The following is a 57,671-nucleotide window of genomic DNA, read 5'->3' on the forward strand; positions in this document are numbered from 1 at the left end:
TTTCATGATTATCGCGCCGACGGTCTCGACGAACCGCTGCTGCGGCGCTTTATTGCCCAACTGGGCTGGCAGCCATTAATCAACACGCGCGGCACCACCTGGCGTAAACTGAGCGAACAACAGCGCAACGCCATCAGCGTCGAAGCCGCCGCCATCGCCCTGATGTTGGAACAGCCCGCGATCATCAAACGGCCGCTGTTAACGACAAACGATGGCAAAACGCTGCTTGGCTTCAGCGCGCAGAGCTATCAGGAATTTATTGCGGAGAACAAATAACGTGTCTTGCCCGGTTATCGAACTCGCCCAACAGTTGATTAAACGCCCCTCCCTCAGCCCGAATGATGAAGGCTGCCAGGCATTAATGATCGAACGCCTGAAATCTATTGGCTTCACCATTGAACCGATGAATTTCGGCGATACCCAAAATTTCTGGGCATGGCGCGGCGCCGGAAAAACGCTGGCCTTTGCCGGGCATACCGACGTGGTGCCGAGCGGCGATGAAAGCCGCTGGCGGCATCCGCCTTTTGAACCCACCATTCGCGACGGCATGCTATTCGGTCGCGGCGCGGCCGACATGAAAGGTTCGCTGGCGGCGATGGTGGTTGCCGCCGAACGCTTCGTCGCCGCCAATCCCAATCATCATGGCCGGCTGGCCTTCCTGATCACCTCGGATGAGGAAGCCAGCGCCGTTAACGGCACGGTAAAAGTGGTTGAAGCCCTGACGGCGCGCAATGAGCGGCTGGATTATTGCCTGGTGGGCGAACCGTCCAGCACCGCTATCGTCGGCGACGTGGTGAAAAACGGCCGCCGCGGCTCCATCACCGCCGACTTGCGCGTCCAGGGCGTTCAGGGTCACGTCGCCTACCCGCATCTTGCCGATAATCCGGTACACCGGGCTCTGCCGGCGCTCAATGAGCTGGCGGCGACGGAGTGGGATCGGGGTAATGAATTTTTCCCGCCGACCAGCATGCAAATCGCCAATATTCAGGCAGGCACCGGCAGTAATAACGTTATTCCCGGCGAACTGTTGGTACAGTTTAATTTCCGCTTCAGCACCGAATTGACCGATGAGCGCATTAAACAGCGGGTGGCGGAACTGCTCGATCGTCATCAGCTAAACTACAGCATTGACTGGCGGCTCTCCGGACTGCCGTTCCTGACCGCACAGGGTGAACTGGTTGATGCCGTGGTGAAAGCCGTCGAACATTACAACGAAATCACCCCGGCGCTGCTGACCAACGGCGGCACCTCCGACGGGCGCTTTATCGCCCGCATGGGCGCCCAGGTGGTGGAACTCGGCCCGGTCAACGCCACCATACACAAAGTGGACGAGTGCGTCAGCGCAGCGGACCTACAGCTGTTAAGCCGTATGTACCAGCGGGTTATGGAGCAATTGATCGCATGATTACTCATGCCATGCTAACCGGAAAAAGCGACAGTCATCTGGTCACGCTCAGCGGCCATCATCGCCTTCAGCCCGAAGCGGTCATCGCCTTTGAAGCTTTACAGCGCGCGGCGGAAAAAAACGGATTTAATCTTCAACCCGCCAGCACATTTCGCGACTTTAACCGCCAGCGTTTGATCTGGAACGGCAAATTCAGTGGGGAGCGCCCGGTGATGGACAAACAGGGCCGGCCGCTGGATATCTTATCGCTGGATGAGGGCGATCGCTGCAAGGCGATTTTACGCTGGTCGGCCATGCCGGGCGCCAGCCGCCATCACTGGGGCAGCGATCTGGATATCTATGACCCGGACCTGCTTCCGCAGGGGAAAAAGCTACAGCTGGAACCCTGGGAATATCAACAGGGCGGTTACTTTGTCGATCTGAGCGACTGGCTTAGCCGGCATATGCATGAATTCGGGTTTTATCGCCCTTATGAACACGATCTTGGCGGCGTCGCGGCGGAACCCTGGCATATAAGCTATTATCCATTGGCACAGTATGCGGAAAAGCAGCTGACGTCCGACATTATTCTGTCGGCCTGGCAAGGGGAGGAGATCGCCGGTTATCACTGGCTATGCGAACACCTGCCGCTGCTGTTTACCCGCTTCATACACAACGTCGACGGAGCTTGATCATGGCATGGCTGGCTGACTACTGGTGGATAATCCTGATTATCCTGATCGGTATGCTGATAAACGGCATCAAAGAGCTGCGCAACGTCGATCATAAGCGCTTCCTGATGAACAAGCCCAAGCTGCCCCCGCATCGTGACAACAACGATAAATGGGACGACGAAGAGGATGACGGGCCGCAGAAAAAGCCGTGAAAAAACGGCCGTTCAGCACAGAAAATCTGGTATTACTCCGGTAATACCAAGCTGCCGTCATACCGCAGTAGCGCCGGCGCGTGATTGAGCATCCGCTCGGCAATTCCATATTCTACACCGGGCACGGCATCTAATGTGAATGGTGTTGTTCCCAACGTTTGAATAACTGTAAATAATAAAACGCATCTCCCGCTGTCGCTTTTCCCATCTTATTGCACAGATATCAATGAAGGGCTAAAACACCCTTGTCTATCCGACAACAGCCCATGAATAAAAACCAGCACTGATAATAATTCCAAAGACGAGGCCGACAGAAAAATGGCATATTTATTTAAAAATAACAGAAACCCGCGTCTTTAAGCACGGACAAAGCAGGCAGTTTTTATTTATCAGAATAATGCGCCTGTTAATAAATTAGCACTTTTACCCAAATCCCTTTATTGCGGGAGGCGGTTCTACGTTATAAATAACACCAGGGAAAATAAAATGACGATAACGGCGTCCTTATTATCACCGAAAAGAAAAACCTTCAGGCAATCAATATTAGCAGTCAATATCACTGTTGCCCTGCTGATGCTGGCCGGTTGCAGCAGCGGCGGAGGGGGAGGCAGCGCCGGCGCGGCGCCAACGCCGGAAACACCCACTACACCAACAGAGCCCACGACACCGACAGAGCCAGAAACACCGACAAATCCGACGGAGCCGGAGACCCCGCCCTCCCCGACGGAACCCGGCGACTCCCGGGTCAAGGTGGGCATTATCGACTCGGGACTTTCCCTGAACCGTCCCTACATCAACTATGACAACGTCACGGCTTTCAAATCTTTCGTCGGCGGAAGCGAAGACCTAAATGATAACCTGGGCGATGACGGACACGGAACGATAGTGGCGATGACTCTGGCCGGGCAAGAGTGGCGGCAATGGCCCGCCGGGATGGCCCCCGACAGCCAGCTTTATATCGCGCAAGCCTCAAAAGACAGGAGTTTCGGATCTATCGAAGCCCTATACTCCGTCAGTTGGCTGCTGGAAAACGACGTCAAGATCATTAATATGTCTTATGGCTCCACCCAACGACTGACTACACCCGAGGAGTTGGCGGCCGCGGGCCAACGATATCAATACGAATTGCAGTCCCTGCGGGAGATCGTCGACGCCGAAGCGCTTGCCGTCATATCGACAGGTAACGAGAATACCTCCACACCATCCCCTCAGGCGCTGCTCCCAGTGATCTACAGCGATGAACCCGAACTACAGAAGGGCATACTGGCCGTTACCGGTTTCATCGATGAAAATGTGTATTCGAAACCCAATCAACCAGACGAACTCTATCTATTCGACGCCTGTGGCGGCGCGGCCGCATACTGCATGAGCGCGCTCGGCACCGCGAAATATCCTAGCCAAGGCGATACAACAGATGGCGAATGGACGACCCAAAACGCATACGGTACTTCTTTTTCCGCGCCGCGGGTAGCGGGAGGAGCCGCGCTCGTCAAGGCAACCTTCCCGTGGATGACCGGCTATAACCTACAGCAGACACTGCTAACGACGTCGACATATCACAGCGATGCTTACACAGAATACGATCCCGATAACTCTTATTATGAATCGATCTATGATGATGACGGCAATCTGGTGGAAATTATCTTCCATCGCGCTGAAAAAACGGTGGCCGATACCGCCAACGGACGCCCTTACAATGACACCTTTGGCTGGGGCGATCTGAATACCGAAAAAGCGTTAAAAGGCCCGGCCATGTTCTACGCCGACGACTTCACCGCCCGGCTGACCGCCGGCGACTACAGCTTTTCCAACGATATCAGCGGTGACTACGGCCTTATCGTTACGGGCGCCGACAACGCTGGCGGCATCCTGCGCCTGACGGGGAACAACGCCTATCAGGGCGATACGCGCATCACCGCCAACAGCCTGTTCGTGGACGGTTCGATAGCGGGCAATGCCACGGTATCGGGGACGGGGACATTGGCGGGCAAGGGCGCCATCGGCGGCAACGTCAACAACGCCGGCACCGTCGCCACCACCGCCGAAGGCGGGCTGACCATCTCCGGCGATTACATTCAAACCAGCAACGGCGCCTTGAGCATCACGCTGTCCAACCCGCTCGCGGTGACAGGCAGCGCCGCGCTGGACGGCACGCTGAGCGTCGGGCTGCCCGGCGACGACTATATCGTCCAGGTCAGCGAAACCCTGCTGCACAGCGGCCTGGGCGTCAGCGGCCAATTCGCCGGCGTCGACACCAGCCTGTTCCTCACCGGCAGCGTAACCTATGGCGCCAATGACGTCACCGGCGCCTTCAGCCGCGTCAATACCGTCGATGCCGTCGCCAACAGCGGATTACAGGGCTCGGCCCTGCTGCAAACCGCCGCCAACGTGGAGTCCGCCTTACGGGTTGCCGACCGCTGGGCTACCTCCGACAGCGTCAGCGCCGAACAAACCGGCCTGCTGGCAAAAGCCGCCGCATTCCAGCAACTGGCGACGGCCAGCGCAGCGGCAATCTCGTTGGATTCGCTATCCGGTCAGGCGCATGCCTCCAGCAATGCCATCCTGTTCAACAGTCTTGATTACCAAAATCAACTGCTGAACAACCGTCTGGATCGGCTGGATAATGGGAACAGCTACGGATTCTGGATAGAGACCGGCAAGCTGCGCGGCGACCTGAGCCAATCTGGCTATTTGGGCAGCCATTACGATATCAACCTGACGGCGATCGGGGCCGACACCGACTTCGATACCGCGGGCCTGCGTGCGGGGATTGCCTATACCAACAGCCAGATCAAGGCCAGCTACCAGGGTAGCGGCGGCAGTAGTGAGAATGAGTTACACGGCGTGATGAGCTATGCCCGTTATAACCTCACGCCGCAATGGTATGTTCAGGGTAACCTGAGCTATCAGCGCGGTCGCGATAAATTAAAACGTTCTATTCTGCTGGACGATGTGCAGGCGGTATCCAGCAGTACATCAAGCGACAGTTGGCAGGGACTGGTGAAAACCGGCTATGAATTGGCCTTAAATGACGTCTTCAGCGTGCAACCCTATACCGGACTGAAATATAGCCGTCTTTCCACCGGCGGCTTTACCGATACCGGCAGTGAATTCGGCCTGACGGGAGAAGGTAACGACTATTCCCGTACCGTCGGTTTAGCCGGGTTGAATCTGCGGGCAGCGATCGAATGGCATCAGGGATGGTGGAGCAGTCTGGGCCTCAGCGGTGAATATCAGCACGCGTTCAGCAATCCATCCCTGGATGTGACCGCCCGCTGGAGCGGACTGGGCCGGGAAGGCGAACGTCTTGACATTCCCGGCATTCGTCTGGATAAAGACTCTCAGTGGGCGGGCGTCCGGCTGGACGTAGGCAAAACAGCCGATGCCCACTTCTTCCTGCGGGCAGACAAGCACTTTGCCGATCGCGGAAATGAGGAAGTGCTGCGCGGCGGCGTTGACGTATCCTTCTGATATCGGCCGAGGCCGGTAAAATAACAGACTCGTCAGAATGACCGGAATTATCGTACGTATGGGGAATGCGGCATAATTCCGGCAACAGTCATTAAAAAGTCCCCCGATAACTTAAAATAACGTTCTCGCCGACGTAACGTGCAGATGAGAGTATGAAAAATGGAAAACGCGGTTAAACCCTATTTACAACGGGTCTGTTTTAATCCGAAAAAAACTATTGAATCCGACAGTTATCCATTTAATATTCCGGCGATAAAAGCGCTTGAAGAGATTACGTTCCATTCTGATGTTACCTTCCTTGTCGGCGAAAACGGATCCGGAAAATCTACGCTGCTTGAAGCGCTGGCGATATTATTGGGACTCAATACGCAAGGAGGAAGTACCCCGCTAAATATTTCCAGCACCGAGCATGGCGCCGCCCCCCTATATGAATATCTTCTCCCGGTTCGGGGTCCTTATCGACCCCAGGACGGGTATTTTCTGCGGGCAGAAAGTTTTTTTAATGTCGCGACCTATCGGGATGAACGCGCATCGCTAAAAAGCGTTGATTATAAGAAAATCCACCACCACTCTCACGGCGAAGCTTTTATTACGTTAATAACCCAAAAGTTTACCGGGCATGGCATTTATCTGATGGATGAACCGGAAACCGCGCTGTCGCCTAACCGGCAATTAGCCGCGCTGCGCGCAATACATGAGTTGGTCCAGAAGGGATCACAATTTATCATAGCGACTCACTCCCCCATTATTCTCTCTTATCCGCAGTCCCGAATTTATAAATTTAGTAAATCGGGCCTGTTTGAGGTGAGTTATGAAGATACGGAACACTTCTTTATTACTAGAGACTATATGAACAACTATCCCAAAAGATTGAAACAGCTACTGGAATAAGCGTTGCCGGTGGTTTACAGCGGAAATACCGCCGCGCCGATAATCTTCGGGCCAGACGCAACGTCATTCACCGCGCTAAATATAGCCAATCCCGTCAGGGCGGCGATCATCCCGATGCGGCCTCTCTTCACGTAACGGTACGGTATCGTCACCATTGACCTCATCATGTCCTGAAGGTGTAATACTGGATGTTAAATGCAATCGATGCGAGTGAAAAGCCGCCAGCGATTCACGGTGCGCCACACTGACGATAGCGCTGCCGGGCAGAGCCGACAGCAATGTCTGATAAATATGTTGTTCGGTAGCCGCATCAAGCGCACTGGTCGCTTCATCCAGAAAAATAAAGTCCGGCCGATGCAACAGCGCCCTGGCGATCGCCAGTCTCTGCTGTTCACCGCCGGATAGCCGCTGTTGCCAGCGATCGCTGATATTCAACAGGGAAACCGCCCCCGGAAAACAGTTCTGTGTCAGCGCTTGACGGCACTGTTCATCGCTAAAATCCGTTTCGTTATTGGGATAACAGAGCGCCGCCTTCAGCGTACCGGTGGGGATGTAGCTTTTCTGAGGCAGGAACAAGAAGCGGCTGGCGGTCGAACGAACTATCTCACCCTCGCCGTACGACCACAACCCGGCACAGGCCCGCAGCAGAGTACTCTTACCCACCCCTGAGAGACCGGCGATCAGCCAGCGTTCACCGGGCAGTACTCGCCACTGTTCCACAGTCGTTAGTTCCTTACCGTCAGGAGTCTTCAGTACTAGTCGCCGGCAATTGAATCCCGGCGCTTCACTCTCCAGCAGGAGAATATCCGATATCGCATTGTCAGATTTATTCAGCGCCTGCTCCAGATCGCGCAGCCGGTTGGTCAACGCCAGCCAGCGGGTAAAGGCCTCATATGCCTGCATGAAATAGCTCAGCGTGGAACGCAGAGAACCGTATGCCATCTGGATACGAGTCAGATCGCCGAAGGTGATCTCACCGTTCAGCAACTGCGGCAACGCCAGCAGAGTAGGCAATGGAGAAATAAAATGGGAAAACGTGCCTTGTCCCAGCGAGACCTTAAAACTGCGCTGGATAATGGCCAGCGCATTGTTCCGCAGGATAAGAAAGCGTTGGATCAGGCGCTCTCCTTCCCGCATACCGCCCTGATAAAACGCGATCTGTTCCGCATTTTCCCTTACCTGCATGCCCAGAAAACGAAAGTCGCCCTCTGCATCTTGTTTATTTATATTTAATAAAATTAATTTCTTACCAAGGACATGAGAAATATACAGTTGCAGAAAAGCACAAATGAACACGGTATAAACCATATAGCCCGAAATCGCCCATTCACGGCCCAGCGCACTGAAACGCAGGGTTCCAGCAACGGACCATAACAGTACGGTATAGGTCGCCGTATTAATAAAAACCGATACCAGGCTAATAAAGAATTTAAGCGATGCCTCCACCAGTTCACTGACATCATCGGCAATACGCTGATCGGTATTGCTTAGCATACCATCCCGTTCCAGCCGGTAATATGCCGGTGTTCCCGTCCAACGCCGGATATAACGTAACGTTACCCAAGTGCGCCAACGTAACGCCAGATAGTGGTTAAAGATCACGCCAATCTCCGGCAACAGCATCACACCCAATCCCAATATGAAATTGAGCACGAACAGCGGCTTGATCTGTTGCCAGTCCAGCGCGATCAGTGCATCAATGAACTCTCCCGCAATACGGTTCACCCTGACATGGAGGTAGGCGTTGCACAGCGTGATGCTGATAATCACCGCCAGCACAGCCAGCGCCAGGTATTTCTCCGATGATCGCCAATAAGGAAACAAAATCTGCCAGATGCCTGGCCTCAAATCACTTTCATCATGTTCTTTCACTGACTTTCATACCCGTATCCGATCATGCGTCAGACTATAAGCCGCTGACACGCCTGGTGTAGTGCCGACGCGATGCCAATGCGGATCGACATATTTTTAATCAATTCAATACATCCAGAACAAATGCCCGCTAATGCGGGCATAGACGCTTGATTGCCTGCTCAGCGATTAGAACGCATAGGTGCCGGTCAGACGCCAGGTTCGACCATCTTTCACTCCTACATAGTCATCTGTCGAAGTGGAATAATAGAGATCGCGATCGAAGACGTTATTCACGCCGAACCGTAGCGACCACAATGGCTGGCGATAGAATATCGCCACATCGGTCTGCGTCTGACTACCGACCGTAAAGTAATTGCCGATAGTGCCGTTCTGCGTAGTTTTCGACGTTCCGCTGATACCGATAGACGCCCCTGCCCCCTGAAGCAGGCCGTTCTGAATCTCATAGGAGGTCCATATATTGGCAGTATGGCGCGGCGTGTCTTTGAACGAATTCCAGAAACTACTGTTCGGGGTTTTCTTGTCCGTATAGGTGTAACTGGCCGTTAGCTCCCAGCCCGGCAACAAGGTGCCGTTCAGGTCGACATCAAAGCCTTCCGTCTTCCGCCCTTCGGCCCCAACCGGTATCCCGTTTCTGAAAACAACCACGTTATCCTGCCGAATATCGAATAACGCGGTAGTCAGCGTCAGGTTATCGTCCAGCAGGTTCACCTTCAACCCGACCTCCTTCGACTTGCCGGTGGCGGGCGGTAGAACTTCCCCGGTACGACGGTCAAGTTGCGCATTACCACTGAAACTGTTGAGATAGTTGGCGTAGACCGTCACATCCGGCGTGATATCGAAGCTGACGCCATAGTTGGGGATCCATTTATCGGTTTTATAGCGGACAAGCGCCGCATTGTTGGTCTGATAGGTGTTATTCCAACTGGAACGTTTAAGAGAAACCTGGACATGGAGACGATCCCATAAATCAATCGAGTCCTGTAGCAAAAACCCACTCTGAATTATCGTGCTGCGACTGGCCCGATAGTCCGGTTCGCCAATCCCCGGATAAACGAGCGAATCCGGGTTATAGACGTTACCGTTAAAAAGTAGTACGAACCTACTGTCGTAGCTGTTATAGCGTTCATGTTGATAATCATGCCCGAATAGCAACGTCTGCTTCACCGGACCTGTTTCTATGACCCCGCGAATGTCATTTTGCAAATTCCAGGACAGGTCGGTGTATTTATTGGCTAACGGGTGGCTGATCTTGTTGCCATTCGACTGAATATCCAGCGTTTCATTCATCTTTACCTGGCCGGAGGTACTCTGGAAATTAGCCTTGCTGTTGAACGTCCAACCGCCGAATAGATCCTGCTGTAGATCATAATAGGCATTGGTGGTTTTGTTCCTGAAATGATCGTCCTTATCACCCAGACGATATACCGGTAGTTTCTGTATTTGCCCGTTTCTGTAGAACGTCCCCGCCGGACCGGAGTTTCTGTCCCTGCTGATTTCAGCACCAATGAGGATGCGGGTCGAGTCCCCATTCCACGCTAATACGGGCGCCAGATAGTCGCTATGGTTGCCGTTATAATCGGGAAAGGCATTATCGGACTTCATTGTCGAAGCATTAAGACGATAGCTAAATGCTTTATCGTCGGTCAACGCGCCTCCCAGATCAATGGCCGTCTTGAACTCTCCATAACGCGCTGCCTCCACCTTCACCTGCCGCAGGGTCTCGGTAACCGGTTTCTTGCGCACCAGGTTGATGGTCCCCGCTGGCGAACTGCTGCCCGAAAGCACGGATTGCGGCCCTTTCAGGACCTCAATTCGCTCAATGCCCTCAACGGATGTTCCCTGCCCTACCCCCGATCGACTGGAGCCAGCGACCCCGTCAGTCAGGCCGGAGGTCACGTTGTAGCCGCGCATCCAGTAAGTCAGCTGTCCCCTGTTCGAGCGAATCGCCGTGACCCCGGCAGAGTTTTTCAACGCCTCTTCCAGCGTCGAAGCCTGCCGATCGGTGATCAGCTTCCCGCTGATCACCTGAACCGACTGAGCCGTCTGCTGCAATGGCGTATTGATACGCAGCGCGGAAGAGGAATTGCCGGGGTTCAATACGGACTCATCCTCACTGGCGCCGGTAACGGTGATCGCGGGCAATGTTTTATCATTCGCTTTCGCCGCATCAACATCATTGCCCTGAGATGAAACAATGGTCAGCGTGCCATTGTCCGTGGTGGTCAATAACAACGGGCTGCCGTGCAGCAGGCGTAGTATGGCCTGACGCACGGTATATCGGCCGTTCAGCGCGGCGGCCTGATAATTCGCCACCAGCGCGGGATTAAAAGAGATAGTCTGCCGGCTTTGATTGGCGATGACCAACAGTCCTTTTTGTAAATCCCCGGCGGGAATTGAAAACGTAATCGTTTCCTCCGCGGCCTGTACCGTCATGGGCACTGCCGCGGCGCTCAATATCAACGCGCTGGCGGCATTAATGGTAAACACTCTGGCGAAAAATAAACGTTTTTTAAAACCAAGCCCTGATGTATTGAAATATTTTTGCTGCTTTCTCATTTTAATCCCCATGCCTTATCACAGTTGTTGTATACCTGTTTTTTTTGGTCTTCATCTGTTTTGTGCAACGACAAGGGAAAAGCGACAATAAAAATAAATAAATTTTGGCAAAAGATATTTTTTATTTAATTTTCATTATTTTTATCTGCGGTTAATTCTTTTTTATTACCTGAATCCCTCATCATCGCCGTAATTAACGGCAAGAGAAATAGCTTATCTTTCTTTATTATTTGATGGGGAAAATCACAATTATAAATAAACATATGAGAAATACGTCGTTTGACTCATTTGCATTTTGCTTTACAAAAAACGAACAGAACCTTTGCTTTGCTTACAAAATGCTTCGTTCTTTGTTTTGTGCTTTTGGGTCATCCACAGCTCAAACAGAATTGCTTTTGTTTATAGTTCAGACGCTTGAGGATGCCCCATGTACACAGAGGCTGGCAAAAAACCGGATCTACTCTCACTGATATTTCGCAGCGATTACCGCTGGCTGACGGAAAGGCTTCGTCGGCGCATTGCCTATGGCTGTGAAGCGGAAGATGTCGCGTCAGAGGCGTTTTTAAGGCTGGCTTCCCTGCCCGACCTGGCCAACGTGCAAGAGCCGCGCGCCATGCTGACCACCCTTGCCAAGCGCGTGCTGTATGAAAACTGGCGCAAACGCGATCTGGAAAAAGCCTACTTCGCCGCATTGGCGAACAAGCCTGAGTTTTATCATCCGTCCCCGGAAGAACAGCAGTTGCTGATGGAAGCGCTGCTCACTATCGATCAGGCGCTGGAAGGATTATCCGTCAAGGCCAGACAGGCCTTTCTCTACAGCCAACTCGACGGAATGACCTATGCCGATATTGCCGCAAGATTGGGCGTTTCCGTCAGTATGATCAGGAAGTATATCGCCAAGGCGCTGACCAACTGCTACCTGGCGACGCAAGACGGCGACAATTAACCGATGGGTATCATGGCCAAACGACAGATGAATAACCCGATCGCCGAGCAGGCGATTGAATGGATGGTGCTGTTGCGCTCAGGCGAAGCCACCCAGAGCGATTATGATGATTACCAACGCTGGCGGCGCGCGAATGTGCTGCACGAACGCGCCTGTCAGCGCATCGAACAAACGTTGGGACAATTTCAGCCCCTGATTCAGGCGCTGCCGCACGAGCCGATCCGGCAGGCCCTGCTGGCGCCGTCCAGCCGGCGGAAAGCGTTGCAATATGGTCTGGGCATGATTTCGGTGTTCTCACTAAGCAGCCTGCTGTTAAATCAGCACTATCCGCTGTCGCCGCTATTGTCCGATGCGAAAACCGCCACCGCGCAGCGGCAAGCGATCCCGCTGAATGACGGCAGCACCCTGACCCTGAATGCCCGCACGGCGGTGAATATCAATATGTCTCCCGACAAGGCGGTGCGCCGGATTGAACTGCGCAGCGGCGGCGTGCTGGCCGACATTGCTCAGGACGCCCGCCGCCCCTTCATGATTTCCACCCACATGGGGGAGATCGTGGCGTTGCAGGCCAATGTGAACGTGCATTATGAGGATGGCGGCGTACACGTCGGCGTTTTGGACAACATCGCCAAGATTACCAACCGGCTCGGCCAGAGCGTCCGGGTTCCGGCCGGTCACGGCGTCTGGTTCGATCAAACCACGCTCTACAACATCGCCATCAGCCCGGACGCAGAAACCGCCTGGCTGCAAGGCCGCCTGGAGGTTCGCGATCGTTCGCTGGCTTCCGTCGTCCGTACGCTACGCGACTACACGCCGGGATTCATCCGTCTGGATCCCGCCGTCGCCGCTTTGCGCGTGAGCGGCAACTTCCCGCTGGACGACATTAACTACACGCTGGATTCACTGGCGCAAACCATGCCCATCGCCATCGTACATACCACGGATTACTGGATACATATCCGCGCGGCCAGCCTGTGAAACGGCACGAAGAAATTCACGCCATAGGGTAACGCTTTTTCTTTTTCGCCGCACATACCTTATAGAGGGCGTTCTTGATAGGCAGATCAGGATTGATTGTTCGACAAAGCAGCAAAAGCAGGGGTATACGTGCAACAGGCATTATTACAAGAGCGCGTCGGGGCCAGTCACCCCTCATGGCACTACGCCGAGTCCGCGCCACGCAACGACGTGAAGACGCCCATCCGGGGAGACGGCAAGAAAATGGCCGTCAGCTTTCTGGCGGTGGTATTGCTGCATGCGGCGGCGCTGGCGCTGCTCATCACCCGAACCACGGAATATACGCCGCTCAGTCTGGTTAATCCCACGGAAAGCGTCACTATTTCTGCCACCTTGGTTGAAGAACCGGAACCTGAGCCAATACCAGAGATATCGTCGGCGCCGCCGGTGCTAACCGCCGATCGGGGCGAACGCGAGATTGAAGCGATGACGGAAAAACCGCAAATGTCGCCCAAACCACCGCCGCCGGTTAAGCGCGAAGTAAAAAAAACGCCGCCCAAACCGCCCGTCAAACCATGGCCGGTACAGCCGAAAACCGTCGCGGCGCCTCAGCCTGTCGCCCAAACCTCGCATCGGTCAACGTCCGCCACGCCGACAAACGCAGCTGAACCGATCCCCGGCGGCAGAGGCAATATGATGCAGAACAATCCGGGGGCCTTGCCCAAACATGTCGCGTCGGTGGGTTGCGCCGTACCCCAACCGGAATACCCGCGCCGCGCCAGACGCCTGCAACAGCAGGGGGAGGCGCTGATCCGTCTGGTGATCGGTCCCGAAGGCCGTTTATTGAAACATGAAATCGCCCGCAGCAGCGGATATGAAGCGCTGGATCAGGCGGCGATGGCCGCGGTGGCGCAAACACGCTGCTCGCCGTACCGCGAAAACGGTCAGGCCATTAGCGTAATGACGCTTCAGCCAGTGAACTTCAAGCTATCGCGTTAATAACCGACCGCGTTAATTAACCCTACGCGGATTAACGGAAAACATCCGAATAAGGCTATGCATAAGAGGTAACATATGAACACGTTGGACATTTATCATTTTTGGCAACAGGGCGATGCGGTAACCCATTCCGTGGCCATTATCCTGCTGGTGATGTCGCTGCTCTCCTGGACCGTTATTCTGCTAAAAGCCCTGCAATTACTGGCGCTGAATAAAAGCGTGAATTACAGCCGGCAGGCGTTCTGGCAGGCATCGACGTTACAGGGCAGCCTTAAGCAGTTTGGACAGGCGCGTTTTAACCCGTTTCGCGAGCTGGTGATTGACGGACACGCGCTGCTGAAACATCCGCATAAATTCTCTTCGACGCTGGGCGGGCACGTCGATCTCAGCGACTGGCTGGTTCGAGGATTGAGCAATACGCTGGATAACAGCGCCGGAAAATTGCAGTCGGGTCTCGGCACGCTGGCGTCCATCGGCAGTACCGCGCCGTTTATCGGTCTGCTGGGGACGGTGTGGGGCATTTTCCATGCGCTGCAAACCATCAGCTCCATCGGCCAGCCCGACCTGGCGCAAGTGGCGGGCCCGGTGGGCGAGGCGCTGATCATGACCGCCTTCGGCCTGTTTGTCGCCATTCCCGCCGTACTCGGGTTTAACGCCATCAATCGCCGCAACCGCGTTGTGCTGCACGCCATGAACCGGTTCGCCCACGATCTGCACGCCTACCTGCTGACCGGCGCCCGCGTTGACCCGGCGAGCGCCGATATTCACACGCCGAACGGTCAGCAACAGCCTATCCCGGTCGAACGTTCCGCCTGATGAGGAAAATACGATGAGTATGTCATCTCCGTTTGAAAACCAGGACGACGCGCTGCTCAACGACATTAATATGACGCCGTTCATTGACGTCATGCTGGTGCTGCTGATTGTGTTCATGATCACCCTGCCGGTGATTAATCACGCCGTCAAAGTGGATTTGCCGCGGGCCAACGTTGAGAAGATCAAGAAAGATCCGCAGGCGGTGGCTATCTCCATCACCGCCACCGGGCAGATTAACTGGAACAAAGAAGCCATTGACGATGCCCAGTTGGCCGCCCGGCTTGATAGCGCCGCCGCCGAGGAAACCCGTCCCAATATCCGTCTTTTCGCCGATCAGGCGGTAGAGTACGGACGGGTGGCCTATGTGATGACCAGCGCCCAGCAGCGCGGCCTGAGCAAAATCGATTTTGTGTTGCAGCCGGTAAAAACGCCCTGATATTGATTACAAATCGCCAGGCCCTCTTCATGAGGGCCACCCGTTTTAGCGACTTGTGCTTTTCCCACCTCGGCAGAGAAGAAAACGCCGGCCGCCGGTGACGCTTTCCCCGCCCGATTGCACATACCCAGTAGAACCCCGTCTCCACGGATACCGAATGATGCCGTCTGTTTATAAAACGCCCGCTGCCGGGGCGCCTCAGTCTGAAACCCTCACACTTGTCGCAGAGCAGGCGCTATCGCTGGCCGCCGCAAAAGGTGCCGGCCAGAGCTCGGTCAATGTCTCACAGGGCGACCGACGCAACATCAGGGTCAGAAACGGCGATCTTGATACGCTTACCCAGAACCACAGCCAGTTTCTATCGGTCACCGTCTACTTCGGCCAGCGCTCGGGAACCGTCACCGCTACCCAGTTCACCTCGGAGGCGCTACAGGAAGCCGTGGAATCCGCCTGTATGCTGGCAAAATATGGCGATGAAGATCCTTACGGCGGCCTGCCGGACCAACAACGCCTGGCGACCGATATCCGCGATCTCAAACTTTATGAACCGGAAAGCCTGACGGTCGAACAGGCCCTGGCGCTGGCGCTACGGGCGGAAAAAGCGGCCGATGACGCGCAGCCGGGGCGCTGTTACAGCGAAAGTACGGAAATCGCTTCTCAACAGAGTGAATTTATTCTGGCTAACTCCGTCGGGTTCTGCGCGGGCTATCCCTCTTCCTTCCATTCGCTGTGGAATCAGTCGCTGGCCCGCGACGATACGCAGCGGCGACAAGGTTATTGGGGAATGACCCGCCGTAGTCCCGCGCAGTTGGGTCACCCTGAAATAATCGGCGCAACCGCCGCCGGCCGCGCATTGGCGCAACTGGGCGCGCAAAAGCTCTCTACCCGCCGCTGTCCGGTATTATTTGAAGCTCCGGTTGCGCACAGCCTGATTCACCATCTGGTCAATGCGCTGAGCGGAGGCGCGCTTTACCGCGCTTCATCCTTTTTGGGGCCGTGTCTGGGGGAAAGTATTATCGCCCCCCATCTGAGCCTGCATGAAGATCCGTTTATTCCCACAGGGTTGGCCAGCGCCTGTTTTGATAGCGAGGGCGTCGCCGCCTCAACACGTCCTATCATTCATCAGGGGCTGGCCAAGGGCTATTTCCTGTCCAGCTACAGTGCTCGCCGTCTGGGGCTGGTCACCACCGGTAACGCAGGCGGCGCCTATAACCTCACCGTCAACAGCAGCCAGAACCAACCCGGCGACGACCTGCCGGCCTTGCGGCGAAAATTGCATAACGGCCTGCTGGTCACCACCCTGCTGGGACAGGGTTTGAACCCGATAACCGGTGATTACTCTCAAGGCGTGTCTGGCTTCTGGGTGGAAAACGGGGAAATTCAATATCCGGTGGAGGAGATCACCATCGCCGGCAACCTGAAAACTATGCTGCGGCAGTGCGTTGCGCTTGGCGCCGACGCGCACACGCAAGGCCAACTGACCTGTGGTTCGATGCTGATTGAAGAGATGCAGGTCGCAGGCCGGTAATTCCAGCCCCTTTACAGAAACAGGATAATCAAATGGCAACCCAGGCTACGGATGCTTCACTTTCCCCGGCGCTGACCGCTTTTTCACTGGAGACCAAGGCACTTGGTCATGCATTGAATCATATCATGCAGCGCCAGGTGGATTATGCCGATCTCTATTTTCAGCGCCGCCAGCAGGAAAGTTGGCAGTTGGAAAACGGCATCGTGCGTCCGACCGGTTTCAGCCGAGATCAGGGCATCGGCGTCAGGGCCGTCAGCGGGGAAAAAACCGCGTTCTCCTATACCAATAACATTTCCGCCGCCGCCTTGCTGAATGCGGCCGGTACGGTCAGAGAAATTACCCGGCAGGGACAAAACGCCAGCGTGGCGCTGCCTGCGTCGCTGCCGCAAGGCATAACTTCACTCTATCCGCAGGATAACCCGCTGACCTCCATCACCGAGCGGCAAAAATGCGACCTGCTGGCATCCATCGATCGCCAGGCCAAAGCCCGCGATCCGCGCGTCACCCGGGTGAGCGCCTATCTTGGCGCGTCATATGAAACCATCCTGATCGCCCGACACGACGGCAAACTGGCTACCGATGTCCGCCCGCTGGTCAACCTGACGATCGCTGTCGTGGCGGAACAACAGGGCCGCCGCGAAACCGGCTCCAGCGGCGGCGGAAGACGCCTCGATTATCGCTTCTTCGACGCAGAGAGCGTGACCCGCTGGGTATGCAAAGCCGTCGATCAAGCGCTGAACAATCTGGAAGCCGGCCCGGCTCCCGCCGGCACTTACAGCGTGGTGCTGGGGGCCGGTTCCCCCGGCATCCTGCTGCACGAAGCCATCGGGCACGGGCTGGAAGGCGATTTCAACCGTAAAGGTAGTTCGGCATTTTCCAATCTGCTGGGAGAACGCGTTGCGGCCAAAGGCATTACCGTGGTGGATGACGGTACGATGGCATCACGCCGCGGTTCGCTTCATGTGGATGATGAAGGCACCCCCACCCAGACCACCGCGCTGATTGAAGACGGTATTCTGCGCGGCTACTTGCAGGACAGCCTGAATGCCATGCTGATGAACGCCGCACTGACGGGCAACGCCCGCCGGACCTCCTACGCCTCGCTGCCGCTGCCGCGCATGACCAATACCTATATGCTGGCGGGACAGTATCCCGCCGACGAGATTATCGCCTCGGTGAAGAACGGGGTCTATGCCGCCGGCTTTAGCGGCGGACAGGTCGATATCAGCAGCGGCAAGTATGTGTTTGCAACCACCGAAGCCTATCTGATTGAAAATGGGAAAATCACCCGTCCGGTGAAGGGGGCGACGCTGATCGGCCACGGACCGGAGGCGCTACTGCACGTTTCGATGGTCGGCAATAATCTGGCGTTGGACGAGGGCAATATCAGTTGCAGCAAGGAAGGCCAGACATTACCCGTCAGCGTCGGTCAGCCGACGCTGCGTATCGATAATATGACGGTGGGCGGTTCGCAGTGAAGCGCTCGCCGAACGTTTTTGCGCACTTGCCTGCCTAAAGGGAGAAACGATGTCCGACGTCATTATCACCGCCAGCGATGCCACGCTGGATAACTTGCTCAAAAATAGCGACAAACCGGTATTGCTCGATTTGTGGGCGCCCTGGTGCCAACCGTGCAAAACGCTGGCGCCGCTGCTGGAGGCGCTGGCCGACAACACGCCGGACGATCTGACCGTCGCCAAGCTGAATGTCGAGCAATATCCCGACCTCATGCGGCGTTTTGGCGTTCGCGGCATCCCCACGCTATTGCTGTTCAAAGACGGGCGGGAAATCTCGCGGCAGATCGGCGTGAAAACGCTGCCGCAGCTGCGCGGCTGGTTGGCATCGCACCAGATTACCGTTCAGCAGAATGCGCAGCCGGTGACCGACGCCGCCGTAAGCTGGGGAGCGTTTTATGGCGATGCCTCTCTGCACGCTTTCTTACATCAGCGTCTGCGGCAACATGCGGCAGACGGCGAGATCGCCATCTCCTTCTCGCCATACTGGCAGGAAAACAAAGGCACCATCTCCGCAGCTTTTGTCCACTGCGCCCGTATTGAGGTCTTTGAGCGCGTTACCGGGCTGCCGGCCTCTCTCGCGTTACTACTGGAGAATCTCACCTGCGCCACCCCGCGGCAGGTTGATGCGCTCTTTGACGCCGTCGGGCCAGGTAAGGCGGTAGGCGACATACCGCTGCAATGGCTCCATCTCTGGTTAGGCGACGCGGAAAATCCCTGGTCGGACTGGCTGACGGATCGCTCGCTGGACGACCTGCGCCGGCAGTGGCGGCGCCTCGCGGCCCGTCAGGCCGCCGGTGAGACGGTGGCCGAAAGCGAATGGGCGCGATTACACCAGCAGGCGACGGCGCGGCAAGAAAAGGCCGGAATTGAGCAGGGGCTGGAAAAAAACATCGCCGCCCTGCTTGCCATACTCTCCCCGCCGCCGGCCCCTGCCGATGCGGCTAGCTGGCAAGGCATCAAGCTCTATCTTGGCTTCGCACTGGCGGAAATTCTACGCATTGAGGCCGGATGGAGCAATGAAGAGCGCGCAACGCCGGACAAGCGCCACCTGTGGTTTAAGAAGCATGAAGCGGCCGCGCCCGGCAAACGGCTGACGGATGAACGCATCGCCGAACTGCGCGCACGGTGGCTTCAGGAAAACCCCGAATTTTCCGCCAAAGAAGACGAGTTTTACCGGCAATATCCCTCACTGCAAGAGCAGCAAAAAGCGCCATTGCAGGAAAAACTATGGCGCCTGCTGCGTAACGCGCCGCTCTGCAAACCACAACCTGAGTAACGGCGGTCATTTAGCGCCCCCTTCCGTCGATATCGCCCCGTCAGGCTGCGTCCGGCGTCGCCAGACATCATATGCCGCGCTATCGTGCTGTTCCAGCGCCAGTGCGGTTTCTTCACGCCAGCGTTGCAGCAACGTTTTTTTCCCCGACAGGCCGAGTGCGTTGACCATCTGTTCGATATCCCGCGGTTTTTCACCCAGCAGACGCAGCGCGGGCAACGGTAATGCGCTATTGGCGAGCAGCCGGCACAGCGCGGCGAAGCTGGCCTCCATCGGCCGACTGGCGAAAGCGAATCCCGCAAGCGCACGCCAGTCCTCGTCATCCAGCGCGGTGCTTTCATCCAGCGGCAACGGCAGATCGAGCGGGATGACGCGACACAGCCAGAACCAATCCCGCGCCAGTTGCCGGGTCGCCTGCTCGGCCAGTGAATAACCTTCGTCACTCAGGGGCAATAACGCCATCGCGCTGTAACAGCCGCTGCTGGCCTCAAGATGGCTGCCGATGCGCGCCAGTTGAAAACCGCATGAACGCCAGAAGGCCCACAGAGCCGGCTGGTAGCCGAAACTGACCGACAGATAATCCAATCCCTGTGACCGCGCAGCCAGTATCTGATGCGCGATCATGGCTTGCCCGATGCCTTGCCGCCGGTAAACGGCAGCCACCGCGATACGGCTGATGCGCCGCGAGCGAAGCGTCGGCGCACGCCATAGCCCGGCATGCGCCGCCAGCGATTGCGCCGCCAGATTGCCGCGCGGACGGCGCCGCCCGGCCCACACCTCGTGCGCCAGCTCGCGGGATAAACCGCCTTCATCCACCAGCCACAGCACGCCGTTGAGCGCGCCGGCTACGCTGGCGCTGTAGACATGCATACCGGGCGCATCCAGCAGACGGCGCAAATCAAGCGGCGAGGTACGGTAGTGCGCGCTGCATAACAACGCATAGCACTGCTGTAAACGCTGCGGCCGCCGCAGCCAGCCGGCGGCGCTTTCTTCACGCAGCTCGGGGGCGGCGCCTGACGGCGCCGAATGGCTTTCGTCCGCTATCAGGCCGGGTTCCGCAAACAGCAGCGCATTATCCAGCACGCGTTCCAGCGGATCGTCCTCAGCCCAGCGTAGCGGCTTATCCAGAGTAAAAACCCGGCATTGCGGCAGCAAGGCGCAAAACTTGAGCAGGAAACCGCGCCCGGTGCCTTCATACCCCTGCACGGTGGTGGTCATCAGAATACGCCGGAAATAGGGCAGCAGCGCCGTCAGCACCGAAGAAGGGATCGCCGCCGCTTCATCGATCAATAACCAATCAACCGCGGGGCGCGGATTGAGGCGGCAATGTTCCAGCAGCGCATCAGGCGCCCAGAAGCGAGTATCGCCGCGGGCATGCCGTTGCAGTACGTCGGTGGCTGAGCGGGAAGGCGCGGTAGCCCAGCACGCTCCCGCGCGGCGTCGGGTCAACATGCCGGCCAGCGCCGACTTGCCCCGGCCGCGCGGCGCTATGACCACATAGACGCCCGGCGGGGCGGCGATTAACTGTTGCAAAACCGCCAGTTGCTGATCCGTCGGCTCGCCGTCGGGGGGCTGCCGCTCAGGCCGCGAATGCAGCGGGCTGACTGCCGGCGTCTCACCCTGACGCCAGACGGCGACTTCATCATCCGCCAGCAAATGCCGCTGAAGATGGCGGACAAAATGGGGCGTGGAGATCGGCTGGGGCCGTTCACTCCAGCGCAGGCTGTCTTCATCCGGCCGATGCGCCCACGATTGCCATTCCGGCGCCAGCAGGATCAACCAGCTTCCGGCGCGCAGCGTACCCGCCAGCATCGCCCAGGCTTCCACGTCCAGCCCCTGGCGGGCATCAAATATCGCATGGGTGAACTCCCGCCCGAGCAAGGTCCGCACCTTAGCGGCGGCTAACGACGTCACGCCCGGCGGCGCATGCGCACCAATCCACAGCCAATCGCCCTCCAGTTGACGGCGCAGCCTCAGCGCCTGGATTTCGCACCAGCCCGGCTCCCCGCTGAGCACCATCAGGCGACGCACGCGGCTGTGCCGCTGTCGGCGCTGGCCGTTGACGAAATCGGAGAAGAAGTCGGTCATGGCAAAGACGATCAGGTTTTACCGATCAGTAAAGAGAGAATACCCGCGGCAATCAACGGCCCGACCGGGACGCCGCGGAACAACGCCACGCCCATCACGGTTCCCACCAGCAGCCCCGCCACTACCGAAGGCTGGTTGCTCATCAGGGAAACGCCTCGCCCCCCCAGCCAGGACACGACGACGCCAATAACAATCGCCAGCAGCGATTTCCAACTCAGAAAAGAGTTAATGACGTCCGCCGCGCTAATTTTTCCGCTGGCGATCGGCGTCATCACACCAATGGTGAGAATGACAATCCCAATCGTCAGACCGTATTTTTCTATCCACGGGAAATAGTTATTCAGCGGGGTAATGCGCACGGCCAATAAAATCAGAATAGCCAGCGTAACGGTCATGTTGTGACTGATAATGCCCAGTCCGGCCAGAACCAGCAGGATCAACAGCGTTGGATCAAAGTAGGCCATGAAAAATCCTTGCCCATAAGTCAGAAAAAAGTCATCGAGAGCGACATACGCAAAAGCGACTAATGATAGCATCAGACAATGTGACTCAAGGGATTAATTCACAAAATCCACCCATAAACCCTATTGAAAATACCCAATATATTTATGGTGGATTATCCCTCCCGTCTCCGGGGGACAACGCGCGGTGTTTTTTCCAAGATGCAGGAAGGCGGCGTCCTAACGGGACAAGGCCCACAAGGGGCCCGGTAACAAAATGAAGGGGATATTCAACCAGCCAGGCATAGCGTCAGAAGAATGTCGGCATTATTTCAACAACGTTCAGATCATCATCGACCAAACAGACCTGGCGCCACTTATCAAATGTCAGACACGGATGAGAGGCGCCAAACGCAATGATATCGCCCACGCGAAGACCGTGTTCCGCCGGTATCTGTAAAAAGGCGTGCTGATCCATCATTGCCGTGATGCGATAGTCCCGCCCAAAGACAACAGGATCACGTTCGTCTGAAGGATAATGACACAGCGGTTCAGGATATCCGGCGTCAAAGGCGATGTCCCGTTTGCCAAATGCGATAATGGCGCATCCTGCCTCTGGCAGGGATTGCACATGGGCCCATACTTCCATCGCTGGCAGCAATGCGCCATCCATCTCCGGATGACGATGCAACACACCGGCCTGCGCCACTTTATATAATCCATGGTCGTGAACCAGATAACACCCCGGTCGCAGCAAAGGAGTAAACAACATATCCGCCTGTAGCCGGGCAAATTCGCCAGCGATCAAATCGTACCAGGCAGAACCAGACGCGGTGATATAAGGATGACGAATGCCAAATCGCCCTTGTCCCTGTAGCGACATGGCGGTTTCCACCAGATAGGCGGCAAAGGCCTGGATCGCGCCTTCCGGCCGCTCGCCATGGATCACCCCTTCATAGCCTTCAATACCCGTCAACACCAGCGCGGGTGAAGCGTCGATAGCGGCCAGCACGGCGTTAATCTGCCGATCGGTTCGGCAGCCGCAGCGACCATGGGATACGCCAATTTCCAGCATCACGTTCAACTGTAGTCCCTGAGCTCCAAAGTAATCCCCCAGCACCCGCACGTTATCCGGATTTTCCACCAGACAGTGGAACTCCAACCCGCCCTGTTTCAGCAAACCAGCGATAATTGCCATATTGGGCTCGCCAACAAGTTGGTTCGCCATCAAAACTCGCCGCACCCCGTGCTCATAGGCCACTGAGCTTTGCACTGCTGTCGCCAGGGTAATTCCCCACGCGCCTTGTTCTAACTGACGCTGAAAAAGCGCAGGCGTCATGGTCGTTTTTCCGTGCGGCGCCAACTGCGCGCGATGCGCATTGGCATAGTTCTGCATCCAACGCAGATTATGATTCAGTGCCTGTTGGTGCAGTACCAGTGCGGGCAGGCTGACCTGTTTCAGAAGGCTGTCGCCTAATCGGGCACTGCCTTTATCAGAGTGAGACATATCATGTACTCCAGGTTATCTGCTTTGCTTTCCGGCCAAGCGTTGCTCCATCGCCCGCGCGCACTCCGTCAGCACGCTACGGTAATGATCATGGTTAACATAAGCGTCACCACGTGGCGCCACAATACAAAACGTGGCGATACACTGACGTTGAATATTGTAAACACCGGCAGCAAAACAGTGAGTATAGGTATCCGCTATGCTATCGAAAGAGAAAAAGCCGTCTCGGTGCGACTGACGGATCTCATGTAAAAATCGATCTGGCGATAATCTTGTGCCATCCGGTAACGTGAAATCATCTGCTGGAACGAAGTCGAGGATCTCTTCATCGCTCATATGTCCCAGCAACAATCGCCCGGAAGCCGTCCAGGGGAGCGGGATGTCCTCCCCCACGCCAGAAGAAATACGGAAGGCGCGCTCGCCCTCACGCATCAGCGCAACGTTATATTTTCGCCCGTTAAGCAGACACATCTGCGCGGTCTCATGGGTACGTTCGACGATCTGTTCCAGAAAATGATCGGCTTCGCGGGTAAAATCAAAATGGTTAAGGTGTGCTTGGCCAAGAAAATAGAGCTCTCTTCCCAGGTACACCAAACCGTCATGACCAACCGACTCAAGAATTCGCCGTTCTTGCAGCAACGCGACCAACTCATACACCGTTGATTTCGGGGCATTAATCCCCTTGGCAATATCATGCGGACGCAATGGTTGTCGCTGTATTTTCAGGTACTCTAGTATTTCGAACGCACGATCAAGCCCGCGCGCACGCCGCTTTACATCCGGAACCGTCATGACTCCCCCCATCAGGTACTACTTATCTTTCAGACAGTTATACTGACTTATAAGCAATACAGTCAATTTCCACTTTGCAATCCACCATCATTCCGGATTGTACGCAGGCACGCGCAGGGGCATGAACAGAGAAATACTCAGCAAAGACTTTATTAAAACTCCAGAAGTCTCGGGGATCATCCAGCCACACCCCTACCCTGACGACATGTTCCAGGCCATAACCCGCTTCCTCAAGGATGGCGATCACGTTCTGCATGGCTTTATGGGTTTGAGCAATAATGCCGCCATCAATGATCTCCCCCTTCTCCATCGCTACCTGACCGGATACATATAGCCAGCCATCCGCCTCTACCGCGCGCGCAAAAGGTAATGGCTGACCGCCTGCACCACGCTCACCAGCACCGTAACGGGTAATACTCATATCATCACTCCTGTGTTTGTGATTTATCGTCGGTTAAATATTGTCCGTTAAAAATGAGAATGTTTAATAAACTCAGCCAAACGTGGCGACACGGGCTGATGAAATAATTGCTTAGGGGGGCCTTCCTCTTCGATGCGCCCCTGATTCATGAAAACAATCCGGTCGGAGACTTCGTAGGCAAAACGCATTTCATGCGTGACCAGCAACATGGTCATCCCGTCTTCCGCTAGGTTTTTGATCACCGCCAGCACCTCTCCGACCAATTCGGGATCTAGCGCAGAGGTGACTTCGTCAAACAGCATCAGGCTGGGATTCATGGCAATAGCACGGGCAATAGCCACTCGCTGCTGCTGACCACCGGACAATTGACCAGGATAGTGATCGCGACGCGCCAGTAGACCGACACGTTCCAACCAGCGCTCTGCGTTAGCAACCGCTTCATCTTTCGACATTTTTTTCACTTTCAGCAGCCCTAGCGTCACATTCTGTAGTGCCGTTAAATGCGGGAACAGATTGAACTGCTGGAATGCCATCCCCGTCATGGCACGATGCTGTGCAATCACTTTTTCAGGATGGCGTACCCGCCGGTTTTGCTGCTGGTGGTAACCGATAGGCTGATCGTTGAGGAAAATTTCTCCCTGCTGAAATTCCTCCAATAAATTTACGCAGCGCAGCAGCGTCGTTTTTCCCGAACCACTGGAGCCGATTAAGGTCACTACGTCACCACGCGCCAGCGTGAGATCAATCCCCTTAAGGACTTCAACCTGATCATATTGCTTGTGCAGTTTATTGATTTTCAAAAGCGGCGCGGCAGCCAATACGCTCTGTGCCTGATTCATGGCAATCTCACTTTCTTTTCCAGATGATGGCCCAAAAGCTCAATCGAGAAGTTAATGATGAAGAACAACAGCCCAGCAAACGCATAAAATGGCAGCGTCATAAAAGTACGGGCGATCACCTGTTGCGAACTGAGTAATAAATCAGCCACGCCAATGACGGACAGCAACGTCGAAGCCTTGACAATTTCCGCAGCAGAATTGACCCAGGTAGGCAGGATCTGGCGTAGCGCCTGCGGTAACTGGACGTAGCAGAGATCCTGAAAAAACGTCAGACCAATCGCCTTCGCCGCTTCACTCTGCCCCCTTGGTACCGCCTGCAGCGCACCGCGTACAATTTCCGCCACATGGGAACTGCAAAACATCGCCAGCGCCATGACTCCAGCCTCAAAGGGCCCGATATGCCAACCCAATGCCGGGGCGATATAAAAGCAGGACAACACCAGCACCAGCACCGGCGTGCCGCGTATCACATCAATATAAAACCGAACCGTCCAACGCACAGGTCCGCGGCCATAACTCAGCAACAGTCCCACCACCGCTCCGAGCAATGTGCCTAACAAAATCGCCAGTACCGAACTGGATAACGTAATGGCGAAGCCCTGAGCCAACGTGGTTCTTGCCTGCCAAAGCTGATACCACCAGCTAAAAGGATCGTTCATCTCTTCTCCTTAACGCACCAGTACCAACCGCTGCTCAAGCGTGCGCAACAGCGCCGCCAGCAGGTAGCAGGTCGCGATGTACAACAAGCTGGTAACCAGCCAGGTTTCGATAACCCGATAACTTTCCAGATTGATTTTTCGCGCATAAAAAGTCAGTTCCGGTACTGCGATAGCGGCAGCAAGCGAAGTATCTTTGAACAAGGAGATAAAATTATTGCTGAGCGAAGGCAGTACATTACGGAACATTACCGGAATAATGATGTAACGTTTGATTTGCCACTCTTTCAGGCCGATTGCCTGTCCGGCTTCTCGCTGCCCTTTTGGGATCCCCAGCAAACCGGCGCGGAACACTTCGGTCAGGTAAGCCCCGGCATACAGCGATAGCGTGACGATAAACGAGCCGAGCTGATCTAAACGAATGCCCAGACCTGGCAAGGCAAAATAGATCATCAGAATCAAAATCAGGATCGGCAGATTTCGTATGATGGTGACATACAGCATCGCAACCCAGCGCAAGCCCGCGTTTTTCGACAGCATGCAGAATGCGGCAGTTAATCCCAACGTACAGCCAATGGCGATAGAGACCAGCGATAATTCGATCCCCAGCCATAATCCGGCGAGCAACAGATCGAAATTTTGCCACACAGAGGAAAAATTAAGTTGATAGCCCATGGTGTTACCTCAACGCGCCAGACAGCGTTGCCTGGCGCCGTCATGCTTATTTATATTCAACTGGAAAACCAATCTGTGGTGTACTCAATGTGCTCCCGAACCATTTTTTATAGGCGGTCGCATAGTCGGCAAAATCGACACCAGCCATGGATTCATGCAGCGCCGTATTGACGAAGTTAAGCCAGTCCTGGTCGCCACGTTTCAGAGCACAAGAGTACGTCTGCGGACTCCATGCATAGTCTGGCGAACGATAGCGTCCCGGCGTCTGCACCATTAACCACTTCGCTGACGACTGGTCCGTCGCGACGGCATCCGCACGCCCGGAGTTGAGCGCCTGATACAGCAAATCAACGCTTTCATACTGTGAAACTTTGGCTTTCGGCAACGCCTGATGCACCAATTCTTCGGCATAGACATTCTGTAACACCGCCACATTAAGGTCGCTCCCCGCAGCATCCATATCGGCCAGTTGCTGATGTTTACTGTTTGCCAGCAGCAGTAACGCCACCCCTTCACGATAATAAGGAATGGTAAAGGCCACCTGCTGAGCACGCTGCGCCGTCACTGTCATGGCCTGACAGGTTAAATCGACTTTATCGGTCAACAGATTCGGAATTCGGGCATCCGATGATTGCTGGACAAACTGCACTTTGCTGGCATCGTTAAACAATCCTTTGGCAATAATGTGTGCAATATCAATATCAAATCCTTGCAATTTGCCGTCAGCGCCTTGAAAACCCCAGGGGGCATTTGTGCTGCCCGTTCCCACAATCAGATAACCGCGTTTCAACACATCATCCAGTTTTGCAGCCTGTGCCTGTGTGGCAAAACCGGACGCTGTGGCAGCGAGCAAAAATCCAATGACCCAACCCGTTTTACCTTTACCCTGCTTCACATTGAACATAATTCACCCCTTTTCCGCTATAACGAACAATTGTATGCAACAATGGAATTAATGCAGAAAATAAGCCAAAAATAATCGGCGCGGAAAAAATACGTATGACAAAAAGCAATCGTTTGTTAACCAAGAATTAATTTTACAACAAAGGATTAAGGCGAGAGGATCTCATCAGTGAGCGTACTGTCATTCCTGAGATCATTGATGGTTCAATGCGCTAAAACGGTGCAATTTACGTATTTTGTAGTGCAAAACAAGGCTGTTACCGACAGTACGCGAAATGGCAAGATAGACAAAACGAGGAAGAGAGAAAATCGGGAGAGAGCCGGTGAAAAGTCAGCCTGCCCGACATCACGAACCTGGCAGGCTGAACGGAAACGATTGCGCAGCTAGTCCAATTTTACGCCGATACGGTGGGCGACTTCTTCATAGGCTTCAATCAGGCCGCCAAGGCTCTGGCGGAAGCGGTCTTTGTCCATTTTGTTCAGCGTGGCCTTATCCCACAGGCGGCTGCCGTCCGGGGAGAACTCATCGCCCAGCACCACTTCGCCTTTAAACAAGCCGAACTCCAGTTTGAAATCCACCAGAATCAGACCGGCGTCGCCGAACAGTTTGCTCAGCACCTCATTCGCCTGGTAGCTCAGTTCTTTCATGCGCGCCAGATTATCTTCGCTCACCCAGCCAAAGGTTTTGCAGTAAGACTCGTTCACCATGGGGTCGTGAAGGGCGTCGTTTTTCAGGAACAGGTCAAACAGCGGCGGGTTCAGCTCGATACCCTCTTCGACGCCCAGACGTTTTACCAGCGACCCGGCGGCGCGGTTACGCACCACGCACTCCACCGGCACCATATCCAGCTTTTTCACCAGCACTTCGGTATCGGAAAGCAGGCTCACCATTTGCGTCGGGATCCCGGCTTGTTCCAGTTTGCTCATAATGAAATGGTTGAACTTGTTGTTCACCATCCCTTTGCGATCAAACTGCTCAATGCGAGCGCCATCCCCGGCTGACGTATCATTGCGAAACTCCAGCACCAGCAGGTCGGGATCTTCGGTGGTGTAGACGGTTTTCGCCTTCCCACGATACAACTCAGCTAGCTTTTGCATCTTTATTACTCCACACAGTGAGGGCCAGGCGCACCGGGCCCAAGAATTTAACGCCTAGATTGTTTAATGAAGAAGGGCCGGATAATCCGACCCTTGCGAGTTACTTACTGAATGCCGCCTGGAATACCGCCACCAGCGCATCGTTTTGCGACTGACTCAGCGTATGTCCTTTGGAGTCGATAAATTGCAAACTGCTGCGGTTACCGAGATCGCCGACCTGCAATTTGTAATCGCCGTTGGGCAGTTCAGGATCTTTCGCCCCTAACGCCTCCCAGGCGCTGCTGCCCGGCGCACGGTAGGTGACGGAAACCGAACCCTGAGGACGGCTGCGATCGCTCACCTTCATCCCGATGCTGTCCAGGGCCGCCGGCAAACGCTCCCATACCAGGGTATAAGGCCCGCGCACCACCAGCAGCGGCAGGCCGGTATCGTCCGCCCCGCTCTGCACGTCCAGCGAACCGCTGGTTCGCTGCGCCAGCGCGTTTTCACGCGCGGTGGCCTGGCTGTCCAACGACTCGCTGATGGTATTCAGCATCAAGCCCGCGTAGCGTTGGATTTGCGCCTGCTCGGCGACCGGATTGTTGTTCTGCTGCAATGCCAGCAGTTTAACCACCAGCGCTATCTGATACCCTTGCTGCTGAACGGTTATCTGATAACGGCCCTGATATTGCAGATCTTCATCCTGGCGCGTCCAGGCGATCCAGTCCGTGGTCAGCGTCTGCTGAGCGTCCTGGCGGCTGGCGATGGTGAAATTTTTATCCTGTAGAATACGCACCACCTGGGACCAAAGCTGGCTGTTTTGCGCGCTATTTTCCAATAACAGCGTTGCCGTATCCCCCGAGATCTGGGTGCGCGAACCACTCAACAAAGCCAACGGCTGCACCGGCGGACGAATATCAAGTTCTTTGCCTACCGCGCCATTCAGCGTTACCGGCGGGATATCATATTCCCCGTTCTGCAACGGTAAAATCATACCGGCCGGCGTGTTCAGCGCTTTTTGCGCCGGCGTCTGCAGATAGGATTCATCGCCGCTAACCTGCCGCTTATAGCGCTGATCGCTGGAACAAGCCGCCAACAGCATCACTAATGATACGCCGACAACTTTCGCCACCATCGACTTTTGCAGTGAATCAGTCATTCAATCTCCCTAACGGTTACAGCAAACCCGCATGCTTCAATGCGCGCGCCACCGCCGTGCGACCTGAATCAGTCAGCGGCGTCATGGGCAGGCGAAGCGTATCGGTCGCCACAAGTCCCAATTCCTTACAGGCCCACTTCACCGGAATCGGATTGGGTTCAATAAATAATTTCTGATGCAACGGCATCAGGCGCTGATTTAAACGGCGCGCTTCAACAAAGTTGCCCAGCGCCGCCAGTCGGCAAAGCTCCGCCATTTCACGCGCGGCGACGTTCGCCGTCACGGAAATCACCCCTTTTCCGCCGAGCTGCATAAAGTCCAGCCCGATATCGTCATTGCCGCTCAGCAGAATGAAGTCTTCACTAACCAGCTCTTGGATCTGACTTACCCGGCTTAAGTTCCCCGTCGCCTCTTTAATCGCGACAATATTTTTAATTTCAGACAGCCGCGCCACGGTTTCCGGCAGCAGGTCGCAACCGGTGCGGGAAGGAACGTTATACAGGATTTGCGGCAGGTCGGTATGTTCGGCGATGGCTTTGAAATGCTGATACAGCCCTTCCTGCGTCGGGCGATTGTAGTACGGCGTAACCGACAGACAGCCGGCGACCCCGGTGCCGTGAAAGCGCTTGGTCAGTGAAACGGCTTCCGCGGTGGCGTTGGCGCCGGTTCCGGCGATCACCGGGATGCGGCCGTCGCTCAGCTCCAGCGTGCTCATCACCACGTCGCCGTGTTCCTCATGGCTCAGCGTGGCGGACTCCCCGGTAGTTCCAACGGAGACAATCGCCGATGTGCCGCTGGCGACATGATAATCAATCAGTTTTTTCAGGCTGGCGCGGTCGACGGCGCCTTTGGCGTCCATCGGCGTAACCAGCGCAACAATACTTCCCGTAAACATTGGCCGTCCCCTCCACAAACAAGTGCCTCATGGTACTTTTGAGTTCTATGCAAAAGCAAGCGCGCAACGGCATTGTAGGCGTCTGGCACAGGTTTTTTTATGATACCGCCAGCAGCATTAACAATGCTTCTGAGTTTTTTATGGCGGGCAGACGGCTTCCCAGAAAATAATTAAACATTATTCGATAAATCGTCTTAGATAGCAGGATGTGGTCTTTTAAAGGTTTTTCTTCGCGTAAAAAATCGCGCTGAGGTGGGCGTGACCGCCGGGTGAGCGGCAGGGACCGCCGCGAAAGCCAGTGCCGCGCCGGACAAAAACGCCAGGAGCGTTTTTGAACAGCACTTGTGCTGGCCCGCAGGGCGAGCCCCGGGGATGGGGCGAGTATTCCGCGTCAATGGCGGCCCGACCAGCGGTCACGAACGCCGAAGGCATCGCGTAGCGACGCGATTTAGCGAAAAGCCCGGGGTCACGGGGGGCTGGCGCTTGAGCCCCCCGTGTCGGGCGCGTGCTGCGACGGTCTCAGAAATCGACTGAGGTTAGTACGCACGAAACCCTCACTGCGTTAACAGAAATCCCTTTCCCAAATTTATGGGGATTCCTTATCCCGGCGGGCCGCCGCAAGCGGCGTTAAAAATTGCTCCCGGCAATTTTTTATGGCGGGCTATCCCTGCCCGCCACCCTGCGGGCCGCCGCAAGCGGCGTTAAAAATTGCTCCCGGCAATTTTTTATGGTTACCATGTGAATATCAGGAAAAAAGCACAGGAAGCATCATTTTGCCGAGTCCACAAGAACACTATCTGGTTATCACAGCCGTGGGGGCCGACCGCTCAGGCATTGTTAACGCCATCACCCGCCACGTCAGCAGCTGCGGCTGTAATATCGAAGATAGCCGTCTTGCCATGCTGGGCGAAGAATTTACCTTTATCATGCTGCTTTCCGGAAGCTGGAACGCCATTGCGCAGATTGAGTCCACCCTGCCGCTGAAGGGGGCGGAGATGGAGTTGCTGATCGTGATGAAACGCACGGAATCGCAGGCGCGGCCGCCCATGCCGTCCACCGTTTGGGTCAAAGTGGATGTGGCGGATTCGCCGCACATCATCGAGCGCTTTACCGATTTATTTGACTCCCATCAGATGAACATTGCCGAACTGGTCTCGAAGACCCGGCCCGCCGAGGGAGGGCAGCCGCCGCAGCTGTATATTCAAATCACCGCGCACAGTCCTGCCACGCTGTCCGGTTCAATAATTGAACCAGCCTTTTATCAGCTATGTACAGAACTGCGCGCACAAGGCAGTATTAGCGTCGTGAACTATCCACAGCATGAAGAAAAAGACGGAGAGTAGTGATGAATACACTGAAAGCCGGTGATATCGCGCCGAAATTTAGCTTGCCCGACCAGGACGGCGAGCAGATAAATTTAACCGACTTCCAGGGACAGAAGGTGTTGGTCTATTTCTACCCCAAAGCCATGACGCCAGGCTGCACCGTTCAGGCCTGCGGCCTGCGCGATAATATGGACGATCTGAAGCAATATGGCGTTGAGGTTCTGGGGATCAGCACCGACAAACCGGAGAAACTGTCCCGCTTCGTCGAAAAAGAGTTATTGAATTTCACCCTGCTGTCCGACGAAGATCATCAGGTTTCACAAGCCTTCGGCGTCTGGGGCGAAAAAACCTTTATGGGCAAAACCTATGACGGCATTCATCGCATCAGCTTCCTGATTGATGAAAACGGCAAGGTGGAAAAGGTCTTTGACGATTTCAAAACCAGCAACCACCATGACATCGTGCTGGACTACCTGAAAACCGCCTGAACACTCCCGTTCCGGCGATATACCGGCGCCTTGCATAAGGCGCCGGTTCTGCAAACCAATCGATTTTCTTGATTCATTTATCGAAGAATGCACGCATTTATACATCGATTAGAATGAATTTAATCGATCGTCCATTTAAGATGATATCACCGACCCTGAATGATATCTGTTAAGCCCAAAAAACATGACAAGGCCCAACCAAGAGTAAGGTAGCTAACGCAGATTATGAAAACGGTAACCAATAGCGACCACCTGAGCCACATCATAATTAGTGGTTATAAATCAATTGCTAGCTGTGATCTGCAAATGGGTTGTCTCAACGTGCTGATTGGGGCCAACGGTGCGGGTAAATCCAATTTCATCAGTTTTTTTCGCCTCATTGCAACCTTACTGGATCACCGTCTGCAAACGCTGGTCAGCAAAGCAGGAGGACCAGACGTCCTATTGCATTTCGGTCGAAAAAAAACCGAAGCGTTAAAAGGTGAATTGTTCTTTGGCAATAACGGCTATAAGTTCACGCTAGAACCCACTAACGATAATCGTATGATGTTTCAACGGGAAGCGCTCTGGTGGAACATGAGTGGTGATAAAGGCGTAAAATCAGGTCATTTTGAATCGCTGGCGGAAGAACATCGTTCAGGTATCAGGAAATATACGTTACCCGCCATGCGCCGCTGGCGCGTCTATCATTTCCATGACACCAGTGAAAGCGCCAGAGTAAAACAAATTCACCGCATTAACGATAATGACTACCTGCGAGAGGACGGGGCTAACCTGGCCGCATTTTTATACCGTTTGCAAAAAAATCATGCCGACCATTATCAGCGTATCATTAAGACCATCCAAATGGCCGCTCCATTTTTTGGCGATTTCTATCTGCGCCCTACGCCGGATAACCCAGACAGCATCCAGTTGGAATGGGTTGAAAAAGAACAAGATGTCCCTTTCAAAGCCAGTGAGCTTTCCGATGGCACCTTGCGCTTCATTCTGCTAGCCACCGTCTTACTGCAACCCGAAGAATATATGCCCAGCGCCATCATCATTGATGAACCTGAATTGGGTCTGCATCCTTATGCCATCAGCGTCCTGGCCGCGTTAATCAAAAGTGCCAGCAAACAGCATCAATTAATCGTTTCAACGCAGTCAGTGGAACTGGTTAATGAATTTGAAGCCGAAGATTTAATCGTTGTCGATAAGCATCATGGCGAATCGACATTTAAACGCCTGGAACAAGATAGCCTGCATGAATGGCTTGAAGATTACAGTTTAGGCGAACTGTGGAAGAAAAACCTGCTTGGCGGGAGGCCGCAGCGATGACAAGGATAAACGTTTTTGTTGAAGGCCAAACGGAAGAAACCTTTGTACGCGATACGCTCGCACCTTACTTTATACGTCATGGACTTTATCTTAATCCAATTTTAGCGCAAACAAGTCGCGGCTATAAAGGCGGTATCGTCAGCTATGGGAAAGTCAAAAATCAGGTCATTCGCCTTTGCAAAACTGATAAAAAAGCCTGGGTAACCACGTTGATCGATTACTATGGTTTACCAGTTGACTTTCCGGGTTTAGCTCACGGTAAACCGGCCAATAGTGATGTTCATAGGTGGATTTTAGAACTGGAACAGGCCTTTCAGGCGGACATTTCGCAACCTAACTTTATCGCCAATTTTTTACTGCATGAATTTGAAGCCCTGCTGTTTTGCGAACCTGACAAATTTGCCGATTGGCTGGCTGACAAGCGCCCGATTGAGAAACTACAACAAATCAGGACGAAATTTCCCTCTCCGGAAGAGATTAACAACAGTCCCCATACGTCTCCTTCAAAACGAATTTTATCCGTAGTGCCTGAATATCAAAAAACATTGCACGGCCCGCTGATTGCCGCAGATATTGGTTTAGACTCTATGCGTCGAGCCTGTCCCCATTTTGAGTACTGGTTAAATCGTCTGGAAGCGTTAAAAAATGCCTAGCGTAGGCTTCATCTCCGCTTTTCCACTCTGGAACCCGTAACGCGTTGCCCACGATTTTCCAGGATAAATATTTCTTTGTGCGTCATGGCTGGCTAAGATGGTTGGCAAAGCGCTGCAATATTGGCTGTTGATAAGGTTGCTTCTCATTATGTCTAACCGGTTAAGAAAAACGGTCGTTTCCGTCCTGCTGGGGGCGATGCTGACCGGTAATATGCTTCCCGTTCAGGCCGAGATCCAGGATCGGCTGCCGGATATCGGCACCACTGCCGGCGGCACGCTGAGCATCAATCAGGAACTGGCGATGGGCGATTTTTATGTCCGTCAATTACGCGCTGGCGCCCCGTTGATTAACGATCCTCTTTTATCGAATTACATCAACCAATTAGGCAATCGGCTGGTCAAGCAGGCCGATTCGGTACGCACCCCTTTCCGCTTTTTCCTGATCCGCAACGATGATATCAACGCCTTCGCCTTTTTCGGCGGCAACGTGGTGATCCACTCGTCGCTCTTTCGCTATGCGGACAACGAAAGCGAGCTGGCTTCGGTATTGGCGCATGAAATTTCACACGTCACCCAGCGCCATCTGGCGCGCGCCATGGAGTCGCAGCAGCGCAGCGCGCCGCTGACCTGGGTCGGCGCCCTGGGTTCCATTCTGCTGGCGATGGCCAATCCGCAGTTGGGGATGGCGGCGCTGAGCGGAACCATGGCCGGGGCGCAACAGGGGATAATCACCTTTACCCAGGGCAACGAACAGGAAGCGGATCGCATAGGCATTCAGGTGTTGCAGCGCGCCGGCTTCGACCCGCAGGCCATGCCGAACTTTCTGCAAAAGCTGGCCGAACAATCGCGCTACGCCTCGAAGCCGCCGGAAATCTTGCTCACCCACCCCTTGCCTGAAAGCCGCCTGTCCGATGCCCGCAACCGGGCGAATCAGATGAGATCCACGCCGGTGCAGTCATCCCAGGATTTTCTGTTCGCCAAGGTGCGCACCTTCGGCATGTACGGTGCGGAAGGCAGGCCGCTCGACGATGACCTGCTGAAAGCCTGGGCGAAAGGCAACGTACGCGAGCAGTTGGCGGCCAAATACGGCGACGCCGTCCGTTTTTATCAGGCCAAGAAATACGACGAGGCGCGCAACGTGCTGCAACCGCTGCTGGACAACGCCCCGGACAACCCGTGGTTTCTGGATTTGATGACCGATATCGATCTGGGGCAAAACCGCGCCGCGCAAGCGATCGCCCGGCTGCAAAAAGCGCCGGGTATACAGACCAACCCGGTGCTGCAGCTCAATCTGGCGAATGCCTACGTCGAGGGGAAACAGCCCGCGGCGGCCAGCAAAATACTCTACCGCTACACCTACGCCCACGCGGACGATCCCAACGGCTGGGATCTGCTGGCGCAGGCCGCCGCCGCCCAGGGTTCGCGCGCGGAGGAGTTATCCGCCCGCGCCGAAAGCCTGGCGCTGGCCGGACAGCTCGACCAGTCTATCCGCTTGCTGAGCAACGCCAGCTCGCAGGTGAAACTCGGCAGCCTGGAACAGGCGCGCTACGACGCGCGAATCGACCAGTTGCGCCAGTTGCAGCAACGTTTCCGTCAGTACCAAAAATCCTGACGCTGCGGATGAATGCCCCCGCTATCGGCAGGCAAATCATAATCAACCGATCCCTTCCTGTCCCGAACCGCACACCAGGGCGCAGGCCTTGATGCCGGGTTCCAGACGGACTTTTCCGGCACGCAGCGCCGCTGCCGCCGCTGCTCCGCTGAGGTCAGCGGCCAGACCGGTTTCAAACCACAACCAGCGAGCGGCCTCAAGCATTTCCTGATCCGAAACCAGTACGATCTCATCCACCGATTGCCGCACCACGTCAAAGATAGAGCGATCGGTACGGCCGCAAGCCATAGTGGCGACAGCCGTCGTAATCTCCGGCAGGGTAACGACCTGCCCAGCCTGCAAACTGGCGTACAAAGTCGGTGCCCCTTCCGGTTCAATACCGATAATACGCACTGAGGGTTTTAACGCCTTTAAGGCAGTCGCGATCCCTGATATCAACCCACCGCCGCCAATAGCCACCAGAATCACATCCAAATCCGGCAATTCGTTGAGTATTTCAAGTGCCAGAGTCCCCTGACCGGCCATTACCGCCGGATTGGCAAAAGGATGAAAATAGGCGCATTGATGTTCGGCGGCAAATGCCAGCGCGCTTTTGTTGGCCTCGTCCCAGACGCTGCCCTCCACCTTTACCGTCGCCCCCCAGGCGGCGAGCTTGATTAATTTTTCTTCACTGGTGGTTCGGGGAACAAAAATAGTCGCCGGTACGCCGGCCATGGATGCAGCACGCGCCACCGCCAGGCCATGATTACCGCCGGATGCGGTAACAATACCGCGTTGTATTTCCGTATCAGGCGTCGTCAGTAAACAGTTGGTTGCCCCGCGAACCTTAAATGAACCTGTAGGTTGCAGACATTCAAGTTTAAGCCACAGTTCCGCCTCGGTGATTTTTTTCGATAAGCAAGTCGCTTGCAACAAAGGGGTTTGTCTGATGTATGGCGCAATACGTTCAGCCGCATTTTTTATATCGGAAAGAGAAATCATTCTGCACCCTTATGGTAAAGTAATCGATTACGTTATCTAATTTATGCATGGAATCAGAAGTGTTGACAAGCACGATGCATATTCTTTTCAATGGTCGCAGCAGCGGCTCACGTCGTCCCGCATAGGGAAAATTTTCGCCAGCGTTAACTTTATTTTAATAATCAATAAGTCAGGATAAACGTAATGAATGACATCCATTTTTATGATCCCCGCCACGGAGAATATTGTATATTCAGCAACTTACATCCCCGCCCCGTGGTATTTAACGGCGAAGAGTATGCCACGCCCGAACATGCCTATCAGGCGGCAAAAGCGCGGCATCCGGTCATGCGTCGTTGGTTGATGCAGGCGCCGACCCCGGAGATGGTGGCGATTTGCGGCGATGCTTTGACCGAGCAGGAAACCGTTCCTGACTGGGCTGAACATCATATTTCGTTAATGGCCGCACTAGTACAGGCTAAATTTGATCAGTCGCCGGATTTTAAAGATCTGTTATTGTCCACCGGCGAACGTCGACTGGTGGAATGGTCGCCGGTGGATAATGAAATTGCCCGCTTTTGGGGCGAATATCGGGGTGAAGGCGATAACAGGCTGGGGCATATACTGATGTCGCTACGTACCGCCTATCGCCGCTAATTGCCGTGAGTACTTCCACCATCGTTATTCACCGCTCTGCCCGGCTAATGCGTGTTTATGCCAAGCGGTATGTACGCGTGGCGTTTTCGCAATAAAATTGCCGAAGTTCATGCTCGCTGCTACCGCGTAATATCTCATCCATAATACTGACCCAGCGGCCATAATCGATAGCCATATTCATCACAGGCCAGTCACTGGCGAACATGATTTTTTCAAAACCAAAATGCTCAATCACGTGGGTGATATAGGGCCGGATTTCATCCACCGTCCAGTTCTGGTGATGGGCTTCGGTCGCCACGCCGGTAATTTTGCACACCACATTCGGCAACGCCGCTATCGCTTTGATTTCGCTCATCCAGGGTTCTTTCAGGCCCGTGGCAATACCTGGCTTGGCAATATGATCAAGGATAAAATTCACCTCTGGGCAGCGCCGCACCAGTTCGTTTGCGCTGGCCAATTGATCGTGGCGGATACACAGATCAAAACTCAGGTCAAAACGTGCCAGACGCCGGACGCCTTCAACAAAATCCGGGCGCAAACAATAATCCGCATCCCGGTGATACTGGATAAGACGACGGATGCCATGCACCGAGCTGACTGCCGACAGACGCTTCAGCTCCGCTTCCACAGCGGCCCCGTTTTCCACCGCCGCCGATGCCACCAGCGCCGCTATACGCGGTTCCGAACCAATTAGTTTTTCAACAAAACGGACCTCATCCAGCCGTTGTTCGTCTGCAACGTCCACCTCGACAAACACCAGTTTCTCAACGTCGACGCCCCGGCTGGCACGGGTAAAATCATCAGGCAGATAACTTCCCTGAATAGCCGGCACAGCGGTAAGCCAGGGATAATTGAGTTGCTGTTGATCGTAAAAATGCACATGGGCATCAACCAGTGGAAAATTGGGCATTATTTTTTCTCCGTCACAGAAGGTATTGATAGCGAAGGTGGAGATGCGCTGTCCCGAATAATAAATTCAGTGTTGAGTACGATCCTCTCCGGCGACAAGGGTTGTTCACTTAGCAATGCATTCAGTAAACGTTGGGCCGCAATGATACCCAGTTGATATATCGGTTGGCTGATGGCGGTAATGGCCGGTTTAAAAATCGGATACCATTCCATATCATCAAAGCCGATTAGCGAAAAATCCTGCGGAATAGTGAATCCCTGCGCCAGAATTTCACTCAGCGCGCCGATGGTCATCAGATTGTTGGTGGCGAAAAAGGCAGTAATGGAGGGGTCCTGCCGGATAAGCGTTTTGATGGCATGGCGTCCACCCAAATAGGTGGAATCACTGGAAAAGATAAGATCCTCGCAAATCGCGATACCCTTGGCATTTAACGCTTCCCGATATCCCTCAAGCCGCTCCTGATCGAACGAGGCCTGCTGTTTACCGGTGATGATGGCGATATTCCTGTGGCCGAGATTAATCAGATAATCTACTGCTTTTTTGGCGGCCTGTTGGTTATCCACCACGACGGTATCAACCGGGACATCTTTGAGTTCAGTATCAACCAGTACGATATGCATACCCCGCGCCACGGCATCGAGGATATGGTCATTCTCACTGGCTGAACTGGACATAATCACCGCGTCGACCTGTTTTTCCATCATCAGTCGCAGCAGCCTTTTTTCTTCCGTAACGTCATTGTCGGTATTGGCCAATAACACGCTGAAACCCTCAGATTTCAGGGTATTTTCCACGCCCCGCGCCAGGCCGCCGAAAAAAGGGTTGGAAATATCGGCCAGAATCAGACCTACCGAAAAGGTTTTCTCCTTGCGCAGACTGGCCGCTACGGAATTGACCACATAGCCCAGGCGCCTGGCCGTATGCAATACACGCTCGGCGGTGGCTTCCGACGTCGCGCCTTTAACCCCCGCCAGCACTCGGGATACGGTAGCCGATGACACCTCTGCTTCCCTGGCGACATCCTGCATGGTAATTTTCTTTTGCCCTTTCAATCAATGCCTCCTGTATGAATTAACGTCCCGGTGTGACAAACCTAAAATCAGGAAAACGAACGAACCCAATACATAAATTATAATAATGCTTGACAGTTCAATTTTTCGTCAGTAATTATAGTAACGCAATCGATTACGTTAATCGATGTTCTTAGCAGTGTTTCTTTCAGACTTTTTCACCCACCAGTACAGGGGGCCTGAAAATGCAAAACGACCACACTGAGCTGCCATCATTATCACCAGCGGATGATACTTGCAGTCTGGCGCAGCAGCGGCAAACCGCTCTGGAAGCCATCAATATAGTTAAGAATTTCGGCTCATTAAGCGTACTACGCGGCGTATCGATATCCTTGTTTCGCGGCGAAATCACCGCCGTGGTCGGAGATAACGGCGCAGGAAAATCAACCTTTATGAAGGTTCTGTGTGGCGAGCATATTCCCGACCAAGGACAACTGTGCATCAATGGCAAAGAAGTCCGACTGCGCTCCACGCAAGATGCTCAACATTATGGCATCGAAACGGTTTATCAGGATCTGGCGCTGGCGCCTGATCTATCGGTGGCGGAAAACGTCTTTCTGGGTCGTGAGTTGAAAGCCCCCGGCTGGCGCGGCACGCTTGGCATGTTGGACCGCAAAACCATGCTCGACAGCACGACGGACACGCTCAGTGAATTGGGTGTGAAGCTGAAAACCTACCGGGCAACCGCGCAAAGCCTTTCCGGCGGGCAGCGTCAGGGCGTTGCCATTGCCCGGGCGATAAAATGGGCCCGCCACGCGATTTTGCTCGATGAGCCTACCGCCGCGTTGGGTTCCCGTCAGCGCGACATGGTTTATCTGGCGATTCGGGCCGCCGCCGGTCGTAATCTTGCCGTTCTGCTGATTTCTCATGATTTGCCGCAGGTGCTGGAAATTGCTGACCGTATTGTCGTTATGCGCCAGGGAGTAGCCATTGCCAACCTGACGCCGTCCCAGGTCACGGTGCGTGATATCGTTGACGTCATGCTTGGCGCAAAGGAGGCCGTAATATGAGCACCGTTCCCGAACAGCACCCACCCCCTGGGTCACAGCATGATAATGGTGATAATTCGACCTGGCTTTCGCGATTGACTGATGCGACCTCATTTTGGATGTTATTGATATTATTGAGTATGGTGGCGGTTTTTTCGCTGATTTCCCCAAATAATGCTTTTTTTAGCCTGAACAATTTTTTCACTATCGCCCTGAATGCGTCACAGTTGGTGCTGCTGGCGGTGGGAATGACCTTTCTACTGGGTGCGCGTGAATTTGACCTGTCGATCGGCGCCAATGTCGTGCTTTCTTCGATTTTAGCGGCAAAAACTATTACCGCTCTCGCCGGAAGCGCTGATGAAGTGGCCATGGGCGAGTATCCACATCTGCCTGTGGCTATCGTCTGCGGCATTTTGGTCGCCATACTGAGCGGGGTAATATTTGGTACTGTCAATGGGCTACTGGTAACCCGCCTTAAGCTGAGTTCGTTTTTGGTTACGCTGGCCACGACGACTATCGGGCTGGGCATTGCGCTGGTGATAACCCACGGCGCGAACGTGCCCAATATCCCGCGTACGTTGCAGACTTCTTTTGCGACCTATCGCATCGCCGGCCTGATCCCGCTGCCAGTGGTGTTATCGTTAACCATTGTGTTCTTACTCTGGTTTGTGTTGGCGAAAACCCGCTTCGGCATACATACGCTGGCGGTAGGCTCCTCGGCGAATGCAGCCCAGCGGGCGGGAATTAATGTCATGAGTCACAAGCTGGTCTTATTCAGCTTAATGGGGCTGCTGTGCGGTATTGCCGCCATGTTGGATATTTCCCGATTCGCCACCACCAATATCGGCGGACACCAGACCGATAGCTTACAGGCCATAGCCGCTGCGGTTATTGGCGGAACCAGCCTGTTTGGCGGCATTGCCTCGGTGCAGGGAACCCTTATCGGAACCCTGATCCCGGTGGTATTAAGTACAGGACTCGTCATTATGGGACTGGATTCCTTTTATCAGTTAATTGTTGTCGGGTTCATAGTCATTGTGGCCGTTTATATCGATCAACGTAATCGTCAGCGCAGTCTTTAACTTATTTATCGTCACTCATAAGGAAGTCAGCAATGAATATTCGTTTAGTTACGCCACTTGCTGCATTATTAGCTTCTTTATCGGTATCCGCCCTGGCGGAACAACCGGTTTCGGTGGCGTTTTTGCCCGGACAGGTGGGGATCCCATTCTATTCCACCATGCAGTGCGGCGCCGAAAACGCAGCAAAGGAATTTAACGTTAAATTAAGCTGGAACGGTCCGCCGGATTGGGATATCTCGTTGCAACAGCCGTTTATCGATGCGGCGCTGCAACTCAATCCCAACGCTATTGTCCTTGCGCCCACCGATGGAAATGCCTTGATAAATCAGGTCAAAAATCTGGAAGCCAAAGGTACGCCAGTGATTACCGTTGATGCGCCGCTGAATATGCCGGTAGAAACGCAAAGCATCCAGTCCAATCACTATCTGGGCGGCGTCGCGGCGGCCAAAGCCATGTCGGAAATCGCCGGTACAACCGGGGCCTTTCTGGCCGTTGGAATGAGGCCCGGCCTGCCGGATATTGATGCCAGGGTGAAAGGATTTGTCGATACCTACGGCAAAGAATTTCCCAACGCCAAGCTGCTGCCGGTGATTTACCCGGAAACCAGTTCGACCAAGGCAGCCCAGCAAGTTGCCGCGGCCTTGCAGGGCAACCCGGATTTAAAAGGGATTTATGTTACCCACTCTGCTGCGGCGACAGGCGCATCCTCGGCCATTATAGAAGCCGGTAAACGCGGTACGGTAAAACTGATTTCGTTCGACGGCGATCCACAACAGATCCGTGACTTAAAAGATGGGATCTATGATGCGCTGATAATCCAGCAACCTTACGATATGGGTTATCAGGCGGTGAAACTTGCGGCACAACTGGTACGTAAGCAAATTAACCGCGACGCCGTCCCTCATGACAACTTGCTGCCTTTTGTCATTGCGACAAGAGAAAATATGCAAGACCCTGAAGTTATTAAATATTTTTACCAAGTAAGCTGTAAAAAATAAGAAAGAGATCGTCAGGTTTTAATAAAAAATAATAATGCTAATTTTTGCATCCTCACCAGGGAACTCTAAAATGCAAAGTAGTTTAAATAATCGTGTTGCTATTATTGTCGGTGCGGCCAAAGGTATTGGCGAAGCTGTCGCTCGTCGTTTTGTCGAGCAAGGCGCGTCAATTATCCTTGGTGATATTGATTCCGAACGCGGGCAAAGGACTGCCCAAATATTAGGCAACGATAAAGCGGTATTTCAGTATGCCAACGTTGCAAGCAAGCAGGATATGGACAGTCTGGCCGAGTTGGCGATCAGCCGCTATGGCCGGTTGGATATTCTGGTGCAAAACGCGGGTATCTACCCTTCCTGTCTGCTCGAAGATCTTTCGCTGGAGCAATGGCAGCATGTTTTAGCCGTGAATTTAACCGGCACCTTTCTGGCAATGCAGGCCTGTTTGCCAGCTATGCGTGCAGGCCACGGCGGAAAGATGATTTTCACCTCGTCCATTACCGGGCCGAAAGTGGCCAACCCCGGCGTCGGGGCTTATGCGGCGAGCAAAGCCGGCATCAATGGGCTTATCCGCTCCGCCGCGCTTGAGTTCGCGCCTTATGGTATTACGGTTAACGGTATTGAACCGGGCAATATCATCACCGAAGGCCTGACCGACGGACGTAGCCCGGAATTTATCAGTAATATGGAAAAATCCATTCCACTGGGCCGGTTGGGGAAACCCGATGACGTCGCCGGTGCGGCGCTTTTCCTGGCTTCAGATTGCGCATCTTATATAACCGGCACAACTATTGTGGTGGATGGCGGGCAAATACTGCCGGAAAGCCTGGATTTTAACGACCGATCGCAGTTCTTCGCTTCATAAAAACCTACTCACCAATAAATCATCGTCTCTATTCAGGACGATGATTTATTGTTTCTATCGTGGCAGCCTACCGACAGGCGCGCATCGGTCGTCTGCCTGAACAGGTAATGGCGATGCTGTAAACAAGGCTCCCCGGCTTACAACCCGAGGATCTCTTTGACAAAGGGAATGGTCAGTTTGCGCTGGGCGGTGATGGAAGCGCGATCGAGCTGATCCAGCGTCATAAACAGCGTGCGCATTTCCCGATCGAGCCGTTTCAGCAGAAAACGGCTGACGTCTTCCGGCAGTTCGAATCCGCGCAGTTTGGCCCGCAGTTGCAACGCTTCGCCTTTTTCTTTATCCGACAGCGGCTGAAGTTTATAGATCTGCCCCCAGTCCAGGCGGGAAGAGAGATCGGGCAAATGCAGATTGAGCTGTCGGGGAGGACGATCGCCGGTAATAAACAGGCGGGTACGTCCGGTTTCCTGAATACGGTTATAGAGGTTGAACATCGCCATTTCCCAGGCTTCGTCGCCGGCGATCGATTCGATATTATCGATGCATACCAGCGCCAGCTGCTCCATACCCTCCAGCACTTCAGGCACGAAATAGGCGCGTTTATCCAGCGGCACATAGCCGACCGCTCGGTCGTGACGGGACAAATCGGCGCAGGCCGCGTGCAGCAGATGGCTGCGTCCGCCGCCTTCCCGCGACCAAAAGTAGATATAACTGCCGTGTTCCTGGCGCAGCGCGCCGGTAATGGCGGCAAGAAGCGACGCGTTTTCTCCCGGGTAGAAACTGGCAAAGGTTTCGTCATCGGGTAAATAGAGTGGCAGTGAAAGCTGTGCCGGCGTGTTCAGAATCACCTCAAGCAGGGCTGGCAGGAAAACAGAGCGAGTTTATCACAGAAACTCGGCCCTGTTGAGTCGCAGGCAACGACTCAACGGGATGCCAGGCCGCGTGATAAAAAGCCGGCGCTAACGCTGAGACGGTTGTTCCGTTTCCGGGGCATCGAGGATCACTTCTTCGCTGCGAAACAGGCTAATCACCTTAAACAGCAGGCTCATGCCGATGCCGACCACCGTCGCCAGCGCCATCCCTTTCAGTTCGGCCGCCCCGAGATGCACTTTCGCCCCGCTGACGCCGATAATCAGGATCACGGAGGTCAGGATCAGGTTTTGCGCCTTGTTGTAATCCACTTTGGACTCAATCAGCACGCGGATACCGGAAGCGCCGATCACCCCGTACAACAGCAACGATACCCCGCCCATCACCGGCACCGGCACCGCCTGAATCGCCGCCGCCAGTTTGCCGACGCAGGAGAGCAGGATCGCCAGGATCGCCGCGCCGCCGATAACCCAGGTGCTGTACACCTTGGTGATGGCCAGCACGCCGATGTTTTCGCCGTAGGTGGTATTCGGCGTCGAACCGAAGAAGCCCGACAGCACGGTGGAAACGCCGTTGGCGAACATCGAGCGGTGCAGCCCCGGATCGCGCATTAAATCTTTCTTGACGATATTGGCGGTCACCACCAGATGCCCGACGTGCTCGGCGATCACCACCAGCGCCGCCGGCAGTATGGTCAGGATGGCGAACCATTCGAAACGCGGAGTGTAAAACGTCGGCAGGGCAAACCAGTGCGCCTGGGCGATGGGCGCAAAATCCACCACGCCCATGGCGAACGACAACGCGTAACCGGCCAGCACGCCGATCAGGATCGGGATAATGGCCAGAAAACCGCGAAACAGCACCGACCCCAGGATCGTCACCGCCAGCGTAACCAGTGAAATCGTCACCGCCGTGCTATCAACGGACGCGCCGTCGGCGGGCAGCAATCCCGCCATGCCCGCGGCCACGCCGGCCAGTTCCAGACCGATAACGGCGACAATCGCCCCCATCGCCGCCGGCGGGAACAGCACGTTCAGCCAGCCGGTCCCCGCTTTCTTAACGATTAGCGCCACCAGACAGAACAGTACGCCGCACATAATAAAACCGCCCAGCGCCACTTCATAGCCCAGAGGCAACAGCAGTAATACCGGCGAAATAAAGGCAAAGCTCGATCCCAGATACGCCGGTATTTTTCCTTTGCAGATAAACAGATAGAGCAAGGTGCCTATACCGTTGAATAACAGTACCGTCGCCGGGTTGATTTTGAACAGGATCGGCACCAGCACGGTGGCGCCGAACATGGCGAACAGATGCTGGAAGCTCAGCGGTATGGTTTGCAACAAGGGCGGCCGTTCACTTACCCCGATGGCGCGACGAGTCATCTTTGTATCCTCTGTAACATTACTATTTGTTGCGGCTGCGGGCGGCGGCCTGCAGGGTGGCGGACAGGGATAGTCCGCCATAAAAAAACCGACTGTTTAAGTCGGCTTGCCTGTTATTTAGTACCAAATATCTTGTCGCCCGCATCGCCCAGGCCCGGCATAATATAGCCCTGCTCATTGAGGCCCTTATCGATCGCCGCGGTGTAAAGTTCGATATCCGGGTGCGCTTTTTCCAGCGCGGCAATGCCTTCCGGGGCGGCGACCAGCACCAACACCTTGATACTCCGGCAGCCGGCTTTTTTCAGCAGATCGACGGTGGCGATCATTGAGCCGCCGGTCGCCAGCATCGGGTCGACCACCAGCGCCATCCGTTCCTCGATATTGGAAACCAATTTCTGGAAATAGGGCACCGGCTCCAGCGTCTCTTCATTGCGGTAGATACCGACAACGCTGATGCGCGCGCTGGGGACATTTTCCAGCACCCCTTCCATCATCCCCAGACCGGCGCGCAGGATCGGCACCACGGTAATTTTTTTGCCTTTGATTTGATCGACTTCAACCGGACCGCACCAACCGTCGATGGTCACTTTTTCGGTGGCTAAATCGGCCGTGGCTTCATAGGTTAATAAACTGCCCACTTCGGAAGCCAGCTCGCGAAAACGCTTGGTGCTAACCTCGCTCTCACGCATCAGGCCCAGTTTATGTTTGACGAGCGGGTGTTTCACCTCGACGATCTTCATCATTATCTCCCCTAGACTGTGGACGGTCAGAAAAACGCCCGAAGCGTTTTTAAACGCCGCTTGCGGCGGCCCGCAGGGTAGTAGGCAGGACGCCCGCCATAAAAAAACGCCAGGAGCGTTTTTAAACGTCACGAAGTGACGACCCGCAGGGTGGCGGGCAGGACGCTCGCCATAAAAAAATCGCCGGATTATACCGCTTTTTTGGCTGAGTGATACAGGATTAAGCCTGATCCAGATCAACCGATAACAGAAATTGCCCAAGAGGAGGAAAAATAAAAACCCGGCGACACACCGCTCGCAAACGATTGCCCGCGCTGTTAGAATTAGCGCGCTCCATTTTAACTACCGACAGCAACCTCCGTGGGGACTCCGCAGTGACCGACAAAACCTCTCTCAGCTATAAAGACGCAGGCGTGGATATTGATGCTGGCAACGCATTGGTAGACCGCATCAAAGGTGTAGTGAAACAGACCCGTCGCCCGGAAGTCATGGGTGGCCTGGGTGGTTTCGGGGCCTTGTGCGCCTTACCGCAAAAATACCGCGAACCCATTCTGGTTTCCGGCACTGACGGAGTCGGCACCAAGCTGCGTCTGGCGATGGATCTCAAACGTCACGACACCATCGGCATCGATCTGGTCGCCATGTGCGTCAACGATCTGGTGGTGCAAGGGGCCGAACCGTTATTCTTCCTGGATTACTACGCCACCGGCAAGCTGGATGTCGACACCGCGGCCAGCGTGATTAGCGGTATCGCCGAAGGCTGTAAACAATCAGGCTGCGCGCTGGTGGGCGGCGAGACGGCGGAAATGCCGGGCATGTACCACGGCGAAGATTACGACGTCGCCGGTTTCTGCGTCGGCGTAGTCGAGAAATCCGCCATCATCGACGGCAGTAAGGTGCGCGCCGGCGACGCCCTGGTGGCCCTGGCCTCCAGCGGCCCGCATTCCAACGGCTACTCGCTGGTGCGTAAAATTCTCGAAGTCAGCAAAGCCGATCCGGCCAAGGTGACACTGGAAAACCGCCCCCTGGCCGACCACCTGCTGGCGCCGACCAAAATCTACGTTAAATCCATTCTGTCGCTGATTGAAAAAATCGACGTCCACGCCATTTCCCACCTCACGGGCGGCGGCTTCTGGGAAAATATTCCGCGCGTGCTGCCGGAAGGCATGCAGGCGAACATTGATGAAGCAAGCTGGCGGTGGCCGGAGGTGTTCAACTGGCTGCAGCAGGCGGGTAACGTCAGCCGCCACGAAATGTATCGCACATTTAACTGCGGTGTTGGTATGCTCGTCGTACTGCCCGCCGAGCAGGCAGACGAGGCCGTGGCGTTATTAAACGGCAGTGGTGAAACCGCATGGAAAATCGGCTTGATTAATCAAACCGATACCGGAGATTCAGTGGTCATTAACTGATGAAAAATTTCGTTATCTTGATATCGGGTCAGGGAAGCAATTTGCAGGCGTTGATAGACGCCTGCAAGCGCGGACGTATTAAAGGCAAGATAGCCGCAGTATTCAGTGACAATCCCGAAGCTCCGGGCCTACAGCTGGCGCAGGATGCCGGCATACCGGCGCACGCCGTCAGCCCGGAAGGATTTGCCGATCGCGCCGCTTACGATGCGGCAATGATGCAGGAAATAGAACAGTACCAGCCGGCGCTGATCGTGCTGGCGGGCTATATGCGGATTCTCAGTCCCGATTTCGTCGCGCAGTTCGCCGGTAAAATACTCAATATCCATCCGTCGCTGTTGCCGAAGTATCCCGGCCTGCATACTCATCGTAAAGCGCTGGAAAACGGCGACGCCGAACACGGCGCGTCGGTGCATTTCGTCACCGACGAACTGGATGGCGGGCCGTTGATTCTTCAGGCCAAAGTCCCCATTTTCAGTGATGATAGTGAAGAAAGTCTACAGGAACGGGTGCAGACGCAAGAACACACCATTTATCCCATGGTGGTCGGCTGGTTTATCTCCGGCCGGTTGGTTATGCGCGAAAATCAGGCCTGGCTGGATGGCGTGCGCGTTCCCTCGCAGGGTTACGCCGCCGAATAATCGTTTTCCCAGGTTTAAAAACGGCGGCGCGGCTGCTGTCAGCCCTTAGGGGATTCACGGTTGGCGTCCTGAATTCTCATCACATCGTCCAGAATGTCGAGAAACGCGTCGACGACCGCGGGATCGAAATGGCAGCCTGATTTCCGACCTGATATGGGCCACGGCTTCTTCCCGCGTCCAGACTCATTTATAGGGACGCTCGGAAATCAGCGCATCAAACACATCCGCCACGGCGACAACACGCCCGGACTGCGGAATATTTTCCCCCGACAGGCCTCGCGGATAGCCGCCGCCATTCCATTTTTCATGGTGCGTCAACGCGATCTCGCGCGGCATCACCATCAGATGCGAGTCATCGCCGGCCAGTAATTCGGCGCCGATAACGGTGTGCTGACGCATAATCTCCCATTCGGCGGCAGCTGCGGATCGTGGAGCGATTTCAACTGCTTCATAATCGCATAGCCGTCCAGATACGGCATATTCATGTCGAGCAGAATCAAATCGGTCCGATGCGCCATGGCGAAGGCGATCCCCGCTTCGGCGGTGCGCATGGTCACCAGGCGAATATGGCGAAATTTATCCAGGATCCGCGTCACCAGCTTGAGGTTCACCGGGTTATCTTATATTGATATACAGGATGTAATGCTGTCTCTGTCCGTGGACGTGCGGCGCCGCGCCGGGATCGTCTCGTCCGGCGTCGCGGGTAAAATGGCGGTTCGCGCCAGGGTAGCGGGAAGACGCATCCTTCCAGAACACGCCGGCCGGCAGATGATCGAGAATGGATTGCAGCAGGCCGCCCCGCTTTAATTACTTATTTAAATAGCCGTAATCTCTTGTCCCGCAACGATATCTGCCGCCGGTACTCATTACCCCTACTAACGCTCCGTTGAAAATAAGCAGGGTAGTAATTATCTTTCGCCACCCGTTTTTTTGCAGAGTCCATCATGCGCCTTGCCATCCTTATTGTTTTATCGCTTCTTGGCCCGCTGGCGTCGGCAAAAACCGTCACCGATATTCTGGGCCGACAGGTGACGATCCCGGACCACCCGCGGCGCATCATCCTCGGTGAAAGCCGCATGCTTTATACGCTGGCCCTGCTTGAGCCGGGAAATCCGGCGAAATACGTCGTGGGCTGGCCGGGCGACATGGCGCGTTATGACGCGCAAAGCTGGCAACGCTATACGGAAAAATTCCCGGCAATCAAGCAGATCCCGCAGTTAGGCAGCGGCGGTTTACCCACGCTGAATGCGGAAACCCTGCTGCCGTTAAAACCCGATCTGGTGATTTTGCCGCGGCTGGCAAAACAGCGCGCCGGCGATGACCTGCTGCAACAGACGCTGACCAGCGCGGGTATTCCGGTTATCTACGTCGATTTGCGCGTTGATTTGCTCCGCAACACCCTGCCGAGCATCCAACTGCTGGGAGAGGCGCTGAATCAGCCGCGGCGGGCCGCGGCGTTCAGCGAATTTTATCAGCAGCATATGAATGTCATTCGTCAGCGCATCGCGCAATACCAGGGTAAAAAAACCACGGTGATGCTGCATCTGCATCTCGGCCGCCGCGATACCTGCTGCACCACCGCCGTGGGGGGAAACCTGGGCGATCTGCTGGCCTTCGCCGGCGGCGAAAATATCGCCGCCGGCACCATCAACAGCGTATACGGCGAGCTCAGCCCGGAACGCGTACTGGCGGCCGACCCCGACGTCTACATCGCCACCGGCATGGCCGGGCCGGACGGCAAACGTTTTTCCAGCCTGATGCTGGGGCCCGCGGTCAGCCGGCAGCAGGCGCAAAACAGCTTCAGCACACTGATTCGTCAGGACGCCATCCTCTCGCACCTTGCGGCGGTGCAACAAGGACGGGCGTGGAGCATGTGGCACAACTTTTACCTCAGCCCTTATCACGTCGTTATGGTGGAGATGTTCGCTAAAGCCCTCTACCCCGACCTGTTCGAGGATATCGAGCCGCAACTCACACTAAAAAAACTCTACCAGCAGTTTTTACCTATTGATTTTTCAGGGACATACTGGAGTCAACTTGCACATGAAGAATAAGAAAATACGGCGTAACGGCTGGCCGGCGCTGGCGCTGCTGCCGTTCGGCATGCAGGCGGCCGCCGAAACGCGGAACGACACGCTGGAGGTTATCGCCACGGCGGAGCAGCAGGCGGAAACCGGCTATCAGCCGCATACAACCGTAACCGGCACCCGCAGCGAAAGCCGCCTGCTGGACGTACCGCAGGCGGTCAACGTGGTGCCAAGCCAGGTGATTGCCGACCGCGCGGTACGCAATATTGACGAAGCGTTATATAACGTCAGCGGCATTACCCAATCCAACACCCTCGGCGGCACCCAGGATGCGCTGATCAAGCGCGGCTTTGGCGACAACCGCGACGGCTCCCTGTTTCGGGACGGCGTACGCTCCATCCAGGCCCGCAACTTCACCCCGACCAGCGAGCGCGTGGAAGTGCTGAAAGGCCCGGCCTCCATGCTGTATGGCATGGGCGAACCCGGCGGCGTGATTAATATCATCAGCAAAAAACCGCAGCTGGTGCAAAAAACGCATATCGAAGGCTGGGGCAGCAGTTTTAACGGCGGCGGCGGCCAGTTGGACGTAACCGGACCGCTGGGCGCCTCCGGGCTGGCTTACCGTATGGTGGTCGATCATGACGAAACCGACTACTGGCGCAACTTCGGCCGCAACCGGCAAACCACCATCGCCCCGTCGCTGATGTGGTACGGGGAAGAGACCACGGTGCGGGTGGCCTACGAGCATATGGAATACCTGACGCCGTTCGATCGCGGCACCATTATCGACCCCAACAGCGACAAGCCGGTGAATACGCCGCGCGAAAGCCGTTTCGACGAGCATTACAACGCCACCCGCGGCGATCAGGACAGCATCACCCTACAGGCGGAGCGCAACCTGAGCGATCGCTGGAAAAGCAGCCTCACCTACTCCTATAACCGCAACCGCTATAGCGATAATCAGGCGCGGGCGATGAGCTACGATGCCGATAGCGGCATACTGACCCGGCGTCCGGACGCCACCGGCTATGCCCACGCGCAAACCCAGGTGGTGCAGCTTACGTTCAACGGGGATATTGACTGGGGACGGGTCAATCACCAGTTGCTGCTCGGCTTTGACTATGAAGCCGACCGCACCTTCCGCGGCGATATGATCCGCGGGACGAACAACAGTACGGACTTTACTATTTACCATCCGGTATACGGTCAGTTGGCGCCGTCTAGCAATGTCATCGCCTCGGACAGCGATCAGCGGGAAAATATCGACAGCAGCGGCTTCTTTCTGCAGGACGTCATTCGCCTGAACGATCGCTGGCAGCTGCTGGGCGGAGTGCGTTACGACAGCTTCGACGTGATGGCCGGCAAAGGCCGCCCGTTCGTCACCCGTACCGATAGCTCATATAACCGCGTAGTGCCGCGCGCCGGCATTATTTACAATCTGACGCCCTATTCTTCGCTTTATGCCAGCTACAGCGAGTCGTTTAAACCCAACTCGTCGATCGCCGATCAGATAGGTTCCCTTCCCCCAGAGATTGGCCAGTCTTACGAAATCGGCGCCAAGCTGGATCTGCCTAATCGTATTACCGCCAACGTGGCGCTTTTTGATATCAAAAAGCGTAATGTAAAGATTGACGACACTATATCTGTGAACGGAATTAACGAAAAGGTATACCGCACCGCCGGCAAAGTGCGCTCGCAGGGCATCGAGTTGGATCTGGCCGGCAAGCTGACGGATTCCCTCAGCCTGATCGGCTCCTACGCCTGGACCGATGCCCGCGTTACCGCCGACCCGGAAAATAACGGCAATGAAATGACCAACGTCGCGCGTCATACCGCCTCGCTGTTTCTGACCCAGGATTTCGGCGACGCCGGCATTCACGCCGGCGATAACCTGCGCGCCGGCGCCGGGGCGCGCTACGTCGGCCGCCGCGCCGGCGATGCGGCGAACAGCTTCTATCTGGATGACTATACGGTGGCGGATGCGTTCGTGGCTTACAGCCTGCCGCTTAACGGCTACCAGGTGAAGTGGCAGCTTAATATCAAGAACCTGTTTGATAAAACCTATTACCCCTCCAGCGGCGGTCAGTATCGCGTCGCCATTGGCGAACCGCGCCAGTTTGTGCTGCGCGCCAGCGTGGATTTCTAGTTCCCGTCAACGGGCCGGTATCGCCGGCCCGTTAATTTCACCCGGCGAATTGCCGGAACAGCGCCTTGCCGCGCAGCAACCGCAGCCCCAGCCAGCCGCCGCACAGCGATAACAACAGCGCCGCCGCCAACGGCAATATCAGCCACATCGCCAGATTCGGCTGCCACGGGAAATTGAACACCCGGCTCTGCAACAGCCACAGCGCCGCCTCCGCGCCGATAGCGGCCGCTGCCCCCGCCACCAGCCCCAATACGGCGAACTCGCACCACAGCGTGGTGCGCAACAGGCGCAGCCCGGCGCCCAGGGTGCGGTACACCATCAGTTCCTGCCGCCGCTGACGCATCCCCACCTGGATTTGCGCCAGCAGCAGCAATACGCCGCACAACAGCACCAGGATCACCATAATTTCCAGCGCCCGGCTCACCTGCTGCAATACCTGCCCCACCTGACGCAGAATGCTGCCCACATCCATCACGCTTAGCGTCGGGAACTGGCGGTTTAGCTGGACTACCATCTGCTCGTCGCCATCGTGGCGGAAGCTGGTCAGCCACGACTGCGGCTGGCTGTCCAGCGCGCCGGGAGGAAAGATAAAGAAAAAGTTCGGGCGCAGGCTTTCCCAATCCACCTGGCGGAAGCTGGTGACCCGGGCGCTGAACGGCTGCGTGTCGCCGGTAAAGGTCAGCGTATCGCCGATTTTAATCCCCATCTCTTTTGCTTCTTCCGCCTCCATCGAGACTTCGCCGGCTTTCGGCGCTTCCCCCTCCACCAGCACGTTGTGATCCGGTATCCCGTGCATCCAGGTCAGATTCAGCTCGCGGTTTACCGTGTTGCCGCCCGGATCGTCCTCATGAATCACTTCCGTCGCCACCTGCTGATTAATTTCCGTCAGACGGGCGCGAATAATGGGATAGAACAGCTCCGGTTTAACCTGGTGCCGCTCAAGAAAGGTTTTCACCTGCGGCACCTGCTCCGCGGTGATATTCAACAGAAAATAGTTCGGACTGTCCGGCGGCAGCTGCCGTTGCCAGCGTTCCAGCAAATCGCCGCGCATCACCAGCAGCAGGGCAAGCAGCATAAACGACAGCGAAAACGCCGCCAGTTGGCTGAGCGTCGACCAGGGCTGACGCAGCAGGCGGTTAATCGCCAGCCGCATCGCCAGTTGCTTAACCGTCAAACGGCGCAGCAGCAACAACCCGCCCCAGCCAATCACCCCCAGTAACAACGACAGCACCGCCATGCCGCCCAGCAGCGACCACAGCAGGGAGCTGCCGCCGGACAGCACGGCAAGCAGCCCCACCACAATCGCCAGCACCGCCGGCAGGTAGTAACGCAGCGGCCAGACATTGGCCGTCACATCCTGGCGCAATACGCGCAGCGGCTGCGTCGCCAGCAGTAAACGGTAAGGGCGCAGCCCGACCAGCAATGAAATCAGCAGCAGCGACCCCAGCGCCCATACCCACGGCCACAGCCCGGCGGCCGGCAGCGTCGCCGGCAGGACCGGCGCCAGCATTTTCATCAGCACCGCCTCAAAGCCCAGCCCGACCAGGCTGCCGCACAGCGCCGCCAGCCCCAGCACCGACAGCCACTGCCCGACGATCAGCCGTCGCAGCGCCCGTCGTCCGGCGCCCAGCGTTTTCAACACCGCGACCAAATCATAGCGGCTGCGGCAATAATGCCCCATGGAAACGGCCACCGCGGCGATGGATAACAGCAAAGTCAGCAGCGCGGACAGCAGCAGAAATTGCTGCGAGCGTTTTAACGACTGGCTCAGCGCTCCTTCGGAATCCTCCATGCCGTACCAGCGCTGGTCGGGCTTGAGCTGCGGCTTGATAAAATCGCCGAACTCGGTGATTTGCCGCTCGTCGCCCGCAAACATATAGCGCCAGCTGATGCGCCCGCCGGGCTGTATGGCTCCGGTCTTCTCCACGTCGGCCAGATTCATCAAAATCCGCGGCGCGGTATCAAAGGGGTTAAAACCGGAATCCGGCTCCTGAATCAGCTCGCCGTTAATCCGCAGCGAGGTATCGCCGACGTCCAGCATATCGCCGACCTTAAGCCCCAGCAGCGCCAACAGGCGCGGGGCGACCAGCACGGTTCCCTGCTCCGCCCGCAGCCCGGCCGGACGAGTCTGCAGCTCGCCGTATAACGGATAGCGCTGGTCGGTGGCTTTTACCCTGGCCAACTGCGGCGTATCGCCGGCAAAGGTCATGGTCATAAATGAAATCTGCCGGCTCAACGTCAATCCCTGCTGCTGCGCCCGCTGTAGCCAGGCTTCATCCACCGGGCGCGACGCGCGCAACACCCGGTCGCCGGCCAGAAAATCACGGCTTTGCTGGCTCAGCCCCTTTTCCATCCGGTCGCCGATGGTGCCCAGCGCCAGCACGCAGGCCACGGCGAGCGTTAACGCCAGCCAGACAATCAATAATGAAGGAGAGCGCCATTCGCGCCAGAACCACCGCCAGATCATGCGTCCTCCCGCAGCTTGCCGTCCACCAGCCGCAGCCGCCGCTCACAGCGCGCCGCCAGCTGTTCGTCATGGGTGACCAGAATCAGCGTGGTGGCGTAATCGCGGTTGAGGGAAAACAGCAGTTCGACGATGCGCTCGCCGGTTTTGCGGTCCAGATTGCCGGTCGGCTCGTCGGCGAACAGCACCTGGGGACGCCCGCTGAAAGCGCGCGCCAGCGCCACCCGCTGCTGTTCCCCGCCGGAAAGCTGCGCCGGGAGATGATGCAGACGCTCGCCCAACCCCAGTTGCTGCAACAGTTGTTCCGCCTGCCCGCGGCTGTGGCCGTCGCTTTCGCCGCGCAGCAACGCCGGCAACTGGACGTTTTCCAACGCGGTCAGCGTCGGCACCAGCATAAACGCCTGAAAAACAAACCCCACGTCTCTGGCGCGCAGCGCGGCGCGGCCTTCCTCGTCCAGTTTGTTCAACGATTCGCCCATCAGGCTGACCTCGCCCTCGCTGCCGTCGTCCAGACCGGCGAGAATACCCAGCAGCGTCGACTTGCCCGAACCCGACTCGCCGATCAGGGCGATTGTCTGCGCGGGTTTGACAATCAGCTCAACTCCGGTAAGGATGGAAAGCCGATGTTCCCCTTGACCGACGTGCTTACTAAGATGATGAACTTCAAGAATGTTTTCCGCGGGTCCGAGATTGGTTGCCATAGCTCTCGCTGGACTGGTCTTTGCAAACATGTTTTCGTCCTTTTACTTCTGGGATTATTCAGTGTACGCGCTTTGGCGGCGGATACTTTACTGATACTGGGCGATAGCCTCAGCGCGGGCTATCGCATGCCTGCCGCCAGCGCCTGGCCCGCCCTGCTGGATCAGAAATGGCAGACGCGGCCGGACGGCGTAAAAGTCGTTAACGCCAGCATCAGCGGCGACACCGCCGGCCAAGGGCTGGCGCGTCTTCCGGCGCTGCTGAAGCAGCATCAGCCGCGCTGGGTGCTGATCGAACTTGGCGGCAATGACGGGCTGCGCGGCTTTCCGCCGAACAACATCGAACAGGATCTGAGCAAAATCATTACGCTGGTCGAACAGGCGCAGGCGCAGCCGCTGCTGATGCAAATCCGCCTGCCGACCAATTACGGCCGCCGCTACAATGAGTCATTCAGCGACGTTTATCCGCGGCTGGCAAAACAGTTTTCCATTCCTCTGGTGCCGTTCTTTATGGAACAGGTGTATCTTAAGCCAGAGTGGATACTGGAGGACGGCATCCATCCCGCCCGTGATGCCCAACCCTTTATCGCCGACTGGATGGCGCAACAGCTGGAATCCTTATACCCAATAGATTTCGAGTTGCAGGAAGGCGGCAACTGAACGACAAATTCGTCGGGAACGAATTTGACCAGCCAATGGCTGGCCTCCGGTGAGAGACAGGATGTCTCTCATTAATCCCCAGGAGCTTACTCAAGTAAGTGACTGGGGTGAGGGAAGGCAGCCAACGCATCTGCGACTTGAAAGATGACGGGTATAGTTAACCATGAGTCTTAATAAATAGGCCCTTGAATTAGGTAAAGTTATGCAAAAAACGGTGCTGATTACCGGCTGTTCCAGCGGTATTGGTCTGATCGCGGCGCAGGATCTGCAAAAACGCGGCTACCGGGTGCTCGCCGCCTGTCGCCGCCCCGAGGATGTCGCGCGCATGGCGGAGCTGGGTCTGGAAGGGATCGAACTCGATCTGGACGACCCCGCCAGCGTTGAAAAGGCCGCCGCCGAGGTCATTGCGCTGAGCGGAAACCGCCTGTACGGGCTGTTTAATAACGCCGGATACGGATTATATGGCGCGTTGCGCGATATCTCGCGCCGGCAGTTGGCACGGCAGTTTTCCAGTAACCTGTTCGGTACGCATCAGTTGACGCAACTGCTGCTGCCGGCCATGTTGCCGCACGGCGAAGGGCGCATCATTCAGACCAGCTCGGTGATGGGGCTGGTGGCGACGCCCGGACGGGGCGCCTATGCGGCCAGTAAATTCGCTCTTGAAGCCTGGTCGGATGCGCTGCGCATGGAGCTGCACGGCAGCGGTCTGCACGTCAGCCTGATCGAA

General features: G+C 55.6%; 55 protein-coding genes (2 of these 55 running past the window's edge). 31 read left to right on the forward strand and 24 right to left on the reverse strand.

What is annotated here, in order from left to right; genetic code table 11:
- The 6 genes from EH206_RS15820 to EH206_RS15845 all read left to right on the forward strand — a co-directional run.
- A protein-coding gene (locus EH206_RS15820; RefSeq protein WP_009113829.1) for an ArsC family reductase crosses the window boundary here: on the forward strand, positions 1-276 show its 3' portion. The gene continues 87 nt to the left of window position 1, outside the view; only the last 276 of its 363 coding nucleotides appear in the window; the start codon falls outside the window, past its left edge; it ends in the stop codon at positions 274-276.
- A gap of 1 nt (position 277) precedes the next feature.
- Entirely contained in the window at positions 278-1,405 is a 1,128-nt protein-coding gene (gene dapE, locus EH206_RS15825; RefSeq protein WP_009113830.1) for a succinyl-diaminopimelate desuccinylase, read from the forward strand.
- The gene (locus EH206_RS15830) at positions 1,402-2,076 is read left to right on the forward strand and encodes a M15 family metallopeptidase (RefSeq protein WP_009113831.1); all 675 of its coding nucleotides are present in this window, start codon (positions 1,402-1,404) and stop codon (positions 2,074-2,076) included. The genes dapE and EH206_RS15830 overlap by 4 nt, the downstream gene beginning before the upstream one ends.
- A gap of 2 nt (positions 2,077-2,078) precedes the next feature.
- Positions 2,079-2,270 (forward strand): YpfN family protein, encoded by a 192-nt coding sequence (locus tag EH206_RS15835; protein ID WP_009113832.1) that lies wholly within the window; start codon positions 2,079-2,081, stop codon positions 2,268-2,270.
- A 486-nt stretch (positions 2,271-2,756) separates the two neighbouring features.
- Positions 2,757-5,741: an autotransporter domain-containing protein gene (locus EH206_RS15840; RefSeq protein ID WP_009113833.1), complete on the forward strand. Its 2,985-nt coding sequence runs from the start codon at positions 2,757-2,759 to the stop codon at positions 5,739-5,741.
- A 159-nt stretch (positions 5,742-5,900) separates the two neighbouring features.
- A complete protein-coding gene (locus EH206_RS15845; protein WP_009113834.1) occupies positions 5,901-6,632 on the forward strand; it encodes an AAA family ATPase in 732 nt (243 codons plus the stop codon).
- A 75-nt stretch (positions 6,633-6,707) separates the two neighbouring features.
- On the opposite strand, the gene EH206_RS15850 is transcribed toward EH206_RS15845, so the two are convergent.
- Both EH206_RS15850 and EH206_RS15855 read right to left on the reverse strand, forming a co-directional pair.
- On the reverse strand, positions 6,708-8,504 hold the full coding sequence (locus EH206_RS15850; RefSeq protein ID WP_009113835.1) for an ABC transporter ATP-binding protein/permease: 1,797 nt from the start codon (positions 8,502-8,504) through the stop codon (positions 6,708-6,710).
- A gap of 168 nt (positions 8,505-8,672) precedes the next feature.
- The gene (locus EH206_RS15855) at positions 8,673-11,063 is read right to left on the reverse strand and encodes a TonB-dependent siderophore receptor (protein ID WP_009113836.1); all 2,391 of its coding nucleotides are present in this window, start codon (positions 11,061-11,063) and stop codon (positions 8,673-8,675) included.
- A 427-nt stretch (positions 11,064-11,490) separates the two neighbouring features.
- Here EH206_RS15855 and EH206_RS15860 point away from each other — a divergent pair, with 427 nt between their 5' ends.
- The 8 genes from EH206_RS15860 (at position 11,491) to trxA (ending at position 19,538) form a co-directional block, all read left to right on the forward strand.
- Positions 11,491-12,009 carry a sigma-70 family RNA polymerase sigma factor gene (locus tag EH206_RS15860; RefSeq protein ID WP_009113837.1) on the forward strand — a complete coding sequence of 173 codons (519 nt, stop codon included), beginning with the start codon at positions 11,491-11,493 and terminating at the stop codon, positions 12,007-12,009.
- A 12-nt stretch (positions 12,010-12,021) separates the two neighbouring features.
- On the forward strand, positions 12,022-12,987 hold the full coding sequence (locus EH206_RS15865) for a FecR family protein (protein WP_040344011.1): 966 nt from the start codon (positions 12,022-12,024) through the stop codon (positions 12,985-12,987).
- Between the two features lie 129 nt (positions 12,988-13,116).
- Complete coding sequence (locus EH206_RS15870) at positions 13,117-13,965, forward strand: energy transducer TonB (protein WP_009113839.1); 849 nt, start codon at positions 13,117-13,119, stop codon at positions 13,963-13,965.
- 75 nt (positions 13,966-14,040) lie between these two features.
- Entirely contained in the window at positions 14,041-14,781 is a 741-nt protein-coding gene (locus EH206_RS15875) for a MotA/TolQ/ExbB proton channel family protein (RefSeq protein ID WP_009113840.1), read from the forward strand.
- A gap of 13 nt (positions 14,782-14,794) precedes the next feature.
- Positions 14,795-15,217: an ExbD/TolR family protein gene (locus EH206_RS15880; protein WP_009113841.1), complete on the forward strand. Its 423-nt coding sequence runs from the start codon at positions 14,795-14,797 to the stop codon at positions 15,215-15,217.
- A gap of 157 nt (positions 15,218-15,374) precedes the next feature.
- The gene (locus tag EH206_RS15885; RefSeq protein ID WP_009113842.1) at positions 15,375-16,745 is read left to right on the forward strand and encodes a TldD/PmbA family protein; all 1,371 of its coding nucleotides are present in this window, start codon (positions 15,375-15,377) and stop codon (positions 16,743-16,745) included.
- A gap of 32 nt (positions 16,746-16,777) precedes the next feature.
- Positions 16,778-18,223, forward strand: coding sequence for a metalloprotease TldD (gene tldD, locus EH206_RS15890; protein ID WP_009113843.1), 1,446 nt, complete (start codon positions 16,778-16,780; stop codon positions 18,221-18,223).
- A gap of 49 nt (positions 18,224-18,272) precedes the next feature.
- Complete coding sequence (trxA, locus tag EH206_RS15895; RefSeq protein ID WP_009113844.1) at positions 18,273-19,538, forward strand: thioredoxin; 1,266 nt, start codon at positions 18,273-18,275, stop codon at positions 19,536-19,538.
- Positions 19,539-19,544: 6 nt separating this feature from the next.
- Here trxA and EH206_RS15900 read toward each other — a convergent pair whose 3' ends face one another.
- The 12 genes from EH206_RS15900 to dapA form a co-directional block, all read right to left on the reverse strand.
- The gene (locus EH206_RS15900) at positions 19,545-21,623 is read right to left on the reverse strand and encodes a tRNA(Met) cytidine acetyltransferase TmcA (protein WP_009113845.1); all 2,079 of its coding nucleotides are present in this window, start codon (positions 21,621-21,623) and stop codon (positions 19,545-19,547) included.
- 11 nt (positions 21,624-21,634) lie between these two features.
- Positions 21,635-22,087, reverse strand: a complete 453-nt coding sequence (locus EH206_RS15905; protein ID WP_009113846.1) for a DUF441 domain-containing protein — start codon at positions 22,085-22,087, stop codon at positions 21,635-21,637.
- A gap of 286 nt (positions 22,088-22,373) precedes the next feature.
- On the reverse strand, positions 22,374-23,570 hold the full coding sequence (locus tag EH206_RS15910) for an amino acid deaminase (protein ID WP_009113847.1): 1,197 nt from the start codon (positions 23,568-23,570) through the stop codon (positions 22,374-22,376).
- Between the two features lie 15 nt (positions 23,571-23,585).
- Entirely contained in the window at positions 23,586-24,362 is a 777-nt protein-coding gene (locus EH206_RS15915; protein ID WP_040343341.1) for an IclR family transcriptional regulator, read from the reverse strand.
- Between the two features lie 37 nt (positions 24,363-24,399).
- Positions 24,400-24,783: a RidA family protein gene (locus tag EH206_RS15920; RefSeq protein ID WP_009113849.1), complete on the reverse strand. Its 384-nt coding sequence runs from the start codon at positions 24,781-24,783 to the stop codon at positions 24,400-24,402.
- A 47-nt stretch (positions 24,784-24,830) separates the two neighbouring features.
- Positions 24,831-25,622 carry an amino acid ABC transporter ATP-binding protein gene (locus EH206_RS15925; RefSeq protein ID WP_009113850.1) on the reverse strand — a complete coding sequence of 264 codons (792 nt, stop codon included), beginning with the start codon at positions 25,620-25,622 and terminating at the stop codon, positions 24,831-24,833.
- Positions 25,619-26,281 (reverse strand): amino acid ABC transporter permease, encoded by a 663-nt coding sequence (locus tag EH206_RS15930; RefSeq protein WP_009113851.1) that lies wholly within the window; start codon positions 26,279-26,281, stop codon positions 25,619-25,621. Before EH206_RS15930 ends, EH206_RS15925 begins: the two co-directional genes overlap by 4 nt.
- Before the next feature lie 9 nt (positions 26,282-26,290).
- Positions 26,291-26,953, reverse strand: coding sequence for an amino acid ABC transporter permease (locus EH206_RS15935; protein WP_009113852.1), 663 nt, complete (start codon positions 26,951-26,953; stop codon positions 26,291-26,293).
- 46 nt (positions 26,954-26,999) lie between these two features.
- Complete coding sequence (locus EH206_RS15940; protein WP_009113853.1) at positions 27,000-27,857, reverse strand: transporter substrate-binding protein; 858 nt, start codon at positions 27,855-27,857, stop codon at positions 27,000-27,002.
- A gap of 383 nt (positions 27,858-28,240) precedes the next feature.
- Positions 28,241-28,954, reverse strand: a complete 714-nt coding sequence (purC, locus tag EH206_RS15945; RefSeq protein WP_009113854.1) for a phosphoribosylaminoimidazolesuccinocarboxamide synthase — start codon at positions 28,952-28,954, stop codon at positions 28,241-28,243.
- Between the two features lie 100 nt (positions 28,955-29,054).
- On the reverse strand, positions 29,055-30,092 hold the full coding sequence (gene bamC / locus EH206_RS15950) for an outer membrane protein assembly factor BamC (protein ID WP_009113855.1): 1,038 nt from the start codon (positions 30,090-30,092) through the stop codon (positions 29,055-29,057).
- Positions 30,093-30,108: 16 nt separating this feature from the next.
- Entirely contained in the window at positions 30,109-30,987 is an 879-nt protein-coding gene (gene dapA, locus EH206_RS15955) for a 4-hydroxy-tetrahydrodipicolinate synthase (protein ID WP_009113856.1), read from the reverse strand.
- A gap of 770 nt (positions 30,988-31,757) precedes the next feature.
- On the opposite strand from dapA, the gene EH206_RS15960 reads away from it, so the two are divergent.
- The 5 genes from EH206_RS15960 to bepA all read left to right on the forward strand — a co-directional run bounded on the left by EH206_RS15960 (position 31,758) and on the right by bepA (position 36,382).
- Positions 31,758-32,330 (forward strand): glycine cleavage system transcriptional repressor, encoded by a 573-nt coding sequence (locus tag EH206_RS15960; RefSeq protein WP_198008364.1) that lies wholly within the window; start codon positions 31,758-31,760, stop codon positions 32,328-32,330.
- A 2-nt stretch (positions 32,331-32,332) separates the two neighbouring features.
- Complete coding sequence (gene bcp / locus EH206_RS15965) at positions 32,333-32,800, forward strand: thioredoxin-dependent thiol peroxidase (protein WP_009113858.1); 468 nt, start codon at positions 32,333-32,335, stop codon at positions 32,798-32,800.
- 225 nt (positions 32,801-33,025) lie between these two features.
- Positions 33,026-34,117, forward strand: coding sequence for an AAA family ATPase (locus EH206_RS15970; RefSeq protein ID WP_009113859.1), 1,092 nt, complete (start codon positions 33,026-33,028; stop codon positions 34,115-34,117).
- Positions 34,114-34,770, forward strand: coding sequence for a DUF4276 family protein (locus EH206_RS15975; RefSeq protein ID WP_009113860.1), 657 nt, complete (start codon positions 34,114-34,116; stop codon positions 34,768-34,770). The genes EH206_RS15970 and EH206_RS15975 overlap by 4 nt, the downstream gene beginning before the upstream one ends.
- 148 nt (positions 34,771-34,918) lie before the next feature.
- The gene (gene bepA / locus EH206_RS15980) at positions 34,919-36,382 is read left to right on the forward strand and encodes a beta-barrel assembly-enhancing protease (protein ID WP_040344018.1); all 1,464 of its coding nucleotides are present in this window, start codon (positions 34,919-34,921) and stop codon (positions 36,380-36,382) included.
- A 42-nt stretch (positions 36,383-36,424) separates the two neighbouring features.
- Here the strand turns inward: bepA and EH206_RS15985 are convergent, their stop codons facing one another.
- On the reverse strand, positions 36,425-37,363 hold the full coding sequence (locus EH206_RS15985; protein ID WP_009113862.1) for a threonine ammonia-lyase: 939 nt from the start codon (positions 37,361-37,363) through the stop codon (positions 36,425-36,427).
- Positions 37,364-37,546: 183 nt separating this feature from the next.
- Between EH206_RS15985 and EH206_RS15990 the strand changes: the two genes are divergently transcribed.
- Positions 37,547-37,999 (forward strand): riboflavin biosynthesis intermediates N-glycosidase, encoded by a 453-nt coding sequence (locus EH206_RS15990; RefSeq protein ID WP_009113863.1) that lies wholly within the window; start codon positions 37,547-37,549, stop codon positions 37,997-37,999.
- Between the two features lie 55 nt (positions 38,000-38,054).
- Here the strand turns inward: EH206_RS15990 and EH206_RS15995 are convergent, their stop codons facing one another.
- The gene (locus EH206_RS15995) at positions 38,055-38,909 is read right to left on the reverse strand and encodes an amidohydrolase family protein (RefSeq protein ID WP_009113864.1); all 855 of its coding nucleotides are present in this window, start codon (positions 38,907-38,909) and stop codon (positions 38,055-38,057) included.
- Positions 38,909-39,961: a substrate-binding domain-containing protein gene (locus tag EH206_RS16000; protein ID WP_009113865.1), complete on the reverse strand. Its 1,053-nt coding sequence runs from the start codon at positions 39,959-39,961 to the stop codon at positions 38,909-38,911. The genes EH206_RS15995 and EH206_RS16000 overlap by 1 nt, the downstream gene beginning before the upstream one ends.
- Positions 39,962-40,164: 203 nt before the next feature.
- Between EH206_RS16000 and EH206_RS16005 the strand changes: the two genes are divergently transcribed.
- The 4 genes from EH206_RS16005 to EH206_RS16020 all read left to right on the forward strand — a co-directional run bounded on the left by EH206_RS16005 (position 40,165) and on the right by EH206_RS16020 (position 43,910).
- On the forward strand, positions 40,165-40,989 hold the full coding sequence (locus EH206_RS16005) for an ATP-binding cassette domain-containing protein (protein WP_009113866.1): 825 nt from the start codon (positions 40,165-40,167) through the stop codon (positions 40,987-40,989).
- Positions 40,986-42,050: an ABC transporter permease gene (locus tag EH206_RS16010; RefSeq protein ID WP_009113867.1), complete on the forward strand. Its 1,065-nt coding sequence runs from the start codon at positions 40,986-40,988 to the stop codon at positions 42,048-42,050. Before EH206_RS16005 ends, EH206_RS16010 begins: the two co-directional genes overlap by 4 nt.
- A gap of 32 nt (positions 42,051-42,082) precedes the next feature.
- Entirely contained in the window at positions 42,083-43,048 is a 966-nt protein-coding gene (locus tag EH206_RS16015; protein ID WP_009113868.1) for an ABC transporter substrate-binding protein, read from the forward strand.
- 70 nt (positions 43,049-43,118) lie between these two features.
- The gene (locus EH206_RS16020) at positions 43,119-43,910 is read left to right on the forward strand and encodes an SDR family NAD(P)-dependent oxidoreductase (RefSeq protein ID WP_009113869.1); all 792 of its coding nucleotides are present in this window, start codon (positions 43,119-43,121) and stop codon (positions 43,908-43,910) included.
- A gap of 137 nt (positions 43,911-44,047) precedes the next feature.
- Here the strand turns inward: EH206_RS16020 and hda are convergent, their stop codons facing one another.
- From hda to upp, 3 genes are all read right to left on the reverse strand, one after another.
- On the reverse strand, positions 44,048-44,755 hold the full coding sequence (gene hda / locus EH206_RS16025; RefSeq protein ID WP_009113870.1) for a DnaA inactivator Hda: 708 nt from the start codon (positions 44,753-44,755) through the stop codon (positions 44,048-44,050).
- A 111-nt stretch (positions 44,756-44,866) separates the two neighbouring features.
- Entirely contained in the window at positions 44,867-46,159 is a 1,293-nt protein-coding gene (gene uraA / locus EH206_RS16030) for a uracil permease (protein ID WP_009113871.1), read from the reverse strand.
- A 113-nt stretch (positions 46,160-46,272) separates the two neighbouring features.
- Positions 46,273-46,899: a uracil phosphoribosyltransferase gene (gene upp / locus EH206_RS16035; protein ID WP_009113872.1), complete on the reverse strand. Its 627-nt coding sequence runs from the start codon at positions 46,897-46,899 to the stop codon at positions 46,273-46,275.
- 374 nt (positions 46,900-47,273) lie between these two features.
- On the opposite strand from upp, the gene purM reads away from it, so the two are divergent.
- Together purM and purN are read left to right on the forward strand one after the other, a co-directional pair.
- Positions 47,274-48,311, forward strand: coding sequence for a phosphoribosylformylglycinamidine cyclo-ligase (purM, locus tag EH206_RS16040; RefSeq protein ID WP_009113873.1), 1,038 nt, complete (start codon positions 47,274-47,276; stop codon positions 48,309-48,311).
- On the forward strand, positions 48,311-48,949 hold the full coding sequence (gene purN, locus EH206_RS16045) for a phosphoribosylglycinamide formyltransferase (RefSeq protein ID WP_009113874.1): 639 nt from the start codon (positions 48,311-48,313) through the stop codon (positions 48,947-48,949). Before purM ends, purN begins: the two co-directional genes overlap by 1 nt.
- A 183-nt stretch (positions 48,950-49,132) precedes the next feature.
- Here the strand turns inward: purN and EH206_RS23200 are convergent, their stop codons facing one another.
- The gene (locus tag EH206_RS23200) at positions 49,133-49,348 is read right to left on the reverse strand and encodes an HD-GYP domain-containing protein (protein WP_071778486.1); all 216 of its coding nucleotides are present in this window, start codon (positions 49,346-49,348) and stop codon (positions 49,133-49,135) included.
- Positions 49,291-49,560 carry a response regulator gene (locus EH206_RS23205; RefSeq protein ID WP_050815614.1) on the reverse strand — a complete coding sequence of 90 codons (270 nt, stop codon included), beginning with the start codon at positions 49,558-49,560 and terminating at the stop codon, positions 49,291-49,293. Before EH206_RS23205 ends, EH206_RS23200 begins: the two co-directional genes overlap by 58 nt.
- 31 nt (positions 49,561-49,591) lie before the next feature.
- On the opposite strand from EH206_RS23205, the gene EH206_RS23095 reads away from it, so the two are divergent.
- The 3 genes from EH206_RS23095 to EH206_RS16060 all read left to right on the forward strand — a co-directional run bounded on the left by EH206_RS23095 (position 49,592) and on the right by EH206_RS16060 (position 53,122).
- Positions 49,592-49,756 carry a hypothetical protein gene (locus tag EH206_RS23095; RefSeq protein WP_156803280.1) on the forward strand — a complete coding sequence of 55 codons (165 nt, stop codon included), beginning with the start codon at positions 49,592-49,594 and terminating at the stop codon, positions 49,754-49,756.
- Between the two features lie 137 nt (positions 49,757-49,893).
- On the forward strand, positions 49,894-51,003 hold the full coding sequence (locus EH206_RS16055; RefSeq protein WP_009113875.1) for an ABC transporter substrate-binding protein: 1,110 nt from the start codon (positions 49,894-49,896) through the stop codon (positions 51,001-51,003).
- Positions 50,993-53,122 carry a TonB-dependent siderophore receptor gene (locus EH206_RS16060; RefSeq protein ID WP_009113876.1) on the forward strand — a complete coding sequence of 710 codons (2,130 nt, stop codon included), beginning with the start codon at positions 50,993-50,995 and terminating at the stop codon, positions 53,120-53,122. The genes EH206_RS16055 and EH206_RS16060 overlap by 11 nt, the downstream gene beginning before the upstream one ends.
- A 37-nt stretch (positions 53,123-53,159) precedes the next feature.
- On the opposite strand, the gene ybbP is transcribed toward EH206_RS16060, so the two are convergent.
- Together ybbP and ybbA are read right to left on the reverse strand one after the other, a co-directional pair.
- Positions 53,160-55,589: a putative ABC transporter permease subunit YbbP gene (gene ybbP, locus EH206_RS16065; protein ID WP_009113877.1), complete on the reverse strand. Its 2,430-nt coding sequence runs from the start codon at positions 55,587-55,589 to the stop codon at positions 53,160-53,162.
- On the reverse strand, positions 55,586-56,287 hold the full coding sequence (gene ybbA / locus EH206_RS16070) for a putative ABC transporter ATP-binding protein YbbA (RefSeq protein ID WP_040343345.1): 702 nt from the start codon (positions 56,285-56,287) through the stop codon (positions 55,586-55,588). The genes ybbP and ybbA overlap by 4 nt, the downstream gene beginning before the upstream one ends.
- Between ybbA and tesA the strand changes: the two genes are divergently transcribed.
- Together tesA and EH206_RS16080 are read left to right on the forward strand one after the other, a co-directional pair.
- Positions 56,243-56,944, forward strand: coding sequence for a multifunctional acyl-CoA thioesterase I/protease I/lysophospholipase L1 (tesA, locus tag EH206_RS16075; RefSeq protein WP_156803283.1), 702 nt, complete (start codon positions 56,243-56,245; stop codon positions 56,942-56,944). The genes ybbA and tesA overlap by 45 nt on opposite strands.
- A 202-nt stretch (positions 56,945-57,146) precedes the next feature.
- On the forward strand, positions 57,147-57,671 hold the 5' portion of the coding sequence (locus EH206_RS16080; protein WP_009113880.1) for an SDR family oxidoreductase. 252 nt of this gene lie beyond the right edge of the window; 525 of the gene's 777 nt are visible here — the first part of the coding sequence; it begins with the start codon at positions 57,147-57,149; its stop codon lies beyond the right edge, outside the window.

It is taken from the genome of Brenneria nigrifluens DSM 30175 = ATCC 13028 (assembly GCF_005484965.1).
Taxonomy (GTDB): Bacteria; Pseudomonadota; Gammaproteobacteria; order Enterobacterales; family Enterobacteriaceae; genus Brenneria; species Brenneria nigrifluens.

What these genes read in the sequence shown, in the direction of transcription:
- EH206_RS15830 (WP_009113831.1), top strand. Translation starts at nt 1,402, where the DNA reads ATGATTACTCATGCCATGCTAACCGGAAAAAGCGACAGTCATCTGGTC.
- EH206_RS15835 (WP_009113832.1), top strand. Translation starts at nt 2,079, where the DNA reads ATGGCATGGCTGGCTGACTACTGGTGGATAATCCTGATTATCCTGATC.
- EH206_RS15840 (WP_009113833.1), top strand. Translation starts at nt 2,757, where the DNA reads ATGACGATAACGGCGTCCTTATTATCACCGAAAAGAAAAACCTTCAGG.
- EH206_RS15845 (WP_009113834.1), top strand. Translation starts at nt 5,901, where the DNA reads ATGGAAAACGCGGTTAAACCCTATTTACAACGGGTCTGTTTTAATCCG.
- EH206_RS15855 (WP_009113836.1), bottom strand. Translation starts at nt 11,063, where the DNA reads ATGAGAAAGCAGCAAAAATATTTCAATACATCAGGGCTTGGTTTTAAA.
- EH206_RS15860 (WP_009113837.1), top strand. Translation starts at nt 11,491, where the DNA reads ATGTACACAGAGGCTGGCAAAAAACCGGATCTACTCTCACTGATATTT.
- EH206_RS15865 (WP_040344011.1), top strand. Translation starts at nt 12,022, where the DNA reads ATGGCCAAACGACAGATGAATAACCCGATCGCCGAGCAGGCGATTGAA.
- EH206_RS15875 (WP_009113840.1), top strand. Translation starts at nt 14,041, where the DNA reads ATGAACACGTTGGACATTTATCATTTTTGGCAACAGGGCGATGCGGTA.
- EH206_RS15880 (WP_009113841.1), top strand. Translation starts at nt 14,795, where the DNA reads ATGAGTATGTCATCTCCGTTTGAAAACCAGGACGACGCGCTGCTCAAC.
- EH206_RS15885 (WP_009113842.1), top strand. Translation starts at nt 15,375, where the DNA reads ATGATGCCGTCTGTTTATAAAACGCCCGCTGCCGGGGCGCCTCAGTCT.
- tldD (WP_009113843.1), top strand. Translation starts at nt 16,778, where the DNA reads ATGGCAACCCAGGCTACGGATGCTTCACTTTCCCCGGCGCTGACCGCT.
- trxA (WP_009113844.1), top strand. Translation starts at nt 18,273, where the DNA reads ATGTCCGACGTCATTATCACCGCCAGCGATGCCACGCTGGATAACTTG.
- EH206_RS15900 (WP_009113845.1), bottom strand. Translation starts at nt 21,623, where the DNA reads ATGACCGACTTCTTCTCCGATTTCGTCAACGGCCAGCGCCGACAGCGG.
- EH206_RS15905 (WP_009113846.1), bottom strand. Translation starts at nt 22,087, where the DNA reads ATGGCCTACTTTGATCCAACGCTGTTGATCCTGCTGGTTCTGGCCGGA.
- EH206_RS15910 (WP_009113847.1), bottom strand. Translation starts at nt 23,570, where the DNA reads ATGTCTCACTCTGATAAAGGCAGTGCCCGATTAGGCGACAGCCTTCTG.
- EH206_RS15915 (WP_040343341.1), bottom strand. Translation starts at nt 24,362, where the DNA reads ATGACGGTTCCGGATGTAAAGCGGCGTGCGCGCGGGCTTGATCGTGCG.
- EH206_RS15920 (WP_009113849.1), bottom strand. Translation starts at nt 24,783, where the DNA reads ATGAGTATTACCCGTTACGGTGCTGGTGAGCGTGGTGCAGGCGGTCAG.
- EH206_RS15925 (WP_009113850.1), bottom strand. Translation starts at nt 25,622, where the DNA reads ATGAATCAGGCACAGAGCGTATTGGCTGCCGCGCCGCTTTTGAAAATC.
- EH206_RS15930 (WP_009113851.1), bottom strand. Translation starts at nt 26,281, where the DNA reads ATGAACGATCCTTTTAGCTGGTGGTATCAGCTTTGGCAGGCAAGAACC.
- EH206_RS15935 (WP_009113852.1), bottom strand. Translation starts at nt 26,953, where the DNA reads ATGGGCTATCAACTTAATTTTTCCTCTGTGTGGCAAAATTTCGATCTG.
- EH206_RS15940 (WP_009113853.1), bottom strand. Translation starts at nt 27,857, where the DNA reads ATGTTCAATGTGAAGCAGGGTAAAGGTAAAACGGGTTGGGTCATTGGA.
- purC (WP_009113854.1), bottom strand. Translation starts at nt 28,954, where the DNA reads ATGCAAAAGCTAGCTGAGTTGTATCGTGGGAAGGCGAAAACCGTCTAC.
- bamC (WP_009113855.1), bottom strand. Translation starts at nt 30,092, where the DNA reads ATGACTGATTCACTGCAAAAGTCGATGGTGGCGAAAGTTGTCGGCGTA.
- dapA (WP_009113856.1), bottom strand. Translation starts at nt 30,987, where the DNA reads ATGTTTACGGGAAGTATTGTTGCGCTGGTTACGCCGATGGACGCCAAA.
- bcp (WP_009113858.1), top strand. Translation starts at nt 32,333, where the DNA reads ATGAATACACTGAAAGCCGGTGATATCGCGCCGAAATTTAGCTTGCCC.
- EH206_RS15970 (WP_009113859.1), top strand. Translation starts at nt 33,026, where the DNA reads ATGAAAACGGTAACCAATAGCGACCACCTGAGCCACATCATAATTAGT.
- EH206_RS15975 (WP_009113860.1), top strand. Translation starts at nt 34,114, where the DNA reads ATGACAAGGATAAACGTTTTTGTTGAAGGCCAAACGGAAGAAACCTTT.
- bepA (WP_040344018.1), top strand. Translation starts at nt 34,919, where the DNA reads ATGTCTAACCGGTTAAGAAAAACGGTCGTTTCCGTCCTGCTGGGGGCG.
- EH206_RS15985 (WP_009113862.1), bottom strand. Translation starts at nt 37,363, where the DNA reads ATGATTTCTCTTTCCGATATAAAAAATGCGGCTGAACGTATTGCGCCA.
- EH206_RS15990 (WP_009113863.1), top strand. Translation starts at nt 37,547, where the DNA reads ATGAATGACATCCATTTTTATGATCCCCGCCACGGAGAATATTGTATA.
- EH206_RS15995 (WP_009113864.1), bottom strand. Translation starts at nt 38,909, where the DNA reads ATGCCCAATTTTCCACTGGTTGATGCCCATGTGCATTTTTACGATCAA.
- EH206_RS16005 (WP_009113866.1), top strand. Translation starts at nt 40,165, where the DNA reads ATGCAAAACGACCACACTGAGCTGCCATCATTATCACCAGCGGATGAT.
- EH206_RS16010 (WP_009113867.1), top strand. Translation starts at nt 40,986, where the DNA reads ATGAGCACCGTTCCCGAACAGCACCCACCCCCTGGGTCACAGCATGAT.
- EH206_RS16015 (WP_009113868.1), top strand. Translation starts at nt 42,083, where the DNA reads ATGAATATTCGTTTAGTTACGCCACTTGCTGCATTATTAGCTTCTTTA.
- EH206_RS16020 (WP_009113869.1), top strand. Translation starts at nt 43,119, where the DNA reads ATGCAAAGTAGTTTAAATAATCGTGTTGCTATTATTGTCGGTGCGGCC.
- uraA (WP_009113871.1), bottom strand. Translation starts at nt 46,159, where the DNA reads ATGACTCGTCGCGCCATCGGGGTAAGTGAACGGCCGCCCTTGTTGCAA.
- upp (WP_009113872.1), bottom strand. Translation starts at nt 46,899, where the DNA reads ATGAAGATCGTCGAGGTGAAACACCCGCTCGTCAAACATAAACTGGGC.
- purN (WP_009113874.1), top strand. Translation starts at nt 48,311, where the DNA reads ATGAAAAATTTCGTTATCTTGATATCGGGTCAGGGAAGCAATTTGCAG.
- EH206_RS23200 (WP_071778486.1), bottom strand. Translation starts at nt 49,348, where the DNA reads ATGCGTCAGCACACCGTTATCGGCGCCGAATTACTGGCCGGCGATGAC.
- EH206_RS23095 (WP_156803280.1), top strand. Translation starts at nt 49,592, where the DNA reads ATGCTGTCTCTGTCCGTGGACGTGCGGCGCCGCGCCGGGATCGTCTCG.
- EH206_RS16055 (WP_009113875.1), top strand. Translation starts at nt 49,894, where the DNA reads ATGCGCCTTGCCATCCTTATTGTTTTATCGCTTCTTGGCCCGCTGGCG.
- EH206_RS16060 (WP_009113876.1), top strand. Translation starts at nt 50,993, where the DNA reads ATGAAGAATAAGAAAATACGGCGTAACGGCTGGCCGGCGCTGGCGCTG.
- ybbP (WP_009113877.1), bottom strand. Translation starts at nt 55,589, where the DNA reads ATGATCTGGCGGTGGTTCTGGCGCGAATGGCGCTCTCCTTCATTATTG.
- tesA (WP_156803283.1), top strand. Translation starts at nt 56,243, where the DNA reads ATGAACTTCAAGAATGTTTTCCGCGGGTCCGAGATTGGTTGCCATAGC.
- ybbA (WP_040343345.1), bottom strand. Translation starts at nt 56,287, where the DNA reads ATGGCAACCAATCTCGGACCCGCGGAAAACATTCTTGAAGTTCATCAT.